Genomic DNA, 57671 nt, shown 5'->3' on the forward strand with positions numbered 1-57671 from the left:
ATAAATATAGCTGTTGGAAGGATGATAATACGTGCGGTGGAACTCCAGGAACTGCTCATAGGTGAGCTCCGGAATCTCCTCCGGATCCCCGCCGGACTCAAACCGGTAGGTGGTATCCGGAAACAGGACCTTGCGGATATACCGGTCCAGTACGCTTTCAGGCGAGGAGAACACTCCCTTCATCTCGTTATATACTACCCCGTTCAGAGCGAGGGGACCTTCTTCATTCTCAAGCTCATAATGCCAGCCTTCCTGCTTGAATATCATCTCGTTGTGATAGATATTAGGATGGAATACCGCATCCAGATAGACGTCCATCAGGTTCTGAAAATCCTTGTCGTTGCAGCTGGCCACCGGATACACCGTCTTGTCCGAATAGGTCATGGCATTGAGAAAGGTATTCAGAGATCCCTTCACCAGCTCCACAAACGGATCCTTTACCGGAAATTTTTCCGAACCGCAGAGCACCGAATGCTCCATAATGTGGGGCACTCCGGTACTGTCGGAAACCGGCGTCCGGAAGCCGACTGCAAATACCTTATTCTCGTCCTCATTGGACAGCAGAAAAATCCTGGCGCCGCTCTTTTTATGGCGGAGCACCTCCGCTTTGGAATTCAGTTCTTCTATATCCTTCTCTTTTATCTTTTCGTAAGCATCAAAACCGCTTTTTTTCATCCGATTGATACTCCTTTCCGAAACAGGGGCAGGCAGCCAAACTGCCTCCCCCTTCCATTTAAATATTCCCCAAGAACTTATCTTTTACTACTGCGAAAAATTCCCGTACCATATAATTGGGCAGAAGCAGCTTGTCTGACTCGGCGGCGATGCCTGTCACATTCTCCATACCCAGCTTTCTTGCAATGCTCACGGAACGGAACACATGGAAGCTGTTGGTCACCACCCCCACAGAAACCTTGCTGCTGACCAGCAGCGATTTGCTGTACAGCAGATTCTGCACCGTGTTAGTGGCATACCGTTCAAGCACGATCCGTTTTTTATCGATTCCTCTGTCCATCAGATAATTCCGCATGGCCGCTGCCTCGGAAATATTTTCTCCCGGTCCCTTCCCGCCGGTGACGATCACCCTGGTATCAGGATGCTCCCCCAGATAATCGGCAGCCGTATCCAGCCGATATTTCAAAGATTTTGTGACCGTGTCCCCGCGTACCTGCGCTCCCAGCACGATCAGGTAATCCACCGGTTCCTCCGGAGAGGAAAACATATGGAGCATGATAAATCCTTCCACCGCCGCAAAGCACAGGATTCCCAGTACAATGGTCGTACGAAGCGGAACCTTTACCCATAGCGGAAAATGGCGGAATGTCATATGGATTTTCTTCATGCTGAGCAGAACCGCCAGGACTCCTGCCAGAATCCCCAATATCAGCCAGAATCCCGAAAAAGAAGCCTGAATGCCGGCATAGCTCACGATCATGCAATAATAAATGACAGACATGAGTGCGACCACCCCAAGAAGTATGTTCATAGCTTTACCCTCTCAAAACACTCTTATGCAAAACCGCTCTTTTCCTCAGTATATCATATTTCTCCGGAATATGGGAAAGTTTTACCATAAGCTTCTGCCTCGCATGGGGCGCGCTCTCCTGAGGACCGCCGTCCTCATCAAAGATCCCCTCCACCTGTACCTCTAAATTTTCTCCGGAAGGCTTCATGATCTCAATGATCTCACCCAAAGAAAACTTGTTTTTCTGTTCCATGAAAAATCTTCCTTCTCCCGCGTCCTCTCCGACGATTCCCAGATAAATTGATTCCTGGTCATATGTACTGCTGTCATAAATCTGCGCTTCCTTTTCCGGCTTTCCATAAAAAAAGCCGGTGGTAAACGGCCTGGTAGTGCATTTGCGTATCTCCTCCCTATACCACTCCATATGGTTTTGATACGTCTCCTCTGACAGGAAATAATCGTCTATGGCTTTCCGGTATGTTCTGGCCACGGCGGCCACATAGAGAGCCGTCTTCATCCTTCCTTCCACCTTCAGGCTGTCAATCCCAGCTGTCAGGATGTCGGGCATATGTTCTATCATGCAAAGATCCTTCGAGTTGAAAATAAAGCTTCCTCGCTCATTTTCATAAACGGGGAAATATTCTCCGGGGCGGCTCTCCTCCACGACCGAATAATTCCAGCGGCAGGGGTGGGTACAGGCCCCCCGGTTAGCGTCCCTTCCCGTAAAAAAGTTACTGAGCAGGCACCGGCCGGAATAGGAAATGCACATAGCCCCATGAATGAATGTCTCAATCTCCAAATCTTCCGGAATATTCTTCCGAATCTCCCGTATCTCCTCCAGGGAAAGCTCCCGGGCAGATACCACCCTCTTAGCCCCCTGTCCATACCAGAACCGGTATGTTCCATAGTTGGTATTATTGGCCTGGGTGCTGATATGCCGTTCTATTTCCGGCACTTCCTCCATCGCAATGGCATATACTCCGGGATCGGATATGATCAGCGCGTCCGGCCCTATTTTTTTCAATTCCCTGAAGTACTTCCGCACCTCCATAAGATCCTCGTTGTGGGCGAGTATATTCGCCGTGACATATACCCTGACTCCCCGTTCATGGGCAAATGAAATACCTTCCGCCATCTCTTCCAGGGAAAAATTTTTTGCCTTTGCGCGGAGACCGAATGCCTCTCCGCCGATATACACGGCGTCCGCTCCAAATATCACAGCCGTCCTAAGGACCTCCAGACTGCTGGCCGGTATCAGTAATTCTGGTTTTTTCAAGGCTTCCGCCCTCCTTTTATTACAAAAGCTTCGTGCTGACAGTGACTCCGTCTCCAATGGGTATGACTGCAGTCTCCAGGCAGTCCATATGCTTCAGTGCATAAAGATATTCCCTCATCCTCGCGTGAATGGTACGGTTCCTCCTGGTGACAGCATAACGCGATTCAATGACGTCTCCGTCCTGGAGCACATTATCTGAAACCAGGATTCCTCCCACCGGCAGCAACCGCAGGACCTCGTCAAGGAAATGAATGTACTGTCCCTTTGCCGCATCCATAAAAATAAAATCAAAAGGCGGCTCCAGCGTCCTGAGGACCTCCGCCGCATCTCCGGTAAGAAGAGTGATGACCTCTTCCTTTCCGGCCCGCCGAAAGTTCTCTCTGGCAACAGGAATCCGCTTATCGTATTTCTCGATCGTCGTGATCGTACAGCCCTCCGGCATGTGTTCGCTCATCAAAAGAGCGGAATAGCCGGTGGCTGTCCCTACCTCCAATATCTTCTCCGGGCGCCGGATAGCCACAAGTGTCTTTAACAGGCTCGCCGTCTCTTTCCGGATAATAGGAACAAGAGAGGCAGCCGCCTCCTTTGCGATCGCATTGCAGATCTCGCTGTCTCCCCGTTCTAAAGAATTGATATATGTGATCGTTCTTTCATCTATGATCATGAATCTTCCTCTGTATCCACGGCCACGCCGGAAAGAACATCCAAGATGTTCTTTCCCGTCATATTGGAATTCAGACGGTACGTACCGGGCAGTATGACGCTTCCGTAAAAATATTTCTGAACCGTGAAAACAAGTGTACTTTCAACAAGTCCCTCCTGCCTGAGCAAAGCCGCTACCTGACGGATACCGTCACCTTCCTTCACCTCAACGGTGACGGAAACCGGATTCTCCGCAGTTCCCGGCTTTTCATCAAACACGGCTTTTCCAAAGCCATATGCTTTTACGGATATCAACAGGACAAGGGATATCACCGCTGCCGCCAGGGCGATCTTAAATATAATGCCGAAGATACGCAGCTTCATGTCCATCCCTCCTGTCCGCCGTGTTCCTGGTCTTCTCAGATCTCCATGATAATGGGCAGAATCATAGGATTCCTCTTCATCTTCTTCCAGATATAGTCACTGAGACTGTCCCGGATGACCGCCTTGATCTTCCCCCAGTCGCTGACCTTCCTGTCCAGACATTTCTGGACTGCGTCTTCTACGACCGTGTGCGCTTCTTCCATCAGGTTCTCCGACTCTCTGACATAGACAAACCCTCTGGAAACGATATCCGGTCCCGCCAGCAGCTCACTGTTGTGGCGGTCCAGAGTCAGCACCACGATGATGATGCCGTTCTGAGCCAGGTTTTGACGGTCACGCAGCACAATGTTTCCCACATCTCCTACTCCGAGGCCATCCACCAGCACAGGGCCTGCCGTAACATTTCCGGTCACCTGCGCGCTGTCTTGGGTGAGCTCCATTACATTGCCGGAACGCATGATGAAAATGTTTTCTTCCGGCACTCCCATCTCCTGCGCGATGTCGGCCTGCGCCATCAGATGCCGGTACTCGCCGTGAACGGGCAGCGCAAATTTCGGTTTCACCAGAGAGTAGATCAGCTTCAGGTCTTCTCTGCAGGCATGGCCCGATACATGGGTATCCTGGAAAATCACCTTCGCTCCCTTAGCTGACAGCTCATTGATGACCTGAGCCACAGCCTTTTCATTGCCGGGAATCGGTGTGGAGCTGAATATAATCGCATCGTTGGCATTAATGGATACTTTTTTATGAATATCCGCGGCCATTCTGGAAAGAGCCGCCATGGACTCTCCCTGGCTTCCGGTCGTAATGAGCACCGTTTTCTCCGGCGGATAATTGTTCATCTGAGAAATATCCACCAGGGTCGAATCCGGGATTTTGATATATCCCAGCTCGTTGGCGATGCCGATGATATTGACCATGCTCCGGCCCTCCACCACTACCTTCCGTCCATATTTATAGGAGGAATTGATGATCTGCTGCACCCGGTCCACATTGGACGCAAAAGTGGCTACCAATATTCTCCTGTCCTTATTTTCCTCAAATAACCGGTCAAAGGTCCGGCCTACAGCCCGCTCCGACATGGTAAACCCTTCCCGGATGGCATTGGTGCTGTCAGCCATCAGGGCCAGTACCCCCTTCTTCCCCAGCTCTGCAAAGCGGGGCAGGTCCACTGGATCCCCGAATACCGGCGTATAGTCAATCTTAAAGTCTCCGGTATGCACGATCGTGCCGACCGGTGTGAATATGGCAAAAGCCGCCGCGTCTGCGATGCTGTGATTGGTACGGATGAACTCCACCCGGAAGCATCCCAGGTTCACTGACTGGCCGTATTTCATGACTTTTCTCTTTGTGGACTTGGTCATGCCCCGTTCTTTTAGCTTATGCTCAATAATACCCATGGTCAGCTTTGTGGCATAGACCGGTACGTTTATGTCCTGAAGGACATAGGGCAGAGCGCCGATATGATCCTCATGTCCATGGGTAATAACAAATCCCTTCACTTTCTGGATATTGTCTCTCAGATATGTGACATCCGGGATAACGAGGTCGATACCCAGCATATCGTCACTGGGGAAGGACAGCCCGCAGTCCACAACAATAATACTGTCTTCGTATTCAAAGACAGTCATGTTCATCCCTATCTGCTCTAATCCGCCAAGCGGGATGACTTTCAATTTGGAATTTCCTGTTTGTTTCAAAATACACCTCTCTAACTTTCCGTTCAGAATTTTAATTATTTTTCCGGCCTTCCGCCGGAACAACGCTTTTCATTTACTCGATATCCACATCTTCCAGAAGCTCATTGAAGATCTTAGCCAGATACTGCTGTTCCTTATCATCTTCCACGATCTCATACAAAGCTTCCGTTTCCTCTGGTTTCGAGACATCTTTCAGAATATAGCATTCACCGTCGCCTTCTTCGGAATCTGTCACAAGCACGTAATCGCAGCCTGCTACTCTGGTTTCTTCCAGCACGTAACAAGGCAGCTTTTCTCCATCCTCTGAAGTCAGAACTACCATCTCTTCCATATTCTCACCAATCTTTCCACAACAAAATCACAGGGAATCCAAATATCCCTGTAAAATCAACGCCGCCGCTATTTTATCCACGTAGTCTTTTCTATGCTCCCTGCGAATCCCCGCTTCCATCATGACCCGGTCCGCCGCCACCGTGGTAAGCCGTTCATCCCAAAGCTCCACCGGAAGGCCCGTCCTGGTCCTAAGCTTCTCCGCAAAGGCCTCTGACTTCTCCGCCCGATCACCGACATCTCCGTTCATGTGTTTCGGGTAGCCCACAACGATTTTTTCCACCTGATATTCTACGATCAGTTCTTCCAGACGCGCCAAAGTACGCCTCAGCTTATCCTCATCCGGCCTTCTAACTATTTCCACGCCCTGAGCCGTGATTCCAAGAGAATCGCTGACAGCCACTCCAACTGTCTTGGAACCGAAATCCAGTCCCATTATACGCATCATACGGTACTCAGCCTTTCAGCTTGCTCTCAATGTAGACCTGTACCAACTCCTCCAGTATCTCATCTCTGTCAAGCTTTGTGATGAGGCTCCTGGCATTATTATAGCTGGTAATATATGTGGGGTCACCCGACATGATATACCCGACGATCTGATTGATCGGGTTGTAACCCTTCTCTGTCAGAGCCAGATAAACCTTTGCCAGAATCTCACCGGCCTCCATTTGATTTTCCTGCGATGTATTGAAATATTGTGTTCTGTGTATATCTCCCATTTTTTCACGTCCTTACATGCTTGTACCATCTATTCTAATACAAATCACCCGGCCTATCAAGCTGTTTTTTCTTCCGCGCCTAAAATCCGGCCTGCATCTGCCGGTCAGGGCGTCCATTCAGCCGACAAAAGTCCGTCTCCCAGGATGCCTGTAATCTTTGCCTTTATAAGCCTTCCCGAAAGCATTTCATCTTTATTTTCTTTCGTAAGCTTCACCGCCGCTTTCACATATTCTCTGGTAAATCCCGTTATATAGACGTCTTTCCCAAAAACGTGAGGCTCTTCCAGAAGAATCTCCTCTGTTTTCCCCATGTAATAGTAACGGAACTCCTCTGACAGCTTCGCCTCCAGTTTGAGAGCCAGATGGCTCCTGAGTGTCTTCGTCTCCTCCGGCACCTGTCCCGTCATAGATGCTGCCTTCGTTCCCTGCCTTTTGGAATATTTGAAAATATGCATTTCATAGAACCGGGCCCTGCGCAGAAACAGCAGCGTGTCCCTGAACTCTTCTTCCGTCTCCTGGGGAAATCCTACGATGACATCCGTAGTGATGGCAGGATGCTCATAATATTTCCTCAGCAGCTTACATTTGTCATAATACTCTTCCGTAGTGTAATGGCGGTTCATACGTCTGAGCGTGGCATCACATCCACTCTGAAGGGAGAGATGAAAATGCGGGCAGACCTTTTCCATCCAAGACAATTCCTTTACAAATTCCTCGGTTATGATCCTCGGCTCCAAAGAACCCAGTCTTATTCTCTGAATCCCAGGAATCTGATGGACCATACGGATAATCTCCAGCAGAGGGATCTCTTCTTCCAGATCCTTTCCATAAGAAGAAAGATGAATACCGGTCAGCACCACCTCCCGATAACCGGCTTCTGACAGCCGGCGTACTTCTGAAAGAACATCCGCCGGCCTTCTGCTTCTGATTCTTCCCCTTGTGTAGGGAATAATACAATAACTGCAGAATTGGCTGCAGCCATCCTGTATTTTTATGAATGCCCTGGTGTGCTCCGCCGTCTTTTTAAGCGCCATCTCTTCATATTCTGAGGTATGGGTGATATCAATCACAAAAGCATCCGCAGGACGGCTTTTCTCCGTTCTTTCCTTGTCTCCTTCTTTCTCAAAAAAGGGCTCCAGAAGCTCGGGCAGGCGCGCCTTCTGGTTGTTCCCAATGACCAGATCCGCATCTCCGGAACGGATGATCTCTTCTCCCGCCGTCTGCACGTAGCAGCCCGCCGCCACGATGACGGCGTCAGGATTTTTTTTCCTCGCCCGGTGAAGCATCTGCCTGGATTTCCGGTCCGCCATATTGGTCACGCTGCAAGTATTGATCAGGCAGACATCCGCTTCCTCCTCAAAGGATACGATCTCATAGCCATGCTCTTCCAGAAGCTGTTTCATGGCCTCTGTCTCGTATGCATTGACCTTGCAGCCCAGGTTGTGGAGGGCCGCCCGTTTTTTCCGATTTTCCATAGATGCAGTCCTTTCTTCGTAAAATTCCTTTATAATGCAGGTAATTCTTTTCCGCTCCTCTTGACTTTTGCCCCGATTATGGCTAGTATTATAAAAGATACATACGAGGTCCCGCAGCCGGGCCTTGATAATAGATACAGAAGGGAGCAGTTTCATGAAAGTGGTACGTATTTCTTTAAATTCCATCGACAAAGTCAAATCATTTGTAAATGATCTGACCAGATATGATTATGATTTTGATTTGGTATCCGGCCGTTATGTCATCGATGCAAAATCCATCATGGGTATCTTCAGCCTGGATCTGTCAAAGCCCATCGACCTGAATATCCACGCAGAAGACAACGTGGATGCCATCATAGAGACTTTGAAGCCTTACCTTATCGATTAAGTGTTTCGGAAAGCCTGCGGGAAGAACCCTGCAGGCTTTTTTATTTCATAGGAAAATCCGTCCTATGAAATAAAAAGCCCTCTTTTCGCTTATGCCCTGTCTTCTGGAATCCGCAGAATTTCCCTGCTCTCTATGGCAGTTTTCACCATCTCGTCTATCTTTTCCTTCAGTTTTTCTTCTGAACGGCGTATGATCTTCAGATTCGGCTTAGTCACCGGATGCTTGGCCACAAAAATGGTACAGCAGTCCTCGAAGGGCTGGATAGAAGTCTCAAAAGTGTCGATCTTCTGTGCGATATCCACAATATCCTGCTTGTCAAAGCCAATGACCGGACGGAATACCGGCATATGGCAGACTTCGTTGGTACAGGCCAGGCTGGGAAGCGTCTGGGAGGCCACTTGCCCAATGCTCTCTCCCGTTATCAGTCCCAGAGAGCCCGTTTCTTCCGCAATGGCCTCTGCAATCCTCATCATATAGCGTCGCATGATGATGGTCAGCTCTTCGTGGGGACACTGGTCATAAATATACAGCTGGATATCCGTGAAATTGATGATATGGAGGTTCATCGGTCCTGCGTATCTGGATACCAGCGCTGCCAGATCCACCACCTTTTCCTTGGCCCGCTCGCTGGTATAGGGCGGCGCATGGAAATAAACAGCGTCAATCTTCACGCCGCGCTTTGCTACCATCCATCCGGCCACAGGGCTGTCAATCCCGCCTGACAGCAGAAGCGTCGCCTTTCCGCTGGTGCCGACGGGCATCCCGCCGGGGCCGGGAATAATCTTGGAGTATACGTTGATCCGCTCTCTCACCTCTACATAAAAGAACACATCCGGCTCATGTACGTCCACTCTCAGCGCAGGGAACTCCTCCAGAAGGGCTTCTCCGAGACCCGCGTTGATTTCGTTGGATTCCATGGGATATTTTTTATTTGCCCGCTTAGTCTGGACCTTAAAAGTAAAATCCCCTTCGGGATGCACCATCCTTACATATTCGATGATCTTTTCCTTCATATCTTCATAGCCGTTGTCATCGAACTGTACCATGGGACAGATGCCGGCGATTCCAAATACGTATCTGAGATGCTCTACGACTTCGTCAAAATCAAATTCTGTTTTTGCCTCTACATAGACGCGCCCGGATTCCTTCCGGACCAGAAATTCTCCCTCCACTTCCCTGAGGGCAAAGCGGATCTGCTTCAAAAGAGCGTCCTCGAACAAATAGCGGTTTTTTCCCTTGATGCCAATCTCCGCATATTTTATTAAAAAAGCCCGGAATATAGAATCATGAGCAAACATATTACATCCTCCTGTATCTCCGCAGTACGGGCAGAAGCTCCTCCAGTACCTGCGCACAATATTGTATCTCCTCTTTCGTAGTGAATACGCTGAAGCTGAACCTCAATGTGGAATCCAGCAGTTCTCTCCTGACTCCGACTCCTTTTAGCGTCCCGCTGACGGCGGGATGATTGGAGGAACAGGCCGAACCGGAGGATGCATAGATTCCTCTGTCTTCCAGAGCGTGAAGGAGGACTTCGCTCTTCACTCCTTCAAAGCCGACGCTCACCACATGGGGAGCGCTGTCCTCTCCCGTAAGCCCGTTGACCGATACGCCTTCCAGACCTTCCATGAGCTCCACAAACTGCTTTTTAAGCTCATACATCACCCGTATCTTTTCTTCATGGTTCTCATAGATCTCTCTGGCCGCCTCTCCCATCCCGGCAATACCGGACACATTGTGGGTCCCGGAACGCATCCCCTTCTGCTGTCCCCCTCCGAACACCACCGGCACTATCTTTGTCCCGGACTTCACATAAAGAAATCCGACTCCCTTCGGCCCGTGTATCTTATGGCCGCTGGCCGACAAAAGATCGATGGATTCCCTTTTAGGACAGATACGGTATTTTCCATACGCCTGTATGGCATCCACATGAAAAAGAGTCCGCGGATTCTTTTTCTTGATGATCTCGCCAATTCTTCCGACGGGATTTACAGATCCGATCTCATTATTTACATACATCACCGAAACAAGCGTCGTCCCGCTGTCTATGGCCGCTTCCAGCTGGTCCAGCTTCAGATGGCCGCTTTCATCCACCGGAATATATGTGACCCGGTATCCTTCCTCTTCCAAATAACCAAACACATTATAGACTGACGCATGCTCAATGGTGGAGGTGATGATGTGCTTGCCGGCCCTCCTGTTCGCCCTGGCGGCACCAATGATCGCCATATTATTAGATTCTGTCCCGCCAGAGGTAAATATGATTTCAGACGGAGCCGCCTTTAAAGTCTTTGCCACTGCCTCCGCCGCTTTTTTTACATAGTGTTCCGCCTCCACGCCTTTTCTGTGAAGGGAGGAAGGGTTTCCATAGTCCTCCATCATCGTCTTTACGACAATATCCTTCACCGATTCAAAGGCTTTTGTAGTTGCAGAATTATCCAGATATGCTTCCATGATCGCTTTTTTCCTCCCTGTCACTTTTCCAGCTGAAGCATGAGCGCTGCCAAAAGAGTGAACCCGGCCGTTTCCGTCCTGAGAATTCTTCTGCCAAGGGTGATAGGCACAAAGCCCCTCTCTTTGGCATAGGACACCTCATCCTCATCAAACCCGCCCTCCGGTCCGATGAAGACCGCCGTTCTGGTACCGGGCCTGACCTGTGAAAGTATCTTTCTTGTGTATTCCATTCCCTCTGCGTTTTCATAAGGGAACAATTTGCAGTCAAAGTCCGCCGCCGAATCTATGGCCGCTTTAAAATCCATTACTGCCTTCACTTCTGGTATCACCGTCCGTTTGGACTGCTTCGCGGCACTCTCAGAGATGGCATTCCAGCGTCTTCTCCTGGCTTCTGCTTTCTTTTCATCCAGCTTCACCACAGCCCGCTTCGTGTTCACCGGAACAATACTTTTGATTCCCAGCTCCACATTTTTCTGGATGATCAGCTCCATCTTGTCCCCCTTCGGAAGGCCCTGATAGAGCACGATCTCCGCCGGCAGCTCCGTTCCGTCCTCGTCCCGTTCCAGCAGTTTGAGCAAAACAGCTTCCCCGCCGTCTTCACCGGCTTCCCGAAACGCCTCTATGACGCAGCTGTAGCAAAGCTTCTCTCCGTCACTGATCCGCACCTTATCTCCTGGCTTCATACGTAGGACATTTTTAATATGATTGACGTCCGGCCCCGTGATCTCAGCCTCATTCTCTTCAATGGCATGACCGGCTACAAAAAATAAATACATAAGCTACTTCCTTTTCGCGGTGATAGATACCCAGTCGTTCTGATATGTGGTCTCCAGAAGCTCCCATTCCGGATTGGCCTCAAAGGCCTCCCTTACATCGGCTTCCTTTGTATTGATGATTCCCGAAGTGATAAAGATACCGCCCGGCTTCAAGTGGCTCGCCGCTTCCCCCTGGAGCATGATGATGACAGGCGCAAGAATATTGGCCACCGCCACATCATACGCGTCATGACCGGCTTTCTCCTGCAGCTTCTCTTCCTCTATGATGTTTCCTGTCTCCAGAACAAACTGGTCCTCCAAAATCTTGTTGACCCCGGCGTTTTCTCTGGCTGCCGATACTGCGTTTTCATCCAGGTCTGTTCCGAACGCGTATCCCGCTCCCAGCTTGAGAGCTGTTATGGCTAAAATTCCGCTTCCGGTTCCAATATCCAGCACTCTATCTCCCGGCCTCAGATATTTCTGAAGCTGACGGATACAGAGCTGAGTTGTCTCATGACTCCCCGTCCCAAATGCGGTCCCTGGATCTATCTCTATCATCAACTTGTCTTTATGCTCCGGCGGAACAGCCTCCCAGGTAGGCTTGATCAGGATATCTCCCACCGTAAAAGGCTTAAAATACTGCTTCCAGTTATTGATCCAGTCCTTGTCTTCCGTCTCGGTACAGACGATGCTCCCTTCTCCCACTTCCACAAACATCCGCAGCTCTTCTAACCCATCCTTCACTCCATCCAAGACGGCGGCGTCACTTTCCTCCCCCTCCAGATAAAAGGATACTTTTGCACTTCCCTCATCCGGCGGCAGCTCTGGAAGGATATCAATGAACATCCCTTTTGTTTCAGCCTCTGTGAGCGGCACATTATCTTCAATCTCAATTCCCTCGATCCCCTGTTCTTCCAGCATACTGCTGATAAGATCGACCGCAGCCGTAGTGGTATCAATGGTATATTTTTTCCATTTCATGAATATCTCCTTCTATCACACCGGATAACTCTCTAACTAATAAGTATAACCGGAAGCCTCCTCTTACGCAAGTCCTACTTTCGACTCATTTTTCTTTCGTCCATCCAAGCAAAGATATTCTGCATATTCTATTATATTTTATCTATTCTTAGATTATTGTATTATATTTTATATTTTCATCGAATATTTATTGCATAATATTTGTATGTACGATACAATAAAAATAACAAAAATTGGAATGCGAAACCATAAAATTCTTAGAAAGGGGGCTGTTTTATGGAAATGCGCAGTATGAAATATTATTCAAAGGATAACAAAAAGGTCATTCTACGGGTCATTCCCGGACATTTCGCCACCAGTCACTCTCATGTCAACTACTATATCGACATGACAGGGCTTAAGACCAGATGCAGCGAGGCTTCTGAAGTGGCAAAAACGCTGGTGGCAAAGATAATCAATACCACGGTCATCGATACGATCGTCTGCATGGATGGCTGTGAAGTAGTCGGCGCATTCATGGCCGAGGAACTGGAAAAGCATGATTTTATTTCCACCAACACCCATGAAACCGTGTATATCATCACCCCAGAGCTGAATACCAACAATCAAATGGTGTTCCGGGATAATATTGTCCCGGCCGTCCGGAACAAACATGTACTTCTCCTGCTGGCCACCACCACAACGGGCAAGACCATCAACCGGAGCCTGGAATGTATCAACTATTACGGCGGGATCGTGACCGGTATCTGCTCCCTCTTCAGCGCGATAGATGATATCAAGGGCTTTCCCATCGTCTCCGCCTTTACGCCGAGAGACATCCCCGGCTACCAGGCGTATGATTTCGGAGACTGTCCCTTCTGCCAGAGCGGGCAAAAAATCGATGCTTTCGTAAACGGGTATGGATATTCTAAATTATGATATAAGGTACTTTTTGGAATCTTTTTTAATCAGCTCCAATTCAGCATCGGCAGAAGTTCCGGACCGTCACGATTTCGGTTCGCTGGCGATGCAGGGGCCGCTTTATCTCCGTTCCGGCAGTACCGCTCACATGTCGACAGGAAATCCTTATGATTTCCTGTCTCCTGTTCGCTCAGAAACGGAATCGGTATCTCCGTTTCTGCCTCCCTCCTCCTGGAGAACACCGGCCTCTGCCCTGCGGCGCTCGCCTTTAGGCCGGCCCGGAATCCTTCTGCCGGTGCCTTTTCTGCCGCGCTGTACTGGACAAATTTCATTTCTTAGATTCCAGAAAAGGATTGGATATCCACACGGCCCGCGCGCCTTAGGGCAGCGCGCTGCGGTGAGCCGCCTCAATGGCTTTCAGGACAAACGAATGCTTATTTCGGTGCGGAAAGAGGAACATTCCTTCTGTTTCCTCGGGTTAATAAAAATAAGTTTGTTTGAAAGGTATTCAAAGGTATATAACAAAAAATGCTGCGGTCCGGCTTCTGCCGTCCCGCAGCATTTTATAATCTTATCTTAAATCTGTTCACCGCCCGTCATTCTCAGCTTTATGCTGCCAGCCTCAGGCTTCTTTCTTTTTCTTCTTTTTCACTATGACAAAGGCTGCGATTGCCGCCAGCAGTGCAAGCACTCCGAGAGAGATACCCGCAATCAGGCCCGCAGGGGTTCCCGCGGAAGGAACGGACGGCGCCATGGGAACTGTCTCATCCTCAATCTGCACGGTTTCCGGCTCTGTTTCTTCCTCTGTCGTTTCCGGTACGGAAGGTCCTGCCGGTACCGTTTCGTCCGGAATGCTCACAGGCTCGCCGTTTTCATCTATCTGCTCGCCGTCTTCATTATAGATGACAGTCTCAGGCTCTCCGCCTTCCTCTGCCGGCGGCGTCACCACGTTGGTGACCACCTGCTCCACCTGCTCACCGGCAATCTCCACGACCTCGACCACTTCATTTACCTGAGCATTCTCATTTGCCGTATCGTTTACATTCCGGAAATAGAACGCATATGTCCTTCTGGGGCTGTAAAAATTGTGGCTGACGGAATCGCTCTGGCCTGACAGCAGCACATATTCTTCACTGCCGGACTGATAGCTGACGGGTACACCAATCGTCAGATTCTGCCCGCCCGCCGCGGTCATGGCTTCCGTGTGGATGGTGCTGTTGCTCGTGATATCGATATAGCGGACAGTCACTCCATATTCGCTGGGAATCTCTGCTCCCACCTGATTGTAATATACATAATAAGTTCTCTGAGAGCCGCCAAATGAGTGCCTGATCTCTGTACCCTGGCCGCTCGCCAGCAGGTACTCGTTCCCTTTATAGCTCAGGCTGCTTTTCAGACTATATGACACAGCCGCATTGACCTCTACGGTCTGAGACGCCGAATCCAAAAGAATTCCCGTCACGGAATCAATACACCGGATGTTGATGGTATAAGGATTCTGGCCTGCCACCTTTGTAAACAGCACCGTATAGCTTCTGGTGGATTCTCCGGATGTATGAGTGATCACGGAAGGCTGCCCTGCCGCTCTCTGATACTCCGAATAGTCCGACGTCACATAAGACGCCGCTACTTCATAATTTACGGCTCCGCCCACCGGAACGGTAACGGTGTTGTTGGTAAGGAGTCTCCCTGTATCCGCGTCTTCATAGCGCACGGAAATGGTATAAGGGCTAGAGGGCTTCTGTGCCTCTCCCTGGTAAATCACCGTATAGGAAGCCGTTGTATTGCTGTAATCCTGGCTGATACTGACCGGCTGGCCGGATGCCAGGTTATAGTTTTTGCCATTTACCGTCATGGAAGCCGGTACATTATATACTGCGCTTCCGTTGGGGGCAATCTGAAACTGGTCGTTTCCGATAGAATATCCGATTTCATCGATAAAATATACCGTGACCGTCCTGGGATCCTGCTGTACCTTGGCATACTGGAAGGTCACTGACGCGCTTCCATAGGATACGAACGCGCTGTTATTCGCACAGCGGTAAACATCAGAACCGCTTGATACCATCTCGTCCACGCTGACTCTTTTCTGCCCTTCATCTAAAGAAACAGAGGTAGTTCCTGAAACTGTCGGAGCACCGTCTCCGTACTGGCTGTATATGGTCACGAAATGCTCATTCAGGGAATTCACAAAAACCTTTTCCCCCGTAGACTCTCTGGAAACCCCGATCGTCATTCTTCCGGAACCAGCCACCGTGATCGCCTGACTCTGGCCACTCGCCACAAACACACTCTGGCCCTCGAAGGTGAAATTATCATCTGCGCCGCCGTTTGTGATCACGAACTTCTGGGCATCCGGGCTTTCGGAAATCTGGGGAGCTACGGAAAAGCTCGCTGCTCCGGCTGTGATGCCGGAAACGCCCAAACAAGCAATCATCATGCTGAGCACCAGAACCAACGCTTTTATCCTTTTCTTCATACTTATCATTCCTCTCTTTATCATTACGATGTGCCGGCTGTCCCGCCGGAAACTTGGTCGTCATCCTATTTCCTTTTTTCTTTTTTCTGTCTTAATCATAGCATCAGAGAATCACATCGCAATCACAAAAATATGGTTTTTTTCCAAAAACAATTGACAAATTTTAGGGAAAGGCCGCCGCCGCGGGATTTTTCCCTCGGCAGCTGCCTTTTAAATGGTTGGTCAATTCTGCTCTTTTGCCTGTTTTCTTTTTCTCCGTCTCTCATACAAGATCACGCCGACGGCTACCATCGCGGCCGACGCAAGCAGGGACCAGAGGAAAATATCCATGTCGTCGCCGGTGAAGACCGTCCGATAGGTGGTGATCACATTCTGAGGCCCCTTATTATACTGTTTTACTGTGACCGTCGGTATATCAGATTTCAGGTAAAGGCCCGCATCCCAGCTCCAGTCATACTGGTTATCTTCCAGATAGAAGATCCTGCTGTAGTACCAGTCATCCCCTGCCAGCCTCGTAGCGTCGGAATCATACTCATAGGCATTGTCGCCGTTTCCCTGATTGTAAAGTGTAACGATGTAAGGATCTGAGATCTGGAAGCGCACCCGGTAATATCCTTTATCCAAATCCAGGAAGCGGTAATATCCGCTCTCGTTGGTCGTGGTCGTACCGACAACTACCCAGGCATCTTCGTTGTCCAGTTCACCGGTAGGATTCATTTCCAGAACCACCGGAATGCCTCCCACACCGTCCTCGCCTTCGTCCTGAATGCCGTTCCTGTTCTTATCATACCATACGAAGTCGCCCATACCGCAGGTAGTCTTCACCACTCCCGCATCCCAGGTCAGATCCGTCTCCCCGTATCCCAGGGTGATGGTAGTAGTCACATAGCCAAGGTTGGAAATATAGAATCCCAAAGCATCGGAATCCCGTTCCGCCGCCTCGCCTTCCGTCAGGGATACGCTCCGGTCTCCCTGCTTATCTGTCCGGGAATTTGTGATGGTGATCGTCGTATTCGGATCGTCAAAATCAAACACAACCCGGTACTGGATTGGATAATCCTCACCGCCCTTAAGGCCTGTGAACAGATAACGTCCATTTTCATCCGTCTTCGTCACTCCGCCAGGGTAAATCTTCCATTCGTCATCATCTCCCATGCGGTACTGGAGCTTCACTGTCACGTCTGCGATCGGCTCCTCATCTTCATCCTGGATGCCGTCCTTATCCGTATCAAACCATACATAGTCGCCCAAAGCTCCTTTTTTATTGGCGCCGGCATCCCATGTCTTATCTACCGTATTGTAGCCCAGCGTGATGATCTCCGTATAGCCGCCTGTGTAATCGCCGTTCTCAAAGATACAGCAGTCGGAATCGTCAGTATCGGACAGATTGGTATCCGGATTCTTTTCTCCATCTGGAGATTCCACAGCCGTATACCCATCGGGGAATTGGAAGAACACCTGATACTGTCCGGCTTCCAGTTCATCAAAGAAATATCTGCCGTCATCTCCTACTGTGGTCTGCCTCAGGGCCGTATCCTGCCTGATCCCGTTTTCTACTTTATATAGCTTCACAACGGTTCCAGGCAGCGGACCATCCATCTTGTCGGTGGTAATATCCTGATAGTTGCTGTAGTTCTTATCCTCAAAGGCATATCCGCCCAGAGCACTATAGACCCAGACACCTGCATCCCAAGTCCGGTCGGTCTTATTCCCAGCCTGTTCGATTTCCTCATTCTGATCAAAGAACAGAGGAATCACTGTCGTCCGTTTCACCCGTCCGGTTTCGTCCGCCGAATATACGGCATCAGAGTCATCCGGCGTGGTCAGCTTACTGTCCGTCACATCCGGCGCAGTAAACGCATAGCGGTAGGTATATCCATCGGTGGTCAGTGCACGGATGTCAAATTCCACCACGTAATAGCCCTGGGGCAGTTTGTCGAAGAGATACTCTCCGTTTTCATCGGTCATAGCGGTATCAACCGGCGCCGCTCCGTCTTTAACTTCCGCGTCCGGTCCCTCCACTTGGTACAGCTTCACAAGAACTCCTGGAAGCCCCGGTTCATCCGGTCCCTGCAGGCCATCATGGTCTTCATCGATCCACACCTTGTCACCGAGGGCGACCGAAACCACGTATCCCGCGTCCACATCCAGATTTTCTTCTCCATAGATGACATCCCTGCCATCCACTTCCTGGTTCAGTATCCGGAGCACCAGATAGTCGGTCCAGCCATCTGTATCTATATTGCTGTCTGTCTTGTACTCGGCTCCTTCAGCGTCCTGTCCCGCATACCGCAGCGCTGCCGCATGGTCTGCCGGAATGCTGAACTTCACCCGATAATAGTATATGGTCCCGCCCACATAGTCATTGGGATCCACGGAGCCTTCCGCCGCGCTGTCCTTCAGATAGTTACACGGCAGATCCTCAAACAGATAATGCCCTGTGCCATCTGTGTTCATTTCTTTTATCCTTGCTTCGTCGGACCGGTATACCGTTTCTCCATGCTTCGTAAGCGTAGTCTGATACAGCTCTACCTTCACATTTGCGGCCGCAGATTCCTGGCCGTCGTCCTGGAGGCCGTTGTTGTTGAAATCATACCACGCATAGTCTCCGATACTTCCTTTTGGAAGACTCAGCCCAACAAGCACCTTGTTCGGTTCCACGATATCCCTGGTGGGATTGATGGCCGTCTCTGTACTTCTCAGCACTGCGGCTGCCGCAGAATTGGCCATTACCGCATCGGCATACTCTTCAATCTTATCCGCCGTATAACCAGGCGTTTTCATGGTCAGCTTCACACTGTAGCTTTCTCCCGGCTGAAGAAGAGCGCCCTCCGGGAAATTCACTTCCACGCCTACTGCTGTCACAAGACTCATATCGGAAGGCTTCTGCGTAGTCCAGTGGCCTCCGTTTTCCGCTTTCCAGACATCTCCGGATGCCTCATACAGCATCGGAAGCTCCGCTTCCGCATTCAGGTTCTGCCTGTTGGCATAGGACCAGCTGTTGGCCAGACTGCCGCCGTCTTCCACGAAATAGTAGATGACTGCATTCCCATCTTGTGCCGCTGCCGCTTCCAGGAGCATCTCCTCATAGCCGGCCCCATTCTGAATGGTCGTTTGCCTGAGCGTAGTCCCGCCGCCGCTCCGGAACACGTAGGAATCTCCATTAAAGGGCAGGATATCCACAAACCGCGCGGTCCTGACAGCCGTATCCGAATTGTTGTAAAGAGTCAGATCATAATAGACGTTCTGATTCGGGTATACATTTACCTGCGCCGTCGAGAAGCCAGTATCTGCTTTGTCACTGACCGTCTTTACCAGCTGGATCTGCGTATCATTCAGAACGGTCACGCCGACCGGCTGATTCAGGTATTCCAGATCAGAGCCTACGGCATCATCCAGTTCATCATTGTTCTGCGTAGACGCCTGATATCCGGTAAAGCTGAGGCCAAGGGGATTCTCAAAGGATGCCGGCAGCAGATATGTACTGCTCAAAAATGCCGGCGAATACAGGTTCAGCTGTGTGGTGGGCTTACTGTACTCAATCTTTGCCTTATAACTGATGGTCAGGCCGGAATTTTCTCCTGCCTCTGTATCCGGGCTCAGAGAAACTCCTTCGTTAAATTTAAAGACGTACCGTCTTGTTTTCAGAGAGCTGCTGGTCACATACGTACCGCCCTCCATGCTGATAACGGCGGCTGTCTCTTCCTCCTGAACGGTATAGTCCTCTCCCAGCTTCAGTTCAACCTTCTGAGCCACTCCGTTCACCAGCTTCGTCTGGTAAATGGTAAATCCATTTCCTGTACCGTCCGTATCCAGGCTGGTATATGCCGGCAGGTCCACCGCCACCATCGGCGCTTTAAAGTTCGGCGCGTTGTTGTCGATATTCTGGACATTCACCACATCCACCTGGAAATTCACCGACTGCCCTGTATAGAACACGCCGGACTGTTTCATATTGGTGATCTTATTGGTCAGCTTTACCTGAGGCAGCACAGTTGTTGATGCAGGAATCAAAGCTTCCACTTCATTGCTCTCGTCGCTTCCGCTCTGGGGTTTTTCATTTCCCTCCGCATCCTTAAATTGATATGTCCAGTCAACAACGGCTGTATTGGTAATCCGGCGCACCTCCGGGATATCGGCTCCAATCATGTCTCCTTCCCGTTTCGCAAAAGCTACCTGCATCTCAAAACCGGCTTCCGCCGTGAATCCTGCCTGAACGTTTCCGTAGACGATCCGGATAGCTGCCGCGTGATCCCCGGAGAGATCCACAGTCTTGCTGCTGGTCAGATCCAGATCAGATACCTTCGTCAGCCACTGACTGCTGTTCAAGGATGTCTTATACTGGAGCTCTGCCGTCACCTTCTCAGAATCATTCCGGTTGGACGCCGCATGAATCACCACCTGATCGATGGTATAATCCCGGTCATCTGCCGCCTTTTCCACATATTGGATCGTGCCTCCGGTTCTGTCAATGGTGTACAGTTTGATATTCTCATCGGTCACCGTGAAAGAATCCGCCGGCAGGTCATTGGTGCCTTTTGACAGCCCGGTCACACGGAAATTCACAGTATAGCCGGACAGCAGCAGGCTTTCATCCGCATTCACGGTTCCTGTGGTATACACCTCATCGCTGTCCTTGATCTCTTTTTTCACATCGGAAGTAAACTGCCCGATGCTCTCCTGTGTCTTGTTTCGGAACGTCACCACATTCTCATTCAGTCCCGACGCTTCAAAAACAGGAGTATGGGTCGGATATACCGTTATCAGCTGTGAGATTGGCTCAAATACATTGTCCAGCGTATAGCCGTCCGGCGCTTTTACTTCCACCACCCGGTACCGGGTGCCGGAGGCTTCCGCCGGCAGCAGCCCGGAAAGCACCGTGCCCGTGCCGTCCGTAGTCAGAGGGGCTTCGTTCATCAGTACCGTATAAATACCGCTCCCATTGTCTCCGTAAATATTGAATTTGGCGCCGCTAAGCATCTGAGTACCGGCCACATTTGTCTTCCGGATGAGCACGCGTCCGGCATTGGCTTCATCTATCCAATCGCCGAGATTCACCACCAGATCCGTCAGGCGGGACACCTTCGGCACCACGACTCTTTTGGCCTCTGCCGTCACACCGTATCCGTCGGGAGCCTCAATTTCCTTAACGTAGTATGTGCCGGCATCAATCCCTGTCCATGTAGCGATACCCTGTGCATCAGTCTCCACCGGATCTCCTACTTTTGTTTTCAGCGAAGAATCTGCGTACAGCTGGAATTTGGCTCCAGGCAGCAGCGGAGAACCGTTCTCCGCATCTCCCTTTTTGGTGAGGGTTATGCTCATCTTCGGATAATTTTTAAAAGCGTTTTCACCGGTCAGATCCTGAGTCGTACCTTCCGTAATGGTGATATACCGTTCTTCGGAAGATACTGTGAAATCCACCCCGTCCTTGGAAGGAGCTTCCGCCTCCACGATCTTGTAATTTCCGGGCTCCAGCATTCCGGAGGTGTAGATAGCTTTTCCTTCTTTATACTCCACCGTAAAAGTGGGTTTTGAAGGATCCGCCAGTTCATAGATTCCAGGAGAAGTTTCCTTATAGAAATAGAACTTCGCGCCGCCTACAGAGCTGCCGTCGCTGGCAATCTTCTCCAGCTTGAAATCTCCCTTCACAGGAACATTCGTTATGGGAGTATCGTAAAGAGTTTCATTGGTCTTTTTATTTTCCACCAGTACCCATCTGGAAGCTGCGGAGGCCTGATAACCGTCCGGCGTGCTGGTCTCCACCACCTCATAATAACCCGCGGGAAGAGATGCCGTGGTCAGCTCACCATTTATATCCGTCGTCTTCGTATCGGCGGGAACCGCTCCGGCGGAATGGGACACTCCTTCTCCCGATACAGGATAGAAGCTGAAGCCCACATCTCCCAGGTTCCTTGTCGCTCCATCCCAGGTGACCACCTTCTTCAGACGGATCTTTCCCAGGGCCTCATTGGTCACATTCTCTGTTACCTTTGTCACGCTCCCGCTGTAGGTGACCACGACCGGGCGTACCGTATAATCAGCCGCATAGCCCGACGGAGGTGTAAGCTCTACCAGATAATAAGTCTGGCTGCTCGCCAGTCCATGGCTCGCACCATCATAAGCATCTATGGTCAAACCGCTGAAAACGGCTTTTCCGCCGGACGTAGCCTTGCTCTGAATATATCGAGATGCGCTCCCGCCCCCGTTTAGATCCGCTGCATCCGCCGCTGCATCCGCTTGGGAATCATAGAGTCCAAACACGGCTCCGTCCAAAAGGGTGGAGGTCACATCGGAGTCCTGCTTCACCACTTCAATAGAGAATTCTTTCTTATTGGTAATCACCGAATTTCCACTGTCATCTGCCGTGGTGATCTGGTTTTCCCGTACTGTGTAAGGTCCCCATATCTCCTGAGAGGCCTGATACCCGGACGGGGTGCTTTCCTCCTTCAAGTAATAGGTCCCCGCCGGAAGAAGACCGGAAATGGCCGTACCCTGTCCTGCTGTGGTCAAGCTTCCCAGAGAAGTATCCGAACAGTCTGCCGACTGATGAATGCTGAATACGGCCCCATTCAGTTTTGTCTCATGGTCATGATAATCCACTTTTATAATCTGGAGCTTTCCATATTTGACCGTATTGGTGACAGCCCCCAATGCACCGGCATCGCTGGTCAGTTTCGTGACAGCGCCTGAGGTGATCTCCACCGCCATGGGCAAGGTTCCATCCAGGCTGTATTTACCATCATCGTCATGGACGCCCAGATCCGTTTCCATCAGCCAGTATTCACCGGGATCCATATGGGTGGCAGTCACTCTGCCACTGGCTCCGGTGACAATAGCCGTCACATCCACATTGTTTACTTTAACAGTCACCGGGCTTCCCAAAGCATCTGTTTTACAGCTGCCGTCCGGATTTGTATTTTCCGCCGTCTTTTCATACAGCCCAAAGGTCACACCGGACAGATTCTCTATCTTGCCGCCCATGAAGATACCCTGTTTCTCGATCTCCAAGGATCCCTGTTTGATATTGGTGACCAAAATGGCATCCGCGCCGTCCGTCACCCCTTCCGGCTTCGTATCCGCCGCAGTGGTCACGGTTCCGGCCCCGATCGTTATTTCAAAAGGCTCTGCCAGCTTATAATCCCCGGAAGTAGTCCCGGTCTCAGTAATACGGTATACGCCGGGCTCCAGATACTCCGAGGTATAAGGACCGCTGGTCGTAAAGGTATAGGCACTGTATGTATACTCGTTCTTTTTGCTGTCCCATCCCTTTTTGGCATTCTGATAGGTAATGTTTCCCGCTCCGTCGTCTACCTTCTTTTCCACCTTAAAGGAAGCGTTGGTACTGCCGGAGTTAAAAATCTTGTTCAGTTTAAACTTTCCGGCATTGATATCATTAATGACCGCCCTCTCCTCGGTCAGGCTGGTGGTCTGTCCCGGTGTGATGACGACTCCGGCAGAATAAGCCGGTGAGGACAGCTGATAATGATAGTTTGCCCCTACGCCGGTCTCCACCAGCCAGTAGCGTCCGCCGTCGATGCCCGTTACCGTCACTTTTCCGTTATTCCCGGTGGTGATATCCTTTACTTTGTCCGTATCGCTCAGACCGTCCATATTTATGGTCTCGCCAGCTATAGTTCCATAGTTATTTGTATTTTCCGCAGTCCTTTTATAAAGCTTGAAGGTCACACCCTCCAGGCCTTCCTTCACGTCTCCGAAAGCTCCCAGCTTTTCGAGGCTCAGAGTACCCTGAGGAACATTTTCCGCCACCAGCGGACTGTTCTTATCCGTCACGGAAGCATTTCCCGCCCCAGTAATCTCTCCGGCACGAATGGTCACGGAGATTGGCGCAGCGTCCAGGGTATACTGACCGTTCACCGTCTGCTCTACCAGCTGGTATTCTCCCGGCTCCAGATAAATGGATTCCACAACCGGATTCTTACTGTCCGTACTGGTCGTGATGATATAATCGGTCAGACTGTCTCCTGCATTCTTTACCTGCACAGGGATGTCAAATTTTCCTGAAACCGTATTCTTTTTATAAAGCTTAAAGGTCGCCCCCACCAGAGTATTACTGTTCAGAGAACTCACCTTTTTCAGAAAAAACTTCCCGTACTTGGCCGGGTTTTGGAATCCCGAGCCGTCCGTCATCTGTGCATAGGTATCGTTTGTAGTCCCCTGAGTCACTACCACGATCCGCCAGGCGTCTGAAGGATCAGCCGGCGCTCCCACAGAATCAGGCAGACTGCTGGTATCCTCTTCTACTATATAGACTCCCGCCGGTATCAACAGCGACGTATAAAGGCCGTCGGCCCCGGTGGTTCCCCACACGATCGGAGTCTCTTCTTTCTTATTGTAAGCCTTTCCGTCCGCCGCCATATAAGCTCCGCCGTCCGCCGCCACGGCACGGTATACATTGATCTTCACTCCTTCGACGGCAAACGCTGCTCCGTTCAGAGTCGTGTATTTGATGACCTGCAGCTTACCAAGCTTTTTATCCTGATAGGAAAGGTTCTCGTTGAAACCTCCTCCATTCTTTACCGTAACCTGTTTCAAATTATCTTCCGCGTCTGGCAGACCGTAGCCGTTGGGAGGAGCCACCTCGATGATATAATATGTGCCTCCCGGCGCCAGTCGTGTAAATTTGAAGGTCCCGTCAGGACCAGAAGCCGCGATGTCGGCGGCGTTATAGGCGGCCATGAACGTGGCCTGCCCCTGAGGAGTCGACATCTGGGTCCGTACTTCATCCAGTTTTCCGGCAAGCACCCTTCCGTCCAGATAGCTGAGCGCGGTCTGAGCGGCTTCCTCCGTCTCAAACGCTGCAAAATAGGCGCCGGCCAGTGCCCGGCCGTCTTCACCTGTCTTTGTGCCCTCTCCATTCACCTCATAATAATTCCAGATTTTGGGAGTGACTACCTCGTTCCCGGCTGTCACCTCCACAGGGCCAGTCCATTCCTTCTCCCATTTCCAGCTGGAAATCCCTGTACTCTGTTTCACGGATTCAAGATTGGTCTCCCGCAGATAATAGGTACCCGGCTCAAGATCCACCGTAACGGCAGAGCCTGTTCCAGATGTGCCGCTCTCCATAATGCCGCTGTCATCTGTGGAACTGCTCCTCTCCACCTTTCTGAGTTTCACAATACTTCCGTCATCCAGCGTGTACTCTGTACCTGCACCGCTGTTATCTACTATATACAGCTCGAACTGGGCGCCGTCGAGCAGCGTCCCTGTATTCCTGCTGTATTTATAAAGGCGCAGACGTCCATTATCCGTCGTATTGTCAATGGAAGCTGTCACTTCCGTCTCTTCTGGATGGGAATTGGCGGCTGTGGTTGTATTGGACGTCACAGTCACTGCCACCGGATCCGCGGTCTGATAACCGGACGGAGCCGTATCCTCCACCACCCAGTATTCACCGGGCGCCAGATATGCAGAAAGACCTGTGGCCGATGACGTCATATCCACTGTATCCAAAACATTTCCCAGTTCCGATTTTTTGCAGTTCCCGCCGTTGTCGGTATTTTCTGCCGTTTTCGCATAAATCTTGAACACCGATCCGGTGAGATCATACCGGCTGAAGGTCCCGGCGCTGACTCCGTCGCCCGTCAGATTAAACCGGGCCGTCTTTTTGATGGAAATCCTCCCCATTGGAACATTTTCCACTGGATCGTCAAAGAGCACCGTATTGGTCTTACCTTCTTCAACCGTAATATATTTAGGCTCTGAATCCTTCACATAATTCCCGCTTACAGAGCTTTCCACTACCTTATAGCGTCCGGGTGCCAGCCATCCGGAAAGAGCCGTACCGTCGGAGGCCGATGTTGTAAGCTCAGCGGCAGAGATACCGCTGTAGGTACGGCTCGCATCAGCCAGAGAGGCGTCTCCGCTGGTTGCATCCGTTTCCTGATAAAGCTGAAACACTGCCGATATCACTTTAGCGGAATCTGTAGAATCCACCTTTTTTAGCTTTACCTTTCCCTTGGAAGGCCGGTTCACTACCTGAGTATCCGGCACAGCGCTGCCGCCCAGGTCTGTTCGGTTCTGTCCGGCCTGGATCGTTACCTTTATGGGAGTGAACGCATGATAATTCTCAACGGCCGCTTCCACCAGCCAGTATTCGCCGGGTTCCAGATTGTCCATGGAGGCTTTTCCGTCAGCGACGGTAACGGCTGATGCTGCCGCCGTCTTGCCGCCGTCATAATCCGTCTCATCATCGTTTATCACTTTATATAAGGAAAAGCTTGCTCCCTTGTAATCGCTGCCGACGCCGTCCATTTCTGCTGTCTTATGGATGACCAGCTTCCCTTTGGGCACGTTGGCAACAGGAGCGTCAAAATATTCTGTGTTGGTCTCTCCGGCCGTTATCGTAATATATTTAGGTGCGCTGTCCAGGACATAGCCGTTTGCCGTGCCCGTTTCCACCAGCTTATATTTTCCCGGATTCAGCCAGCCGGAAGTGACTACGCCGTTTACCGTTGTGAGCGCAGCTTTTTCCGTATCTTCATATTCTCTGTCCGCATCGGCCAGTGTGTCATTTTCCTTCGTCGTATCCTTCTCGGCATATAATTTGAACTCTGCCGTCAGATTCGTATCCGGATTCAAAGAACTGATCTTTTTAAGCTTCAGCTTACCCATGGAAGGAACATTGACCACCTCGGTATCGCCGGAAGGATACACACCGCTTCCGCTCACATTCTGGTTCTGTCCAGCAACGACCGTTACCACCTGTTCCTTCTCCGGATATCCGGCCACACTCTGTTCCTTTAATACATAGGTCCCCGGAGTGATCCCATCAATGGACACACGTCCGTCCCCGTCCGTGGTCACAAAGCCATTGGCATCCATACCGCTGAGGCCTTTGATCTGAACTCCCGCCGTATAGCCTCCGCTCCCGCCTGGAACCGCTTCATACAGGCCGAATTTCACACCCCGCATCGGAGTGTTCCCATTGTCCATCGTCGAGGTCTTCAACAGATTCAGCCTGCCCAGGCGGACATTGGCAATTGTCTGCTCCACACTCTTTACCGTTGAGCTGGCCTCGGGTGTCGTCACCGGATACACCTTATCATCCGGAACGTATCCGTCCGGCGTACTGAGCTCCTTCACATAATAAGTGGTGCCTGCTTCCAAGTCCTCAAAGACACAGAGGCCTTCAGCATTTGTGTTCTTTGTTTGAAGCAGATCATCATCTGAGCAGGTATCTTTGGAATAGAGACCAAAGGACACGTTCCGAATCAAACCGTTGCTCACAGAATCCTTCTTAACGATACGTATGCTCACTTTTTCCGCATTGGCAACGACTACGTCTGTCTGTGCATTTTCTACCACAAAAATGCCATTCCCGTCTGCGGTCCCGTTCCCGGAAGCATCTGTTCCCTTTATAACCTCTGTAAGGACCGAATAGCCCGCAGGCGCCGTCACTTCCTTCAGATAATAAGGCTTATCCACAGGCAGGATCGGAGACAGTCCATATCCGCTGCTGTCTGTTTTAATAGTCCCGACCGGCGTTCCTGAGCATGTTTCGTTGTCGTAGATCTCAAACACTGCTCCGGACAGATTCCGGCTGCTGTCGGCAGCGTCTGTCTTGCGGATACGGATCTGGCCGAAGACAGTGGTATTTTCTACCGTTGTTTCCGAATTCCCCTTGCTGATACTTATCTCATGACGCCCTGGTATCCGCGTATATCCGGCAGGAGCCACGGTCTCTTCATACCAATAAGTACCGGCAGGCAGCAAAAGCTGCTCGTTCTCCGTTCCCTTGATCTTGGAAACCGAATGTCCGGTGGGATCCAGATAAGTCACCAAAGTTCCCAGGAGATTGCCGCCTGTTTCCGCGTCGTAAATGTTAAATTCCGCATCCTTAAGCTGCTCTTTATAGGGAGTCCCGCTGCCTGTACCGCTCAGTACTCCGATCTTATTGATGACCAGAGGAACCTTCTTTACATTGGTGAGGCTCTTTTCCACAGTCGTCTGCTCGACGATCGTCACGGGAATGGCTGTGGAATCCAGAACATAATTATCCGGAGCCTTCAGTTCCTTCAGCCAGTAATTACCTGCGGGCAGCATAGGAGAAACAGCCTTTCCCTGGCTGTCCGTGGCAAGGATCACCTCTGCCCCGCTTGTATCCGTCGCCGCGGTCAGACACTCTTCGTCGGTATAAATACCGAATTCCGCTCCCGAAAGCAGAATATCCTGTCCATGCTGATCCGTATCCTCATCCTTTTTAATAATCGTCAGATATCCATAGCGAGACTGATTCAGGAATACCGGCTTCTCTGCCGTACTCCCCTCGTCGTTCCAGGAAGGACGGTTCACTGTATCCGCCGCTACCGTCACATCCCTGGGCGCTCCTAATTCATATTCCGGCTCTGCGCCTGCTGGCAGAGCTGTCTCCGACAGCACATAGTCTCCAGCCGGAACAGCCTCAAAGCAGACATATCCGCCTGTCCCCGATACAGCTTCGTAGGTACGGGAAGGCTCTGTCTTACTGGTCAGTGTAAACGTCACGCCCTCCATCGGCGCAGTCGCCCCGGAAGCGTTCTTTCCATATTTATAAAACTCCAGGCGTCCCAGAGTATCCGTATGGTCCGTGACCTTTATGATACCGTAGGAAACCTCCACCCCTTCCGGAGCATTCTCCACTGTGATGCTTTTGTCCTGATTTATGGTGATCTTCACTCTTCCGGCGGCCGTCGCACTTTCAAAACCATCCGGCGCGGATACTTCTTCCAGGTAATAGGATTTTCCGACAAGAAGCCCGGAAAACACCACCTGCCCGTTATCGTCGGTAGCTTTCGGATTCCCAACCGCTTTATTATGTATGTCATTGGCCACCTCAGAACCCGACTCCGCCTTATAAAGACCAAAGGTGGCTGTTCCATAGTCGTTGGAAGCAGACGCATCCAGGAGCTTCTCCATGATTCCCACCTGAATCCATTTCTCCACTACGATATCCGCGGATTCCGTGTTGTCATCATATTCTCCAAGGATGATCTGCGCATCGGCAGACTTATCTACCGGATTTTCTCCGATCAGCTGATAATGAAGCTTCGCTGTGTTCTGAAGAGTCCAGGTCTTCAGGTCCTCATCAGCCGAAGACTGATATGCGCTGACCGGATATCGAAGGACTACCGTGTATTTTGTATCGATATAAGCACCGTCATTTACATATTGATATTCATCAGGATCTGTTTCCTTAAGCTGATCCAAAGAAGCGAATTCAATGGAAGACGCTTCACCTGCTCCATTTTTATTCACCACATAGTCGGTTCCCTCCTGAAGGACTCCCCGTCCCGCCGTGGCAACTGAAACAACTGTAGCTCCGCCGCCTGCAGGCGTGTTAACCGGAAGCTCATCGATCAGGGAAAAAACAGGCTTCCCTTCCGACTGGGCAAAGTCAAGGCGGCCTTCCCGATTCCAGACAGTCTGTTTCATCTCCTCTTCCGTGGGATTTTCCGACATCTGGTTGACGGCGTCTATGGTATACTTCACTTCATAATACTGGTCAGCGCCGTCTGTCACCTTGTTGATGACGGCTTCACCGTCTTTTGTCTCCACCGATTTCTCTACCCGCCAGCCATCCGTAGCCTTTACAGAAACGCTGGGTGTGGATTCAATCTCCATCTGCCGCGGCTGATCTTCCCCGTCTACTTTATAAGAAGCCCGGAAAACAGTAGGAAAAGTCAGAGTGCTGTTGTTCTCCAGAGTGAAGTTTTCAGTCTGAATCGGCAAAGAAGCCTCATATGCGCGTCCGGACTCAAGGCTTGACAACGTCATCAGATATGTGGTGCCGATCTGTTCTGTCTTTTCAAAAATAGAAGCGCCTCCCAGCTGTCCCACTGTAACGCCTTCCGGGAGCTCGATCTGAACGATTCCGGCATTATAATTCTCACCGCTGGACAGCGGCGGTACTGTAAAAGACAGATTGAGCGTCATCTTCTCTCCAGATACCACGTATCCTTCATGGGCCGTATTGATTCCCGTCGTTAAAGTCAGAATCGCTTCTCCCGAACCGCTTTCCGCATACAGAGACGCGGAATCAGAGGAAACACCCGTCTCAGTCGTCTCCCCTGCCGCAGTACTCGTCTCCCCATTCGGCTGTCCTGCTGATGTATCCGATTCTTCCGGGAGCGGGACAGTCGTCTCCGAAGCGCTGGTCTCTGCCCCGTTCTTTCCGTCTCCGCTGTTCTCCGAAGAACCGGACTCCATAGAGGAAGCCGCCGTCCCTTCTGCCAGAGAAGACAGATCATGGGAGGAAGGCACCGCCATCCCCAGTACGATCAACAACGCCAAAAAAAGCGCAAGAAACCTCTTTTTCCTCATCCCTGTTCTCATATTTTCATATTCCTCCTCTTCATCTAAAAAACGTTATCGCTATCGCAGAAGCCCAATTCCGCTATTATAAATCATTTTGTTGCTATTATACACCAGACATGTCACACCGCTGTCACACAATATCGGACAAACTACCAAATTATTGAAAACAAACAGGTTTGTTTTTGATTTTTCTTGTATTTCCTATATTCTCCTGATATAATGGCTGTGTCTGAGATTTTGAAGTTCTTTTTTGTCTTCGGAAAGGTGGTACGGATCAATGGGAACAGAACAGTTACACATAAAAATGTTTGGCGAATTTTCCATACAGAATGAATTTCATCAGTATGCTCCCACCTCAAGCAAAAGCATGCAGATCACAACTTTGATCGCGTATCTGATCGCGAATAAAGGCGTGGAAGTCTCCAAGGATAAACTCATCGAGATCCTCTGGCCGGAGGAAGAACTCTCCAATCCCACCGGCGCACTCAGGAACCTGGTGTACCGCGCGAGACGGGAGCTGACCCGGTTCTTTCCCGGCATATCCGCCAACTGTATCCTGTTCACCCGAAACGCATACGCCTGGAACAGCGCTCTGGACTGTCAGATCGACATCGAAAGGTTTGAGACTCTTTATAATATGGCTCAGAGAGAATCCTATGAAGTCCAGCAGTACCGCTATTACCAGGAAATGTTTCGAATATATCAGGGAAATTTCCTCCCCTCTCTAAATCAGGAGGAATGGGTGATGTTTCGAAGCATATATTATCAGAATCTGTATGTCAAATGTGTCCTGGCCATGTGTGATCATCTGAAAGCCAACGGGCAGTATCAGGAAATCCTGGATCTATGTGAACAGGCCAATCATCTGGATATCATGAACGAAAATATCCATAAAGAGACCTTAAACGCCTACCTCCAGCTGGGATATCCCCACAAAGCCCTGGATTACTATCATGATATCCTCAATCTGTTCAGCAGTAAATATGGCGTAGACATTTCCGAATCTCTGGAAGATCTCTACTGTAAGATTATGCAGGCGACCAGAAGCCATCAGATGAATATTGATGATCTGGAAGAAAATCTGAAAGAAGATAAAAATTCCAAAGGAAGTTTTTACTGTAATTTTGATGTTTTTAAAAATATCTACCAGATCAACATGCGTTCCCTGCACCGCATCCGGAGCAAGCGCTACCTGGCGCTCCTGACTTTAAAAGACGCGGACAACCGGGAAACGATCACCAGCGATGTCAAATCGGAAATGGACATCCTGAGGAATGTGATCAGTCACTTTCTTCGTAAGAACGATGTCTTTACCCAATCCAGTTATTCCCAGTTCTCTTTGATTCTGACCGTTCCCAATGAAGCCGGCTGCCATATCGCCATAGAGCGTACGCGTATCCGTTATGAACAGGAACGGCAGGCCCCGAATGTAAAACTGGAAATCAATATCAAGGAAATCATCTGATCTTCCATGAGGGGACTATTTATCATGTATCATAAGCGATTCTTTCTTTTCTTCATTATGATTACCTGTACCGCAGCGCTTCTGTGCGGCTGCGGTTCCATTAAAGAGCCGGACGATCCCCCTGTTCAGGAAAAAACGGATCTCAGTCAGGAAAACGAGACCGGCGGCGGGAACCGTGACAGTACTCCGGTGGTCCTGGTGCCGGAACCCTCCGGAGAAGTCACTTACGGAAACGAACTGGTATCCATGGATGCCTCCCATCTGGAGGACGGTTATGTAATGGTCCGGTATACCGGAGACGTGGAAAAGGTAAAACTCCAGCTCCTCACTCCCTCTGGAACTCTTTATACGTATACGATGCAGGACGGATATGAAACCTTTCCGCTCACAGACGGCGACGGCACGTACAAGGTCTCAGTCTTCGAACGGCAGGCCGGAACTGAATCCAGTTATATCAGTGCTTTTTCCCAGACGGTGGAGGCTATTATTACTAATGAGTTTTCTCCTTATCTCTATCCCAACCAATATGTGAATTTTACGCCTGACAGCAAAACCGTAGCCAAAGGTGCTGAACTGGCAGATGGCGCTTCCGACGACCTGGAAGTGATAGCCCGCGTGTACGATTATATCATCCAGAATGTTTCTTATGATAAAGACAAGGCTGGCTCCGTGCAGAGCGGCTATGTGCCTGAGGTGGATGAGATCCTCGATTCCGGCACAGGCATCTGCTTCGATTATGCCGCCCTGATGGCTGCGATGCTGCGGACCCAGCGGATTCCGACCCGCTTGGAGATTGGATACGCCGGAACGGTATATCACGCCTGGATCAGCACTCATATTGATGAGCTGGGCTGGGTAAACGGCATCATTGAATTCGACGGATCCGAATGGAAGCTCATGGATCCGACCTTTGCCGCCAATTCCAGCTCCAAAGATCTGAAAGACTTTATCGGCAAGGGAGACAACTATCAAACAAAATTTATCTATTAGGGGGGATTCCAATGGGACATAATGCGAATAAGCCACTGAATAACCGGGAGCTTTCTACCTTCTGCGAGCAGATGTCCATGATGCTTAAAGCCGGTATCTCCGCAGCAGAGGGCATTTCCATATTAACAGAGAACTTGGAAGATCCTGGCGGAAAAACCATCCTGGTATCCATTTCCGACACCCTGGATGCAGGCGGCAGTCTCTACGCTGCTCTGGTAAAGACGGGGGTCTTTCCCCGCTATTTCCTGGATATGACGGAAATCGGAGAACGGGCCGGGCAGCTGGATGAGGTGTTTTCTTCTTTGGCCGCCTACTATGACAGACAGGAAGCTCTTTCCAAAAATATAAAAAGCGCCGTCACCTATCCTTGTATCATGATTGGCATGATGCTCGCAGTCATCCTGGTACTCATCATCAAGGTCATGCCTATTTTCAGCCAGGTATACTCTCAGCTCGGCACGGAAATGAATGGAATCTCAAAAGGCATCATGGGGATTGGCGCCTGGCTCGGCCGCTACAGCCTGATCTTTCTGATCCTGGCCGTCGTCCTTCTTCTGGCCGCCGTCTATCTGTTCCGTACGAAAAGCGGCAGGCGGCATCTGGACTCCATGGGACGTCATTTTCCTCTCACCAGAAGAATCTACGAAACCACATCTTTAAGCCGTTTTGCCGACGGAATGGCAATCACTCTGAAAAGCGGCCTCGATTCCGATGAAAGCCTGGAGCTTTCCGGCAGGCTGACTGAAAGCCCGGCGCTCCGTAAAAAGATCGAGGACTGCCGGAAGCGGACGGAAGACGGGGCAGACCTGGGCACAGCGTTCAGAGAATCCGGTATTTTTTCCGGCCTTTACGCCCGCATGGTCAGCGTGGGGATCTTTTCCGGTTCCCTCGACCAGGTCATGGAACGGGTAGCCCGCCAGTGTGCAGAAGAATCCAATGAACGTATTTCACGGGCAGTATCTCGTCTGGAGCCGACTCTGGTGGCTGTCATGTCCATTCTGGTAGGCATGATACTGCTCTCTGTCATGCTGCCGCTCATGGGCATCATGACTAATATCGGATGACAATGATCTCATCGTAACGAGAAAGGAGGATACCATGAACCGTTTTGACCATAAGCGTTCCGGAACCGGTCTTCCAGGCTTTCTGATCTCCATTCTGATTTTCTGCGCCGTACTTTTTCTGGCTGCCCGCGGTATCACTTCCGTATCGGATACCGCAAGAGCAAAGGAAAGAGAGAGCCTGGAACAAGCTGTCCACCGGAACATCATACACTGTTACGCCACCGAAGGATTTTATCCTCCTGACCTGCTCTATTTGAAAGAGCACTACGGCCTTACTTATGACGAATCTGCCTTCTGGATAGATTATCAGCCCATCGGCTCCAATCTGATGCCGGACGTGACCATTTTGGAGATCGGAGGTTCGTCATGAAACCGAAAACCGATTTCCTATTCACCATGGTGCTTTTCTGCGTTTTTGCAGTATCGGCTCTGGGACTCGTCATCACCGGCGTCAATGTCTATGGAAGGACTGTCTCCTCCATGGAGAAAAATTATACCAGCCGGACAGCCTTATCCTACGTCGCAGAAAAAATACGGCAGAACGATACAGCGGGAAGCGTCAAAACAGCTGATAATATGCTCTGTCTTTCTCAAATCAGTGAAGATGAGGAATACGTGCTGTATATATACGAGCACGAAGGTTTTTTGATGGAACTTCTGACCCGTCCGGAGCTGTCCTTCGATCCAGACGCAGGTCAGAAAATACTGGAAGTGAGCGGATTTTCTGTTTCCGAGAAATCAAATGGCCTTCTGGAAATCTCCGCAGAGGAAAAGCAGGAAGGTACCGTCTCTCTATACCTGAATCTCAAGTCAACCGGGACCTGATTTTCATGCCGTCCATCTGCTTAATGCAGAAATTCCGCCTGTGACCGCCGCTCCGCTAAGCGGCAGAAAGGGTTTGCAATATGTCACACACCGAACATAAATCCAGTATATTTCTGATGGAGCTGATCCTCGCGCTGTTCTTTTTTTCCCTTGCCAGTGCAGTCTGTATGCAGCTGTTCGCAAAATCTCACCTGGCAAGGACCCAGACAGAAGAATTGAACCATGCCATACCACTGGCAGAAAGCGCCGCAGAAGGATTTCAGAGCGTTTACGGCGACCTCAAGGCTCTGGCGCCACTCTTTCCCGAGAGCCGTCTAAACGAAGCTGCAGATATCCTGAGCATTTCTTATGATGAGAATTGGAATCCTCTAAACACAGAGAGTTCCGCCTCTCCCGTATACACTCTGAACGTGAGCTTAAAAAAAGGCGGAATTCCTTCCTCTATTCCGCACGCTTCCGTCCAGATCAGCAAAGGCAGCAGCAGCATTTACCGGCTGCCCGTCTCCGTCCAGATACCCAGGACGGTCCCGGCCGCCATATTCAGATAATCTTCAAGAAACAGGAGTCTTCCGATGAAACAGACATCCAGTAATAAAAATACCATATCCGGCCTGGGAGTGGGTACCTCTTCCATTCTCATGATCTTTGTACTGCTCTGTCTCGTGGTGTTCGCAGTGCTCTCTTTCGTGAGCGCCAATGCAGACTGGAAGTTAAACGACAAACTGGCTAAGAGGACCTCCGCCTATTACGAGGCCTGTGAAAAAGCCCAGGATTTTCTGGAAGAGATTGACGGTCAGCTGGATAAGCTATATATGGAGAATCCCTCAAAGGACCAGTATTCTTCCGCCTGCCGCTCTTATCTGGAAACCATCGCCGGATATACTTCACTGGAATCCGGCTCCGACAGCTTTTCTTTTTACTTCACGGAAATCCTGAGCGATGAACAGTATCTGGCTGTGACCATCTCCATTCCTATCTCTCCTGTCCCCGGGGACCATTATTACAGAATAACAGCCTGGCAGACAAAGACCAGCCAGGCTTGGAATCCGGATACTCATTTGAATGTATTGGAATAAAGGCATCTGTCATCAAAGCTTTTTTGCCAGCATCTCAGGATTGGAGGCATACTGAAGCGCTGTAGCGGCCGTGATCCGTCCGCTCTTGCAAAGCTTCTGCAGGCCATTGTCCATGGATGCCATTTCTCCGGTGTTGGAAGAATACACCACACCGTCAATCTGATGTATCTTATTTTCCCGAATCATATTCCGTATAGCCGGTGTAACAGTCATGCGCTCAAAGACGGGAATCAGACGGCCGTCCACCGTAGGCACCAGCTGCTGCGACACTACCGCCCGGAGGACCATGGACAGCTGCACCGCAATCTGATGCTGCTGATTGGGCGGAAACACATCGATGATCCGGTCAATGGTATTGGCTGCTCCTATGGTATGAAGCGTGGACAGTATCAGATGTCCCGTCTCCGCTGCCGTCATCGCCACCTGGATTGTTTCATAGTCCCGCATCTCTCCCAGCAGGATTGCATCGGGACTCTGTCTTAAAGCCGCCCGCAGAGCCGCAATGTAGCTCTCCGTATCAGAGTTTATCTCTCTCTGGCTGACGATGCTCTTTTTATGGGAATGAAGGAATTCCAGGGGATCCTCCAACGTAATGATATGATCCTCTCTGGTACTGTTGATCTGATCGATAATGCAGGCGAGTGTCGTGGATTTTCCACTGCCGGCCGGTCCGGTGACCAGGACAAGCCCTTTCGTATAATCCGCAAGGCCGAGCACCTCCGACGTGATGCCCAGCTCCGTCGGCTCCGGAATCTGAAACGTGATGACGCGCACCACGGCCGCCAAAGTCCCCCTCTGCTTATAAACGCTGGCCCGGAATCTGGACACACCCCGGATTGCAAAGGAAAAATCGTCATCCCCGCTTTTTATGAGGCGGTCCATATCCCGCTCCTCATCCATATCATAAATCTCTCTTATGAGCTGTTCCGTATCCGCTGGCATCAGAGGGCTGTCTGTTATCTCACGCAAAATCCCATTTACTTTAATGGATAAAGGACGTCCGACGACGATAAACACGTCAGACGCGCCTTGATCGGTCGCTTCCGTCAAATATTTAGTGATGTTCATGGATATACCTGCTTTCCTGTCGGACATCTTTTATTCGTTGTCCCCATTATAGCTCAGAAAAGCCTTGACAGGCAAGTCCCTATTTTTTTGTTTGTACGCCGCTTTGATTATCGTGTACTACATGTTACCGTATCACGGTTTACATAAAAAATCAAAGTAAAAGAGAGGTATAGACTATGAATTCGTAAAGACAGACCTGGAATCAGCGAAGTCCGGCCAGCTCGGAGGTGGAAGCAAAAGCCCAGGCAGAAGCAGAGGCTGCCGCTGCCGCAAAAGCAGGATATGAGACAGGAATTACCTATGACCAGCTGGCACGGGCACCGGGAAAGTACAGATAAGACTGGCCGCAGACAGCGATTATGACAGATTTGTAACTGCCTCCCGTTCAAGTGCAGGCATGTTCCCATGGACGTAAGATAACGCAAAGTCATCTGAAAGGACCCAGTCTTCCACCATAAATCTGGGCAAGATTACCGGCATACGGCTGTGTACATCAGTCATGGAGCGATTTGCCTCTGTTGTTAAGATAACAAATTTATTTTCTCCCTCAAATTCATTGTAAAGGCCCGCAAGATACAGAACCTTTTCATGGGGGAGATTAAAGCGATACTTTGTCTTATCCTTGGACCATTCATAAAATCCCGTTGTAGGAACCGCGCATCGGCGGGAATGAAGGCTCTTTTTGAACATCGGACGTTCATCGGCGGTTTCCGAACGGGCATTTATGATCACTCCCTTCGCTCCAAAGCGCGGAAATCCCCAAATACTCAGCCGGGGGATTATTTCGTTTCCGTCTGATGACAAGATGGGAGCTGCATTCGTGGGAAAGACTTCTCCCGTCTTCATGGTATTACCCGGAAAACGGGCATTTATAGCGTTTACAATCCTCAATATCTCTTGATTCTCTTCGTCCGTGAACAGACTGTATCTTCCACACATGACAAGCTCCTCCTATTGTGATTGATGTTGGGCCTTTAAGAATGATTCTGGATAGATCGTATGCTCTGCAATCGGGTCTAAATGGGACAGCTTTCTGTCTGTCAGCATGATTCCCCGCTGTACGGAATAATGCCCATAGCGTTCCCGTATTCGGTCAATGGCCCGCTCTAGATCTTCCTGCTTCTGGTCTTTGACCGCATCTTGTAAAAAAGAAAGCTGCCGGTGTTCTGTATAGATCAGATTGCATGCGCGGACGCCTAAGCTCCTCACCGGATTCGCCGGGCAGTTTCTCCTGTACAACTCAAGCGCTTTTTGAAAGATTGCCTGAGAGGTACATGACGGAAGGGCAAGCCGCCCCTGGCGTTCAAAAGAAAATAGGGCATTGTCCCGGATGGTTATCTGTACGCTCCGGCAATAGAAATGTTCTTTTCTCATCCTCTCCGCTACGCTCTCAGCCAGAATATATAAAATAATCTTGATATCTGTTTCATCCGACAGATCCCTTGGCGTCGTGGTGCTGTTTCCGATTGTCTTAATAATCCGGCGGGAATAAACATTCGAGACGGGAGACCGGTCCAGGCCGTTCGCGAATGCCCAAAGCATGATGCCATTTTTTCCAAGCAGCCGTTCAATAAAATTAATATCCGAACAGGCCAGATCCCCGATGGTGCAGATTCCGTACTTGATCAATTTAGAATAAGTCGCTTTTCCTACATATAATAACATATTCGCGGGAAGATTCCAAATTTTGGATTTAAAATCTTCTCCAATGACCGTGGTCGCATCAGGCTTATGAAGGTCACTGCCAAGCTTGGCAAATATCTTATTAAAAGAAACACCGATACTTGCCGTTATGCCAAGCTCCTTTTTTATCCTGCTGCGGATGGTATCGGCAATCTCCTTCCCCTGTCCGAACAGATGCGTCGATGCGGTCACATCCAACCAGCATTCGTCCAAACCGAAGGTCTCCACTCTGTCCGTATACTCCTCGTATATCTCATGGGCGTCCTGAGATATCTGAATATATCTGTCATATCGCGGCGGTGTGAAAATGATATCGCGGCACTTCTGCTTTGCCATCCACAGCGGTTCGCCGGTCATGATCCCGCATTTCTTCGCTTCATAATTTTTAGCCAGAATAATCCCATGGCGGGCGTCAGGGTCTCCTGTCACGGCCACAGGCTTTCCTTGTAAAGAGGGGTTATCGAGACACTCCACTGACGCATAAAAGTTATTCATATCAGAATGTAAAATCACTGGCCGGTCCATATTCTGTAAGCTCCCTGCTGATTGATAAGCTTATTATTGGATAATCGGAACCATATTATGCTGAATACAAATGGCAAAACGGGGATATCCACTCCTTTTCTGGAATCAGGAAAATGGAGAGCATTCATAACGGTGCGGCAGACAGAAAACCGGCAGAACGATTCCGGCCCGGCCTAAAGGGGAGCTCCGCAGTGCAGCGGCCGGTGATGTGAGCGGTACTGCCGGAGCGGGGATAAAGCGGCCCCTGCATCGCCAGCGAACCGAAATCGTGACGGTCCGGAACTTCTGCCGGTGTCTAACTGGGACTTAATCAGAAGCAGTTTAAAATGATTCCAAAAAGTATTTAGTATCATACTTATCTTTCATGATGTGCTGACAGGCGATAAATTCATATTTCTCATGAAAACTTCATACTATTTAACAAAACATGTCAGGATCAAATCCATGAAGATCAAAGATAAAAGCACCTTTTTAATCTATCTTTTAATTCCCCTGGCCGTCGGATCCCTATCTGCCCTCTTCAGCGGCAGCGCCTCGATGTACTCTGTCATAAATAAGCCTCCGTTAAGTCCGCCTTCTTTTATTTTTCCCGTCGTATGGACAGTTCTCTATATCCTGATGGGCTTATCCTCGTATATCGTTTCCGTGTCCGGCGATCCGAACAAAGGGACTGCTCTTAAAATCTATGCTGTCCAGCTTTTTTTTAACTTCTGCTGGAGTATAATCTTCTTTGGATTTTCACAGTATCTTTTTGCCTTTATATGGTTATTGGCGCTGATAATGCTCATTGTTTTGATGATCTATAAGTTCTATAAAATCAATCCTTTGTCTGCCTGCTTACAGATACCATATTTACTCTGGTGCCTGTTCGCCGCTTACCTGAATTTCATGATCTACAGACTGAATTGACCTGGACGGACTCACTTCCTTTTCTATCGTCATTATGTTGGTTTTCCCGCATTTTTAAAAATGAGCATATGGTTATTGCATTTTTTATCGTAATTCTTATCAATTAAATTTTAAATTTTCTTGGATATGCAGGGTTTTCGTTATATGATACAGCTATCCGAAAGACGATAGTAAACAGTAAAAGATTACTGCAGGCTGCTGAAGATAACATAATAAATGCTTAGAATAGCGAAACACAAAAAGGCAGGACGAAATTCCTGCCTTTCCTGTTGTATTCAATATCGTTTTAATACTCAAAAATAAAGAGGATGATAAAATGACAGCATCAATAGAACTTTCATCCGGTTCGCAGCGCCGTTTGGCGTATAACTGCGAAGAGATCCTTCTGGAAGCTGTCAGCACAGAGGCCAGAAGAACATCTCAAAAACGCTGCCGGCGCTCCAAGCCAATCTCTTCTAAAAGCGGTGGCCATATCACAATCACTGGTACCAATCAGCGGCCGGGCCGCTGTATTAAGCTTCAGGATGATAATGACATAGCTCACTTTGTCTAATAAAGCAGACTGCAGGGAGTCAAAAAGGGAATTTTTAAGATTCATGCAACACGAAATGCAGCACAGCAATAAAAAAATACCGCAAACACGGTATTTATAAAGAGCGCGAGACGGGATTCGAACCCGCGACCCTCGCCTTGGCAAGGCGATACTCCACCACTGAGCCACTCGCGCATATGTAATTTTTTCCTTTTCCGCTGTTCTTTTTCCTGTGTTCTCCAGCGGACATGTAATATAATACTATGCCCGCGTCAATTTGTCAACAGTTTTTTGAATTTTTATTATTGTTTTTTAAACTAAAACAACTCATCTCCAGAGATAGCAGTCCGGCCCTTCTCTCAGACCAGGAGAACCGTAAGAAAATACTTGTTGTTTTTGAATTCCCTGGCAGCCATCTGCTCCATCCTGGAAAATTCCGTGTCCCGCCAGTTCTCTTCCGCTGCCAAGCTGATATGATACAGCATCACGCCAATATCAAAACCCAGAAAGTCCGCCTTAGAGCTGAACCGAAACGACTCCTTCTTCGCAAACACGTGAATCCTGTTCTGATATACCATAAAACGCCAAGGCTGTCCGTTCATGGCAGAGGGCGCCATGCGCGCCGCCTGCATCATCAGCCTGGTCTCCTCCGTAGAATCCTCTTTAAACGCACACAGCTCCTTTAACGGAAGTCTTTTCGCCTGGAAGGAATCCCGGTACAGTTTCCCGTCTGCATAGCCAAAGGCCAGGACCATCATCGGCTCCATCCCTTCCGGCCCGTCCATGGCCGGAATTTTCGCGCTTCCCTGATAGCAGGTACCGATACCTTTGCTGGTCAGATACAGAACGATCTGCTCCATCAGATAACCAGCGTTGGCCATCGCATATTCTCCCGCTTCCGAAAACAGCACCAGATAATACGGTGCTTTTACCTTGAAAAGGCCCTTTATCCGGGTTTCTCCATTCATGGCATTGAACAATTCCACACTGTAACGAAGCTTTCCCCAAAGAGGGCGAAGTCCCTGCTCAAACTTCCTCAGATTTTTAAACAGCTCCTGGGGCAGGGGCTCCATTTTATAATGCCGCACCGATTTTCGGTTAAAAACTGCTTCATACAAAGTCAAGCTCCCCAACCCCCATTTCTAATCCTGTCATAATAAAGTGTATTCATTATATCACAAAACCATCCAGTTATTCCTGGAGAAAAGGCAAAGAATTTCTTAAAAATTCCAAAATTTCCATTTATGGGACAATCGCTCAGAATGTTGTGGAGCTTTCCTTCAGGAAAGCAGCTCTTCCAGTTCTTCCAGCGCCCGTTCGAATGCCGCCATGGCCGCTCTGACAGGTTCCGGCGTCCGCATATCCACTCCAGCATCCGCCAATAAATCTATGGGATCTTTACTGCAGCCGCCCTTTAAAAATCCCATGTAATCTTCTGCCGCCCCTTTTTCTTTGTTCAAAATCCGCTCGGAAAGCGCGACCGCGGCAGAAAAGCCCGTCGCATACTGATATACATAAAAAGGAGTGTAAAAATGAGGGATTCTCGCCCATTCCAGAGCGATTTCATCATCAATCACGATACCGCTGCCAAAATAGTCCTTGTTCAACGCTTTATATATGCTGCAGAGCACATCAGCCGTCAGGACTTCTCCCTCCTGAGCCTTTTCGTGAGCAATTTTTTCAAACTCCGCAAACATGGTCTGGCGGAATACAGTGCCTTTAAAGCCATCCAAGAAATGATTCAGGATATAAGCACGTTCCTTTTTGTCCGCAGCGTGCTCCAGTAAATACCGGTTCAGCAGATTCTCATTGCAGGTAGAAGCGACCTCCGCGACAAAAATTTTATATTGAGAATTTGTAAAAGTCTGGCTGCTGTTGGAAAAATAGGAATGCATGGCATGGCCCATTTCATGAGCCAGGGTAAATACATTATCCAGAGTATCCTGATAGGACATGAGCACATAGGGATGAACGCCGTAGGGACCTCCACAGTACGCTCCGCTCCTCTTTCCTTCATTTTCCCGGAAATCAATCCACCGGCCTTCCAATCCCTCCTGAAGCACCCGAAGATACTCAGGGCCCATGGGCTTCATCGCTTCTGTTATGATACTCTTTGCCACCTCATAGGAAACCCTTTTCTCCACATCCGGCACGATGGGAGTATAAAGATCATACATGTGAAGCTCTTCCAGTCCCAGCATCCGTTTTCTGAGAGCCACATAACGGAACATGAGCGGCATGAACTCTCTCACTGTACTGATCAGAGTATCATACACCGCTTCCGGCACATTGGCGTCTGCCAGATAGTATGCTCGTGCAGAACGGTATCTCCTGGCTTTCGCGTAGAAGCAAGCCTGTTTCGCATTGGCCTGAAAAGCAGCGGCCAACGTGTTCCTATGGCGGCCAAATGTCTCATACATGGCATGGAACGCAGCCTCACGGACGCTTCTGTCCTTGCTCTCCAAAAAAGATACATAACGGCCATGGGTCAGTTCCGCCAGATTCCCATCTTCATCCCGTACGGATGGGAACCGGGTATCCGCATTATTGAACATCTTAAAAATCTGAGAAGGCCCCATCGTCACTTCAGAGGCATCCGCCAGAATCTCTTCCACCTCCTGGCTTCTGGTATGGGCCCGGTCCCGGAGCATCAGATCCAGAGACCTGTCAAAACTCTTGTCCGCCCCGTTTGATTTCCTAAGCTCCATCAGGCGCTCCGGCGCGATCGCCAGAATCTCGGCCGCAATAAAAGAAGAAGCCGCGGAAGCCGCCGCCCATAGTCCGGCAGCCTTCCCTACCATCTGCTGATAAAACTGATCACCCGTATCCACATCTGATCTCAAATGGGCATAACTGTAGATCTTATCCATCACTTCGCTTATCTGTTCATCAAATTTAAGGCAGCCGTAAAGCATTTCAGCAGATTCCCCAAGGTGTCCTTTAAATCTCTCATAATCAGAAAGGGCTGTTTTCGTTTCTATAAATGCTTCTTCCCATTCGGCATCAGAAGAAAAGATATCCTCCGTCGCCCAGGTCTCTGAAAAAGGTATCTCGTTTCTTTTTTTGATCGTCTTTGTTTCGGCCATATCGTCTCCTCCACTTTCCGGACCATTCTATTCCGGAATTTCAAATTCTATTCCTATGCGTCAAGGCAAGCTCCGGACCTGCATCATTCCTCCTGTATCTCCATCTCTTTGTCTTTTCCGTTTCCCTTTAAAAAAGAGAACTTGGTCTCAGCCAGGATGATAGCCGCAAAAATCAACACACATCCTATCACCATCCTGACAGTCAGATACTCTTTCAGGAAAATCAAAGAACAAAGCACTCCGAATACTGATTCCAGGGAAAGGAACAGAGACGCAGAAGTAGGCGTTGTATACTTTTGGCACACGTTCTGCAGAAGAAACGCGATCATGGTGCTCCCCAACCCCAGATAAAGCATGCCAGTCACGATTTTCATGGAAAAAGCCGCTTCTGGAAAAGCCCCGTCATAAAGGGGCGCCATGATCCATGAAATAAGGGCGGCAGTTCCAATCTGAAGAATCGTCAGGACCACAGGATCATGCTTCTCCGTATACCGGTCGATATAAATCATGTGAAACGCAAAGCCAAAGCCGCACATAATAGTCAGAATATCACCGATATTCATGGACAGATCGCCCTGCAGGGAGAGGAGCCCGATTCCGGCGACTGCCAAAAACGCGGCAGCGATACAATATCCGTCCGGCTTTTTTTTATTGATGAACCAATGGATAAATGGAACGATCACCACATATATCGTGGTCAAAAATGCGTTTTTTCCGGCTGTGGTGTATTGAATCGCAACGGTTTGAAGGAAATAGCTGATAAATAACAGGATACCCAGAATCCCACCGCAAAATAAGTCACTTCTGCTGATTTTGAATAATTTCCTGCAAAATACAACTGCCAATCCGGCAAATGCGATGGTAAACCGGAATGCCAGCATGTAAACAGGCGGTATTAGATCCACGGAATCTTTTACCACCACAAAAGCGAATCCCCATATCAGCGCGGTGAGCACCATCCCGGCATTGGCGAACCCCGTCACATTTTTCTTTTTCTTGTTTCTGTTCCGGCATACTTCTGCCGCTTCCTCTCCGCCTCGCCTTTTCAATTTTATCCTCCGCTCTCTTTTCTAAACAGTCTGTCCAGAATCAATCAGTGGCATTATACTCTTTTCTTCTTTTCTTGTCCACACCTGCCCTTTGATTTTTTTAAAAAATTCTTTCTCCAGATTCCTTTTGTTCCATCTTCATGATAGAATGGTTTCGTAGGAGGAAATCTGCCATGCCTTATATTCTTTGCAACAGTCTCGATGAACTTCAGTGCCGTCAGGTGACGGCTTTGCATACAATCTGTTCAGAAGCCGTCCAAATAAACTCCTATGCAGAAAACGTTTCTTCTGAAAATCCGGTTGTTCTGAGCCTGGTCCTTCCTGAACCAGACGCTGAAGACGAGGATGTTTTTTTTCTGCTTTTTTATATGGAGAAAACCCTCATAAGCTTTTTGTCTGTTTTCTGCCCTGACTGGAAAACCGCGGAGGTTTCCGGCTTTACCCATCCCCTTTACAGAAAAAAAGGACATTTCTCCAGGCTTCTCCGAAACGCCCGCAGGGAAGCAGAAATCCGGTTCGGAAATATATCCTTTCTCTACCAATGTCTGTCCTGCGACCCTGACACCATCTCCTTCTGCAAGTACCGGAATTTAAAGCTGTCATATTCCGAGTGTATGATGGCGGTCGAGATTCCCGCGGCGGACATGTCTGCCGCTCTGTCTGTTCAACTTTCTTCTTCCAGTCATGACAATCGGGAACAGCTTATTTCGCTGCACATGCAGGCATTTGATGCGGACCGGTCTTTTACAGAATCTTATATCGACACCATCCTGGAGGATGCGGACACGGTCTCTTATGTCTTATCGCCCGCTCCTTCTTATCAGAAATCCCAGGAAGAAACACTCGGCCTTCTGCATTTAACGCTTGATAAGAGTGGACGCACGGCATATCTTATGGGCTTTGGCATACTGCCCCGTTTTCGCCGGAAAGGCTATGGAAAAAAGGCGCTGTCCGCCCTATTCCAAATTCTTCCTCCCGGATGCCTTCTCCTGCTCCAGGTATCCACATCCAACCTTCCGGCTTTTCATCTCTACAAAAGCTGCGGCTTTCTCATACAGTCGAAACTTGATTATTACCAGGAAAATCCACGCTTCATTTCACAAGGGCGGAAAGAACCGTCTTAAAGGTTTCCAGAGAAGAATCCTCCGATGTGAGCACATAGAGGAAGCCGTCTTCCGAAAATGCTGCACCGTAGATTTCCTTCCCTCCGGCCATGCCGTTTAACTGGTATAATGTGACCGTTCTCCCTCCCAGGTCCTCCCGTCTCAGATATACCCAATCCTGACTGACCGAATAGGAATATCCATAGGCTTCCTCTTCCTCCTTTACAAAATACGCATTATAACTGGAAATCCCCGTGTGTTCTTCATTGTCAAAATACGCCGCCACATTATAAAAGCTGCTTCCCGGTCTGGAATCCAGATACAGTCTCGATACTTCCTTCCCTTCTGGTTTCACCAGAGAAAATCCCAGTTCTGCCTCCAGCTCCCTCCAGGATTTATAAGCATAGGTCCTTCCATAGGAAGGATTTATTTCTTTATAGTTTATCCGGTAATTTTCACTCCTCCCCTCTCCGGTGATAAATGTCACATATGTGCTGTTTCCCTGTACCTTGACCGGGTACAGAAAGGATGCCGCCAGACTCACCGTCAGAAACACACAAGCGGCCGCCAGAACACATCTGCAGATCCGCAGCCGTTTCGTCTTTCTGTGGTAAAGCAAAAGCTCCCATTTTGTCTTAAGCTCTTTTTTTGTATATAGTGCCGGCAGCTCTTCCCCATTTCGTTTGAGCTCCTCTTCCACAAGTTCGTCCATCTGAGATGGGAGGAAATCCCTTTCCTCCAGATATCTGTCAATAAATATTTCCTCATTCGTTTTCGTCTGGACATCTATCATATGGCCCACCTCCCTTCTTCCCTATCTGTTCCAACTGTTTTCTCAGCTTTTTCCGCAGCCGGTAAACCTTTGTAGTGGCACTCGTATAGGAAATGGACAACGCCTCCGCGATCTGCTGCGTATTCTTTTTCTCCAGCACCAGAAAACGGTAAAGCTCCTGTTCCTTTGGCTTAAGGCACGCTGTCAGAGCCTCTTCCAGTCCCTGAATTTCCCTGCTTTCTTCTTCCCGGACCAGTTTCCTTTCCGCATCTTCCAGGCCGTCAGGATATTTACTTAATAATCCGCCGGTGTCTGCCTGTTCAAATTCTTTTTTACGCGCCTGCTTCCTCAAGGTTTCCAGCGTGATATTCCGCGCCGCCACATACAGCCACCGCTCCGGGCAGGGATGCTCCATCAGTCTGTCCACCTTCCTAAACGCCCGGAAAAACACTTCCATGGCGCAGTCTTCCGCATCCTGCCCAGAGGGTCCCAGCTTCAGGCAGCAGTACCGGTATATCCGGTTATAGTTTTGGCTGAAAAGCAGTTCCATGAACTGCTGCTCTTCCTGACTTCGCTTCACTTTCCATTCCTTCCTCAGTCTTCCTGCCGGATCAGGCTGCTTATGCTGTCCTTAAAAAACGCCCGCGCTACTATGACGACAGCTATAAACGACAGTACCGCAGCGCCTCCAAGCACTTTCGTCCACTGCCGGATTCCCCAATATCCGTCCAGCATGAAAAAATATTCTGAGCTTATCCTCACAAGTAACATGGATAGCGCCCACATGGCCGGCACCAAAGTAATAAACGGACGGATGAGGGACCAGAACAGCCTCTTTCTGGTACAGCCCGCAATCTGATAAAGCCCCGTGCACTTCCGTTCCTCTCTGACCCGCATTAACATCCTTCCTGTTATCATACCTGTCCCCATTATAGCAGAAAGTATTGTCAAGAGGGCGGAGAGGACTGATAAAAGAAGACGATACTGGCGGTATTCCTCCATGAATCCCCGGCGGTCATCCAAATGCATCTCCGACAGCTTGCCGCTCAGTTTATACATGGTCTGCTTAAGCGTCCCTCCGTCTTCTCCATTGACTCCGTAGACCCGGACGCGGGTGTAGGTACTGGGAAGACCGACCGCCTCAAAGGTATCATTAAGCCCCAGTAAGTTAAAAAATGGCTCCGGACACATCGTATCTTCAAACCATCCCGCCCGGCACCGTATGACCGCACCGATCCGAAACGTGAAATCCTGCCGCTTTACTTCATCTTCCGCAATCTTGGCTGTTATCTTTCCCCGAAGCTCCGGATTCTCCGAATACAGGCGGAAGACGTCAATGGTATCTCCCACATGATAATATTGATTGCTGTACTGTCCCTCACTTCCGTCATAAGCTCCCTTTTCCAGATAGGAAAGTGACATTGCACTGCATTTCTGCCCTGTCCCGTCGTCATACTCCCACATCTCGGTCTGAATATCCGGAATCATCAATATGATCTCTTCTCCCGTTCGTATTTTCTCCAGGTCGATCTCTCCCTCCTCCACATAAGGAACAAGGTTCAAAAGTTCTTCCTCCGAATATCCCTGCAGCCTGATCTCCTGATAGGATCCGTCAAGACCGTATATTCTTTCTATTTCCTCATTGAAAGAAATGATCTGGTTTGACATCATATCATCCTCCATCGCTTTCTGATAGGGATCCCCTCTGTCCGCTCTCATATAAAGCTGACTGCATTCCTTATATGCCAATACTTTTTGTATCCCTTCATCTTTCCTAAGCGCCTCCACATCCTCTTCACTCATCCCCAGATACGGTTCATTATATACGGTATAAATATCATCGGGTCCTGATGTGCTGACACTCAGAGAATTTCCGTTTTCATCCACATAAGAGGTATCACTGCTGATGGTGTTTGCCAGGAATTCATAATCATAATCCGTGGAGATCTTACCGTAAAGTGGTACAGAAAGATTTCTGTTTTCATCTGCTTTCAGATAACATAAGGCGCTGCCATGCATAAAAAATATACAAATGAGCAGAAGACCAAGAAGCGCACCGGCAATCAGACGCTTTTGTGTTCTGCGTCGGCGGAAGGATACTGCCTGTCTTTCCAGAATCTCCGTTCGGAAAAGCCGCACTGATGGCAGGATACCTGACAAAAGTACAAGTACTCCGATCACAGTTGCTGCCCCTGCTGTTCCCTCTACGCTTACCCGGAATAAAAAAGGCATGGAAATCATCCTGCTTCCAAGATCACATATCAGATACGCCCCGCCGATTCCCGCCAGAATTCCAATGGGTAAAGATAAAATATAAACCCAAAAGAGATCCAGATAAAGCAGAAATGGGATGCTCACTCCAGGTACTCCCAGAAGCCGGTACAGCCGCATTCTCTGTTCCATTCTCGGCAGTCCCAGGAGCAAAAGCTGAATCAGCAAAAGGGCTGCGCAGATATAGACCAGGTACAAGAGATAAGGCGGAACGGAAAACTGCCCGCTTTTTATGGCCATGTTCTGCACCAGCGCATAGTCCTCCATATAGATATCGGAAGAAAAGACGTCCCTCAGCTCCATAAGAGTACGATGGGATATCTGGATATCTCCGGCTTCCTGCAAAAGTCTTTGAAAATCCCTCTTTGAAAAGAACAGATCCGGCCTCTGCCTGTCAGCATCCGTTTGGTTTACGTTTTCCACCCACAGCATCCCATAGTCATAAAGGATACCTGAGACAAGGTATCTCCTGCCCCTCCATTCCACATGATCTCCAGGCCGAGGCTCCTCCTCCCATTCCTTCTGCAGGCTTTCCGTTATTACGACTGCTCCCTCATCCGGCCAGGTTCCTTCCTTCAGCCTGAGGCGCCCCAGCTCCCTGGCCGTTTCATCGGCATATCCCACAGATAAAAGGCCGGATGCGCCTCCTGCGCCATAATAATCTGCTTCCTTTTTTTCCCGCCTCAAAAAAATCTTCTCCAGGCTCTTTTCCAATCCATCCATGTCAGAAATCGGACTCTGCTCTTTCCAGCACGTCAAGTCAGCACTGTAAAGATTCCCAAGTCGCCGGATCTTTTGGCATTCTTTTTCATTCAGAAGCCTTTCCAGTTCGCCGTCAGTCATTCCCTCCAGGGCCGCGTTCCCGGCAAGGCTCTCTGTCGTTTCATTTCCATAATAAATATCTGTGAACTCTCCATACAAATCCTTTTTCTTTTCTTGCGCCGTATAAAACATGCTGTCTGTCACAGTTATAAAAAGTACAGGCAGCGCTATGCAAAGGGTTACTCCTAGAAGAAACACCCGGTAGGCGCCGCTTTTTACAACACCTTGAAGACTGTAGCCAAGCATTTTTCTAATCTTCATACGTACCCCCTCTGTTTTCCTCTCCGCTGTCCGGCTGAACCTTCCCGTCCTTCAGCCGTACAATCCGGTGCGCCATCCCCGCAGCCGTCATATCGTGGGTGACGATAACAAAGGTCTGTCCATATTTCTCATTGGAACGCAGAATGAATTTTAAAAGTTCCTGTCCCGCGGCTTCGTCAATATTGCCGGTCGGTTCATCCGCCAGAATCAGATCCGGCTTTAAAAGCAGGGCCCTGGCTATAGCCGCCCGCTGCTGGCCCCCTCCTGAAAGCTGATGGGGATAAAAGCCCAGCCGGTCCTCCAGATCCAGCATGGAAATCAGCTCTTCTTCGAAAGCCTTGTCTTTCCTCTTGCCCGCCACGTCAAGAGGAAACTGCAGATTCTGCCGAATGGTCATGTCCGGTATCAGCTGGAATTTCTGAAATATGAATCCTATTCTTTCCCGGCGGAATCTCGTCCTCTTGCTGTCGTTCATCTCATAAAGCGGACTGCCGTCCAGAAGGACTCTCCCCTTAGTCGGCGGTTCCAGTCCCCCCATCATATGGAGAAGGGTCGTTTTTCCTGACCCGCTTTTTCCTACTATAGCGGTGATTTCCCCTTTCCGGATGGAAAGATTGACTTGATCCACGCTTTTTACAAGCGCTTCCCCGTCTCCGTAATATTTGGACAGCCCCTCTATCCTTATGATCTCCGAACCAGCACTCTCCGATTTTAATCCTGTATTCCTCTTCATACGCTCCCTCCTCATAACTTCTTTTCTTAATCATGTCGAAACCATCCGGTCTGTCACACTTTTTCAGGAATAAAATCAAGCCTGGTCCAATGCATGGAAAGCAACAAAAAGACGGGCTCTCAGAGTTTTTCCGATAACCCGTCTTTCTTTATTTCAATTTCTCTCTTTTATTTTACGAGAGCTGCTGTCTCTCTCATGATCGCCAGTTCTTCGTTGGTGGGTACAACGGCGACCTTCTTTGCTGAATCATCCGCTGAGATCACTACTTCTTTACCACGGCTGTTATTCTTTGCCGCATCGATCTTGACACCCAGGTATCCGAGATATTCACATACCTTCTCACGGATCAGAGGAGCATTCTCGCCAATACCGGCTGTAAACGCAATGGCGTCCACACCGTTCATGGCAGCCACATAAGAGCCGACTATCTTAGCCACACGGTAGCTGAAGATATCGATGGCGTCCGCCGCCAGCTGATTGCCGTCCGCCATGGCATCCTCCAGATCACGGAAATCACTGGAAAGACCCTTGGTCAGGCCGAATACGCCTGATTTTTTATTCAGGATATTCAGCATTTCGCTGACCGTCTTATTCTCTTTATTGCAGATATATTCTACCACAGCCGGATCGATATCACCGGAGCGCGTTCCCATCACAAGTCCTTCCAATGGAGTCAGACCCATGCTGGTATCTACACATTTACCATCTTTCACCGCGCTGATGGATGCACCGTTGCCCAAATGGCAGACGATGACCTTGGAATTATCCGCATCCAGACCGAGGAACTTGATCGTCTCTTTGGACACAAAGCTGTGAGAGGTTCCATGGAACCCATATTTCCGGATATGATATTTCTCATAATATTCGTAAGGAAGTCCATACATAAACGCTTTGGTGGGCATCGTCTGATGGAAAGCTGTATCAAATACCGCTACATTGGGCTTTCCGGGCATCAGCTTCTGGCAGGCATAAATGCCCTTCAGGTTAGCCGGATTATGGAGAGGTCCCAGATCGCAGCACTCTTCGATAACATCTACAACAGCCTGGTCAATGACGCAGGATTCCGTGATCTTTGCTCCGCCGTGCAGCACGCGGTGTCCGATGGCGTCCACCTCGTCCAGGGACTTCATAACGCCGGTCTTTGCGTTTACAAGCGCGTCCAGAACCATCTGGATCGCCTCTGTATGAGTGGGCATAGGCGCCTCTGTCACTTCTTTCTCCCCGCCCGCAGGCTGATAGATCAGACGGCCGTCAATACCGATCCTCTCACACAGGCCCTTTGCCTTAACCTTCTCTGATTCGGAATCAATCAGCTGATATTTCAGAGAAGAGCTTCCGCAATTGATAATCAATACATTCATGAATTTGTACCCTCCTAAATTAATAATCCTCTTTTTTGTGAAAAAACACAGATTATCTTTATTCTATCGCGTTCCTTGCCTTGTGTAAAGTGCAATTCTCCCTGAACATGTTTTTATTTCGGTACGCTTGCCGCCGTTCCTTCCCTTTTGGAAAAAATGCAGCCGCAGTAATTTTGCCGGTAAAGGCCAAATTCTTTTGAAAGCTCTATGGAGCGCTTATATCCCTCTCGTTTTTTAAAATCGGAAGGCAGGTAAGAAACTCCATACTCCTCTGCCAGGGCTTCCCCTATTTCCATGAGCTTTCCGGCATTTTTAAGCGGGCTTATGGACAAAGTGGTGCAAAAATAGTCATATCCACCCTTCTCAGCCATGGAAGCCGCCTGTCGGAGCCGGAGTTCATAGCACCCGAAGCACCGTTCGCCTCCCTCCGGAGCGTGCTCCATCCCCTTTGCCATCTGGTAAAAGGCCTCCGGATCATAGCTTCCCTCCACAAATTCAATGGGAAAAGAGGCGTTTTTATCTGATAACTCCCGGATCAAACGTTTCTGTTCCTCCACCCTCTTTTGGTACTCCTCCTCCGGACTGATATTGGGATTATAATAAAAAACGGTAATGGAGAAATAACGGGACAGATATTCCAGCACATAGCTGGAGCACGGCGCGCAGCAGCTGTGCAGAAGAAGGCGCGGCGCCTCTTTCTCCATTCTTTCCAGAAGCGTATCAAGCTCCTTCTGATAATTTCTCATGATCCATTCCTTTCTGAATTTTAAACTTTTCTATTGAAACAAAACGCTGCCCGGATCATTCCGGGCAGCCTGGTCTTTTGTCTGCTTTTAAAGAAAATCTCTGATACGCTTGCTCCTCACAGGATTGCGCAGCTTCCTGAGGGCTTTTGCCTCGATCTGCCGGATACGCTCCCTGGTGACATTGAACTCTTTGCCAACCTCCTCCAGGGTACGGGGATGCCCGTCTTCCAAGCCAAAACGCAGGACGATGACCTGGCGCTCCCTTTCTTTTAAATCCTCCAGAAGCGTATCAATATGCTCTCTGAGCATCACAGATTCCACATTTCCTTCCGGTGTGACTGCATTGCTGTCCGCAACGAAATCCCCCAGATTGGAATCGTCCTCTTCCCCGATGGGGGTTTCCAAAGAGGCCGGTTCTCTGGCGATCTGCATAATCTCCATGACTTTCTCTTCCGTCATATCCAGAGCGCTCGCCAGCTCAGTCACTGAGGGCTCATATCCCAGCTCAAGAGTCAGCTTCCTCTGCATCTTCGACATTTTGTTGATGGTCTCCACCATATGTACCGGAACACGGATAGTCCTGGCCTGATCTGCCAGCGCCCTTGTCACCGATTGCCGAATCCACCACGTTGCATAGGTACTGAGCTTGTACCCTTTTGTATAATCAAATTTTTCAACGCCCTTTATAAGCCCCAGGTTTCCTTCCTGGACCAGATCCAGAAAACTCATGCCTCGGCCCGTATAGCGTTTAGCAATGCTGACCACCAGCCTCAGGTTCGCCTCGATCAGACGCTCCTTCGCTACCTGGTCTCCTTCCGCCTTTCGTTTCGCCAGTTTCAGTTCTTCTTCTGCCGTCAACAGCGGGACTGTGCCAATTTCCTTCAGATACATCCGAACCGGGTCTTCTGTACCGATGCCATCCAGAAAATCAATGGCATCCAAGTCAATCTCTTCTTCCTCTTCTTCCTCCAATGCGAAAGCGTCATCATCCGCGTCCAGGACCATGTCTTCATCGATGGTCAATTCATCATTCATCACGCGCAGTACGTCAATCCCATTGTTCTCAAGGTATGTAATGATATCTTCAATCTGCTCAACGGTCAGATTCGCTCCTGCAAAAAAGTCATTGATATCATTCATATCCAGAGTGGACTTCTTGCTCTTACCCAGTTCTACAAGTTTCAGTAAATCTTCACTAAACTTTCCTTTTTCCACTTGCTAACGTCCTTTCGCACACACTTCTCCACGCTAATTTTTAATTATACAAGCTTTTTCTACAAAAGTAAAGCCAAGATTTCATTTTTCCTGTGTTTTCCTGAATATCTATTTCAATTTTCCAAATTACGACTGCGTTTTCTTTTTCGGCAGCATATGGGTCATCTTCATAATCTGTATGGCCCGGCAATGGTTATCAATGATGACTTCTTTTCTCTTTCCGCCGAATTCTCCGTCCAGCACCCATTCCACCGGCTCTTCAAACTGGAATTTCACATGGGAAGCCATAAAATGTCTCACCAGCTTTGATTTATGCCCGTTCTGCAAAAGGCTGGCCACCACATCCGGAAGCTGGAGGATGTTCTGGGGATTTTCCACCAAAAGTACCTCAAACCTGCCGTCATCCAGCCTGACATTTCTGCCATTCAGCCCCTTAAAGCCCGCTATTTGATTGGCGTTGCTGACCATCCCCACCAGCACATCTCCCTCGTAGAAATCCGTTTCCGTCTCCATGGTGATGTGCTGGGCCTTTATGCCTCCCAAGCTCTTCGCCGCTTCCAGAATATAGGCGGGATGGCCTAAAACCGCCTTAAACTCTCTGGGAGTCTTATAAGGCACATCCGTAAAAGCGCCAAAAGCCGCCACATAGGTGAAATAGCTCTCATTGAATTTTCCGATATCCACGGGACATGCGGTGCCCATAACAATACTTTCCGCCGCCTGAATCATATTCCTGGGTATTTTATGACTGGCTGCGAAATCGTTGGTCGTGCCGGCTGGAATATAACCGATATAAGGTTTTTTATCCATTCCCATAACGCCGGAGACAACTTCATTCAGAGTACCGTCTCCCCCACTTCCCACGATTAAATCCATGCCATATCCACGTTCTTCTACCACTCGCCTTGCATCCAGTGTCCTCTGGGTCACATGGATCTCCACTTGATATCCGGCCTTCACAAAAACATCCAAGATGTCCATAAGCTTAGTCCGAATCTGTGCCTTGCCTGACAGCGGGTTGAAGACGAACAGCATCTTCTTATCCATACTGTAGAACCCTGCCTTTCCGCCGCAACGGCAGCCGCCGTTTTACTCACGATCTGTCTGAATCATCTTTATACATAGGTAGATTCTACTCTTTTCAGACTTTGACGTCAATCTTTTCACGAAAATTTTATGATTCGGCGCTTAATACAGCTTCTTTCATTTTCTTCACATATGCGGCTACTGGCTCAATGCTGTCTTTTCCGTACTCTGCCACCAGCCTGACAATGGCGCTGCCTACGATAGCCCCGTCGGAAACAGCCGCCATCCGCTTTGCCTGCTCCGGCGTGGATATCCCAAATCCCACCGCACAGGGCACCTTTGCTTCCTGTCTCACGGCCTTCATCATGGCGTCGATGTCCGTCCGGAACTCGCTTCGGACGCCGGTCACTCCCATGGAAGAGACACAATATAAAAATCCCTTCGCTTCCCTGGCTATCATGGAGATCCTTTCATGGGAAGTAGGCGCGATCAGAGAGATCAGATCAACGCCAAAGCGTTCACACTCCGGCAGAAGCTCCGCTTTTTCTTCATAAGGAAGATCCGGCACGATCAGACCGTCAAGGCCTGCCTCCTGACATTTTCTCATGAATCGTTCTTTTCCATAGGTATAGATGGGATTGATATAAGTGAGGAACACCAAAGGGATCTGCGTGGTCTTCCGTACTTTTTTCACCAGATCAAACAGTCCGTCCGTCGTGCAGCCCGCCGAAAGGGCCCGCTGGTTGGCGTCCTGGATCACGACCCCTTCTGCGATAGGGTCAGAAAAAGGCACTCCTATCTCAATGAGGTCTGCCCCAGCCTCCGCCATCGCGTAAATCAGCCGCTCCGTCACATCCAGCGCAGGGTCTCCCCCCGTCACAAATGGAATAAACGCCTTTCCGTTTTTAAAAGCCTCCGCTATCCTACTCATATATATTCACCCCCCTGTATCTTGCAATAGCCGCCACATCCTTATCGCCCCGTCCGGATATATTGATAGCAATGATCTTCTCCTTATCCATAGACGGCGCCAGCTTTCTCGCATATGCCACCGCATGAGCGCTTTCCACAGCCGGAATGATGCCTTCTGTCCTGGAAAGATATTCAAAGGCGCTCACCGCCTCTTCATCGGTCACCGGCACATACTGCGCTCTCCCTGTCTCATGGAGCATTGCATGTTCCGGTCCGATTCCCGGATAATCAAGCCCGGCAGAAATGGAATATACCGGCGCGATCTGTCCGTATTCATCCTGGCAGAACAAAGATTTCATTCCATGGAAGATACCGGTGCTCCCATTGGCAATGGTCGCGGCATTTTTGGGGTTATCCACCCCCAGGCCGGCCGCCTCGCATCCAATCAGCTTCACTTGTTCATCGGGAATGAACTCATAAAAGGCTCCCATGGCGTTGCTTCCGCCGCCTACACAGGCGATGACCGCATCCGGAAGCCTGCCTTCCTTCTCAAAAAGCTGTTCTTTGATCTCTTTCCCGATCACTTTCTGAAAATCCCTCACTATCATCGGGAAGGGATGCGGTCCCATTACAGAACCCAGGACATAAAGCGTATCGTCCACTCTCCTGGTCCACTCTCTCATGGTCTCATTGACGGCGTCTTTAAGCGTCATCGTGCCGCTGGTCACCGGATGTACCTTAGCCCCCAGAAGCTCCATCCGATATACGTTCAGCACCTGGCGGTCCGTATCTTCTTTTCCCATGAAAATCTCACATTCCATTCCCATCAGCGCTGCTGCCGTAGCAGTTGCCACACCGTGCTGTCCCGCTCCTGTTTCGGCAATGACACGTGTCTTCCCCATTTTTTTGGCCAAAAGCACCTGTCCCAGCACATTATTGATCTTATGGGAGCCAGTATGATTTAAATCCTCTCTTTTTAAATAAATTTTCGCACCGCCCAGATCCTTCGTCATTTTCTCCGCATAATAGAGCAGCGACGGGCGCCCCGCGTAATTTTTAAGAAGCTCGTCCAGCTCCCGGTTGAATTCCGGATCCCTTTTATAATGCTCATATGCGGCGTCCAGTTCCTTTACCGCGTTCATAAGCGTTTCCGGAATGTACTGGCCGCCGTACTGTCCATACCTGCCTGCTTTCATAGTTCTTTTCCTCCTGTTCTTCTTCCTGCCCTTCCGTCCGCTGCGTACCCGCCGCGGGCAGCTTTTAAAAAAGCCTCCACTTTTTTTATATCTTTGTATCCGCCGCTCTCCAGACTGCTGGACGCATCCACACCATAAGGACGGTACCGGCAGACGGCTTCCGCCACGCTTTCTGTCCTCAGTCCTCCCGCCAGGAAATATGGCTTCCTCAGGCTTGGGATCAGCTCCCGGTCAAAAGCTTTCCCACTTCCGCCGTATATCCCTTCCGTATAAGCATCCAAGAGAAGATAGTCACAGGGAAGCCGTTCTGCTGAAAGGACCTGTTCCCGGCTCTTCACCCGGACTGCCCGGATGACCGGCACACAAGTCATATTCCGCAGCCGTTCCATATATTCCCTGTCCTCTTCTCCATGAAGCTGCACCATGTCAATGACACCGCCCCGGCACAGGCCCGCCACCCGCTCCGGCTCTTCATCAACAAAAACTCCCACCGCTCTGATCTCCGGATCCAGAAGGGCTTTCAGCCGCTCTGCCGTATTTCGGTCCACCTGCCGGCTGCTCTTCGCAAAAACGAATCCGATGAAATCTGGTTTTAAACGGTTTGCCATCTGAATATCCTCAGGCCGTCTCAAACCGCAGATCTTCACTTTTACGCCGTCTGTTTTTTCCACATCCTCTCCGCCTGCCTTATATCTGTCCACAGCCAGAGCCTCCTGC

The 57671-nt window shown here is 49.6% G+C and carries 47 protein-coding genes and 1 tRNA gene (2 of these 48 only partly in view); 12 read left to right on the forward strand and 36 right to left on the reverse strand.

All coding sequences use genetic code 11. From position 1 onward, the window contains the following. The 10 genes from LQE92_RS02080 to mtaB form a co-directional block, all read right to left on the reverse strand. A protein-coding gene (locus tag LQE92_RS02080) for an insulinase family protein (RefSeq protein ID WP_231061351.1) crosses the window boundary here: on the reverse strand, positions 1–675 show its beginning. 2265 nt of this gene lie to the left of the window's left edge; only the first 675 of its 2940 coding nucleotides appear in the window; the start codon lies at positions 673–675; its stop codon lies beyond the left edge, outside the window. A 58-nt stretch (positions 676–733) separates the two neighbouring features. Beyond that, the gene (locus LQE92_RS02085; RefSeq protein WP_231061352.1) at positions 734–1486 is read right to left on the reverse strand and encodes a YdcF family protein; all 753 of its coding nucleotides are present in this window, start codon (positions 1484–1486) and stop codon (positions 734–736) included. A 4-nt stretch (positions 1487–1490) separates the two neighbouring features. After that, positions 1491–2741 (reverse strand): peptidase U32 family protein, encoded by a 1251-nt coding sequence (locus tag LQE92_RS02090; protein WP_231061353.1) that lies wholly within the window; start codon positions 2739–2741, stop codon positions 1491–1493. A gap of 19 nt (positions 2742–2760) precedes the next feature. Further along, complete coding sequence (locus tag LQE92_RS02095) at positions 2761–3405, reverse strand: O-methyltransferase (RefSeq protein WP_231061354.1); 645 nt, start codon at positions 3403–3405, stop codon at positions 2761–2763. Then, positions 3402–3767: an endolytic transglycosylase MltG gene (locus LQE92_RS02100; protein WP_231061355.1), complete on the reverse strand. Its 366-nt coding sequence runs from the start codon at positions 3765–3767 to the stop codon at positions 3402–3404. Before LQE92_RS02100 ends, LQE92_RS02095 begins: the two co-directional genes overlap by 4 nt. A gap of 35 nt (positions 3768–3802) precedes the next feature. Next, positions 3803–5470 carry a ribonuclease J gene (locus LQE92_RS02105; RefSeq protein ID WP_147595506.1) on the reverse strand — a complete coding sequence of 556 codons (1668 nt, stop codon included), beginning with the start codon at positions 5468–5470 and terminating at the stop codon, positions 3803–3805. A 70-nt stretch (positions 5471–5540) separates the two neighbouring features. Next, positions 5541–5798, reverse strand: a complete 258-nt coding sequence (locus LQE92_RS02110) for a DUF1292 domain-containing protein (RefSeq protein WP_231061356.1) — start codon at positions 5796–5798, stop codon at positions 5541–5543. Between the two features lie 27 nt (positions 5799–5825). Next, positions 5826–6242: a Holliday junction resolvase RuvX gene (gene ruvX, locus LQE92_RS02115; RefSeq protein ID WP_231061861.1), complete on the reverse strand. Its 417-nt coding sequence runs from the start codon at positions 6240–6242 to the stop codon at positions 5826–5828. 10 nt (positions 6243–6252) lie between these two features. Then, complete coding sequence (locus LQE92_RS02120) at positions 6253–6516, reverse strand: IreB family regulatory phosphoprotein (protein WP_147595504.1); 264 nt, start codon at positions 6514–6516, stop codon at positions 6253–6255. 104 nt (positions 6517–6620) lie between these two features. Further along, the gene (gene mtaB / locus LQE92_RS02125) at positions 6621–7991 is read right to left on the reverse strand and encodes a tRNA (N(6)-L-threonylcarbamoyladenosine(37)-C(2))-methylthiotransferase MtaB (protein ID WP_231061357.1); all 1371 of its coding nucleotides are present in this window, start codon (positions 7989–7991) and stop codon (positions 6621–6623) included. A gap of 154 nt (positions 7992–8145) precedes the next feature. On the opposite strand from mtaB, the gene LQE92_RS02130 reads away from it, so the two are divergent. Beyond that, the gene (locus tag LQE92_RS02130; protein ID WP_231061358.1) at positions 8146–8379 is read left to right on the forward strand and encodes an HPr family phosphocarrier protein; all 234 of its coding nucleotides are present in this window, start codon (positions 8146–8148) and stop codon (positions 8377–8379) included. Positions 8380–8468: 89 nt separating this feature from the next. Here the strand turns inward: LQE92_RS02130 and thiI are convergent, their stop codons facing one another. Genes thiI through prmA form a run of 4 tightly spaced genes read right to left on the reverse strand, consistent with a single transcriptional unit; the run spans position 8469 to position 12569 of the window. Beyond that, a complete protein-coding gene (thiI, locus tag LQE92_RS02135) occupies positions 8469–9677 on the reverse strand; it encodes a tRNA uracil 4-sulfurtransferase ThiI (RefSeq protein ID WP_231061359.1) in 1209 nt (402 codons plus the stop codon). 1 nt (position 9678) lies between these two features. Continuing rightward, entirely contained in the window at positions 9679–10833 is a 1155-nt protein-coding gene (locus tag LQE92_RS02140; RefSeq protein ID WP_231061360.1) for a cysteine desulfurase family protein, read from the reverse strand. 20 nt (positions 10834–10853) lie between these two features. Beyond that, a complete protein-coding gene (locus LQE92_RS02145; RefSeq protein ID WP_231061361.1) occupies positions 10854–11609 on the reverse strand; it encodes an RsmE family RNA methyltransferase in 756 nt (251 codons plus the stop codon). Positions 11610–11612: 3 nt separating this feature from the next. Then, on the reverse strand, positions 11613–12569 hold the full coding sequence (prmA, locus tag LQE92_RS02150; RefSeq protein ID WP_231061362.1) for a 50S ribosomal protein L11 methyltransferase: 957 nt from the start codon (positions 12567–12569) through the stop codon (positions 11613–11615). Positions 12570–12845: 276 nt separating this feature from the next. Between prmA and LQE92_RS02155 the strand changes: the two genes are divergently transcribed. Beyond that, positions 12846–13487, forward strand: a complete 642-nt coding sequence (locus tag LQE92_RS02155) for an orotate phosphoribosyltransferase (RefSeq protein ID WP_231061363.1) — start codon at positions 12846–12848, stop codon at positions 13485–13487. Positions 13488–13516: 29 nt separating this feature from the next. On the opposite strand, the gene LQE92_RS02160 is transcribed toward LQE92_RS02155, so the two are convergent. The 3 genes from LQE92_RS02160 to LQE92_RS02170 form a co-directional block, all read right to left on the reverse strand. After that, positions 13517–13801: a hypothetical protein gene (locus LQE92_RS02160; protein WP_231061364.1), complete on the reverse strand. Its 285-nt coding sequence runs from the start codon at positions 13799–13801 to the stop codon at positions 13517–13519. A 290-nt stretch (positions 13802–14091) separates the two neighbouring features. After that, positions 14092–15948, reverse strand: a complete 1857-nt coding sequence (locus LQE92_RS02165) for a hypothetical protein (RefSeq protein ID WP_231061365.1) — start codon at positions 15946–15948, stop codon at positions 14092–14094. A 222-nt stretch (positions 15949–16170) separates the two neighbouring features. Then, positions 16171–30282, reverse strand: coding sequence for a SpaA isopeptide-forming pilin-related protein (locus tag LQE92_RS02170; protein WP_231061366.1), 14112 nt, complete (start codon positions 30280–30282; stop codon positions 16171–16173). A 259-nt stretch (positions 30283–30541) separates the two neighbouring features. Here LQE92_RS02170 and LQE92_RS02175 point away from each other — a divergent pair, with 259 nt between their 5' ends. The 7 genes from LQE92_RS02175 to LQE92_RS02205 all read left to right on the forward strand — a co-directional run bounded on the left by LQE92_RS02175 (position 30542) and on the right by LQE92_RS02205 (position 35684). Further along, the gene (locus LQE92_RS02175; protein WP_231061367.1) at positions 30542–31729 is read left to right on the forward strand and encodes an AfsR/SARP family transcriptional regulator; all 1188 of its coding nucleotides are present in this window, start codon (positions 30542–30544) and stop codon (positions 31727–31729) included. 24 nt (positions 31730–31753) lie between these two features. Further along, positions 31754–32719, forward strand: coding sequence for a transglutaminase-like domain-containing protein (locus tag LQE92_RS02180; protein ID WP_231061368.1), 966 nt, complete (start codon positions 31754–31756; stop codon positions 32717–32719). 11 nt (positions 32720–32730) lie between these two features. Beyond that, positions 32731–33783, forward strand: coding sequence for a type II secretion system F family protein (locus tag LQE92_RS02185; RefSeq protein WP_231061369.1), 1053 nt, complete (start codon positions 32731–32733; stop codon positions 33781–33783). A 34-nt stretch (positions 33784–33817) separates the two neighbouring features. After that, positions 33818–34153, forward strand: a complete 336-nt coding sequence (locus LQE92_RS02190) for a hypothetical protein (protein WP_231061370.1) — start codon at positions 33818–33820, stop codon at positions 34151–34153. Beyond that, a complete protein-coding gene (locus tag LQE92_RS02195) occupies positions 34150–34608 on the forward strand; it encodes a DUF4860 domain-containing protein (RefSeq protein WP_231061371.1) in 459 nt (152 codons plus the stop codon). The genes LQE92_RS02190 and LQE92_RS02195 overlap by 4 nt, the downstream gene beginning before the upstream one ends. Positions 34609–34688: 80 nt before the next feature. Beyond that, positions 34689–35156 carry a hypothetical protein gene (locus LQE92_RS02200; RefSeq protein WP_231061372.1) on the forward strand — a complete coding sequence of 156 codons (468 nt, stop codon included), beginning with the start codon at positions 34689–34691 and terminating at the stop codon, positions 35154–35156. 24 nt (positions 35157–35180) lie between these two features. Further along, positions 35181–35684: a hypothetical protein gene (locus LQE92_RS02205; protein WP_231061373.1), complete on the forward strand. Its 504-nt coding sequence runs from the start codon at positions 35181–35183 to the stop codon at positions 35682–35684. 12 nt (positions 35685–35696) lie between these two features. Here the strand turns inward: LQE92_RS02205 and LQE92_RS02210 are convergent, their stop codons facing one another. From LQE92_RS02210 to LQE92_RS02225, 3 genes are all read right to left on the reverse strand, one after another. After that, positions 35697–36752, reverse strand: a complete 1056-nt coding sequence (locus LQE92_RS02210) for a type IV pilus twitching motility protein PilT (protein WP_231061374.1) — start codon at positions 36750–36752, stop codon at positions 35697–35699. Positions 36753–37109: 357 nt separating this feature from the next. After that, positions 37110–37691 carry an SOS response-associated peptidase gene (locus LQE92_RS02220; protein WP_231061375.1) on the reverse strand — a complete coding sequence of 194 codons (582 nt, stop codon included), beginning with the start codon at positions 37689–37691 and terminating at the stop codon, positions 37110–37112. Positions 37692–37703: 12 nt separating this feature from the next. Next, positions 37704–38960 (reverse strand): DNA polymerase Y family protein, encoded by a 1257-nt coding sequence (locus tag LQE92_RS02225; RefSeq protein ID WP_231061376.1) that lies wholly within the window; start codon positions 38958–38960, stop codon positions 37704–37706. Positions 38961–39404: 444 nt separating this feature from the next. On the opposite strand from LQE92_RS02225, the gene LQE92_RS14605 reads away from it, so the two are divergent. Both LQE92_RS14605 and LQE92_RS02235 read left to right on the forward strand, forming a co-directional pair. Then, positions 39405–39869 (forward strand): TspO/MBR family protein, encoded by a 465-nt coding sequence (locus LQE92_RS14605; RefSeq protein ID WP_231061377.1) that lies wholly within the window; start codon positions 39405–39407, stop codon positions 39867–39869. Between the two features lie 316 nt (positions 39870–40185). Continuing rightward, positions 40186–40422, forward strand: coding sequence for a hypothetical protein (locus tag LQE92_RS02235; RefSeq protein WP_231061378.1), 237 nt, complete (start codon positions 40186–40188; stop codon positions 40420–40422). Positions 40423–40524: 102 nt separating this feature from the next. Here the strand turns inward: LQE92_RS02235 and LQE92_RS02240 are convergent. The 4 genes from LQE92_RS02240 to LQE92_RS02255 form a co-directional block, all read right to left on the reverse strand. Next, a tRNA-Gly gene (locus LQE92_RS02240) sits at positions 40525–40596 on the reverse strand. A 164-nt stretch (positions 40597–40760) separates the two neighbouring features. After that, positions 40761–41519, reverse strand: coding sequence for a nitroreductase family protein (locus LQE92_RS02245; protein ID WP_231061379.1), 759 nt, complete (start codon positions 41517–41519; stop codon positions 40761–40763). 162 nt (positions 41520–41681) lie between these two features. Then, positions 41682–43487, reverse strand: coding sequence for an oligoendopeptidase F (pepF, locus tag LQE92_RS02250; RefSeq protein WP_231061380.1), 1806 nt, complete (start codon positions 43485–43487; stop codon positions 41682–41684). Positions 43488–43570: 83 nt separating this feature from the next. Beyond that, entirely contained in the window at positions 43571–44536 is a 966-nt protein-coding gene (locus LQE92_RS02255) for a DMT family transporter (protein WP_231061381.1), read from the reverse strand. A gap of 173 nt (positions 44537–44709) precedes the next feature. Between LQE92_RS02255 and LQE92_RS02260 the strand changes: the two genes are divergently transcribed. Continuing rightward, complete coding sequence (locus LQE92_RS02260; protein WP_231061382.1) at positions 44710–45660, forward strand: GNAT family N-acetyltransferase; 951 nt, start codon at positions 44710–44712, stop codon at positions 45658–45660. On the opposite strand, the gene LQE92_RS02265 is transcribed toward LQE92_RS02260, so the two are convergent. From LQE92_RS02265 to trpC, 12 genes are all read right to left on the reverse strand, one after another. Next, entirely contained in the window at positions 45629–46432 is an 804-nt protein-coding gene (locus LQE92_RS02265; RefSeq protein ID WP_231061383.1) for a hypothetical protein, read from the reverse strand. The two genes, LQE92_RS02260 and LQE92_RS02265, sit on opposite strands and share 32 nt — an antisense overlap. Then, positions 46404–46991 carry an RNA polymerase sigma factor gene (locus LQE92_RS02270; protein ID WP_231061384.1) on the reverse strand — a complete coding sequence of 196 codons (588 nt, stop codon included), beginning with the start codon at positions 46989–46991 and terminating at the stop codon, positions 46404–46406. Before LQE92_RS02270 ends, LQE92_RS02265 begins: the two co-directional genes overlap by 29 nt. 14 nt (positions 46992–47005) lie before the next feature. Next, complete coding sequence (locus LQE92_RS02275; RefSeq protein ID WP_231061385.1) at positions 47006–49765, reverse strand: ABC transporter permease family protein; 2760 nt, start codon at positions 49763–49765, stop codon at positions 47006–47008. Then, on the reverse strand, positions 49755–50498 hold the full coding sequence (locus LQE92_RS02280; RefSeq protein ID WP_231061386.1) for an ABC transporter ATP-binding protein: 744 nt from the start codon (positions 50496–50498) through the stop codon (positions 49755–49757). Before LQE92_RS02280 ends, LQE92_RS02275 begins: the two co-directional genes overlap by 11 nt. Before the next feature lie 167 nt (positions 50499–50665). Then, positions 50666–51859, reverse strand: a complete 1194-nt coding sequence (locus LQE92_RS02285; RefSeq protein WP_231061387.1) for an acetate kinase — start codon at positions 51857–51859, stop codon at positions 50666–50668. Positions 51860–51972: 113 nt separating this feature from the next. Then, positions 51973–52605, reverse strand: a complete 633-nt coding sequence (locus LQE92_RS02290; RefSeq protein ID WP_231061388.1) for an epoxyqueuosine reductase QueH — start codon at positions 52603–52605, stop codon at positions 51973–51975. 87 nt (positions 52606–52692) lie between these two features. Then, positions 52693–53820, reverse strand: a complete 1128-nt coding sequence (gene rpoD, locus LQE92_RS02295) for an RNA polymerase sigma factor RpoD (RefSeq protein WP_231061389.1) — start codon at positions 53818–53820, stop codon at positions 52693–52695. 126 nt (positions 53821–53946) lie between these two features. Then, complete coding sequence (locus LQE92_RS02300; RefSeq protein WP_231061390.1) at positions 53947–54867, reverse strand: diacylglycerol/lipid kinase family protein; 921 nt, start codon at positions 54865–54867, stop codon at positions 53947–53949. A gap of 127 nt (positions 54868–54994) precedes the next feature. Further along, positions 54995–55777 (reverse strand): tryptophan synthase subunit alpha, encoded by a 783-nt coding sequence (trpA, locus tag LQE92_RS02305; protein WP_231061391.1) that lies wholly within the window; start codon positions 55775–55777, stop codon positions 54995–54997. Then, complete coding sequence (gene trpB / locus LQE92_RS02310) at positions 55770–56954, reverse strand: tryptophan synthase subunit beta (protein WP_231061392.1); 1185 nt, start codon at positions 56952–56954, stop codon at positions 55770–55772. The genes trpA and trpB overlap by 8 nt, the downstream gene beginning before the upstream one ends. Beyond that, on the reverse strand, positions 56951–57655 hold the full coding sequence (locus LQE92_RS02315; RefSeq protein ID WP_331001213.1) for a phosphoribosylanthranilate isomerase: 705 nt from the start codon (positions 57653–57655) through the stop codon (positions 56951–56953). The genes trpB and LQE92_RS02315 overlap by 4 nt, the downstream gene beginning before the upstream one ends. Then, positions 57642–57671 carry the 3' end of an indole-3-glycerol phosphate synthase TrpC gene (gene trpC, locus LQE92_RS02320; protein ID WP_231061393.1) on the reverse strand. Its footprint extends 786 nt past the window's final position, so the window shows 30 of its 816 coding nt (coding positions 787–816); the start codon falls outside the window, past its right edge; the stop codon is at positions 57642–57644. The genes LQE92_RS02315 and trpC overlap by 14 nt, the downstream gene beginning before the upstream one ends.

The organism is Lientehia hominis, assembly GCF_021044755.1.
GTDB lineage: Bacteria > Bacillota > Clostridia > Lachnospirales > Lachnospiraceae > Lientehia > Lientehia hominis.

Excerpts from the sequence above, each read along its gene's own strand:
- LQE92_RS02220 (WP_231061375.1), bottom strand. The coding sequence starts at position 37,691 with ATGTGTGGAAGATACAGTCTGTTCACGGACGAAGAGAATCAAGAGATA.
- LQE92_RS02100 (WP_231061355.1), bottom strand. The coding sequence starts at position 3,767 with ATGAAGCTGCGTATCTTCGGCATTATATTTAAGATCGCCCTGGCGGCA.
- LQE92_RS02205 (WP_231061373.1), top strand. The coding sequence starts at position 35,181 with ATGAAACAGACATCCAGTAATAAAAATACCATATCCGGCCTGGGAGTG.
- LQE92_RS02210 (WP_231061374.1), bottom strand. The coding sequence starts at position 36,752 with ATGAACATCACTAAATATTTGACGGAAGCGACCGATCAAGGCGCGTCT.
- ruvX (WP_231061861.1), bottom strand. The coding sequence starts at position 6,242 with ATGCGTATAATGGGACTGGATTTCGGTTCCAAGACAGTTGGAGTGGCT.
- LQE92_RS02120 (WP_147595504.1), bottom strand. The coding sequence starts at position 6,516 with ATGGGAGATATACACAGAACACAATATTTCAATACATCGCAGGAAAAT.
- trpA (WP_231061391.1), bottom strand. The coding sequence starts at position 55,777 with ATGAGTAGGATAGCGGAGGCTTTTAAAAACGGAAAGGCGTTTATTCCA.
- LQE92_RS02290 (WP_231061388.1), bottom strand. The coding sequence starts at position 52,605 with ATGAGAAATTATCAGAAGGAGCTTGATACGCTTCTGGAAAGAATGGAG.
- LQE92_RS02265 (WP_231061383.1), bottom strand. The coding sequence starts at position 46,432 with ATGATAGATGTCCAGACGAAAACGAATGAGGAAATATTTATTGACAGA.
- LQE92_RS02195 (WP_231061371.1), top strand. The coding sequence starts at position 34,150 with ATGAAACCGAAAACCGATTTCCTATTCACCATGGTGCTTTTCTGCGTT.
- LQE92_RS02170 (WP_231061366.1), bottom strand. The coding sequence starts at position 30,282 with ATGAGAACAGGGATGAGGAAAAAGAGGTTTCTTGCGCTTTTTTTGGCG.
- LQE92_RS02260 (WP_231061382.1), top strand. The coding sequence starts at position 44,710 with ATGCCTTATATTCTTTGCAACAGTCTCGATGAACTTCAGTGCCGTCAG.
- LQE92_RS02175 (WP_231061367.1), top strand. The coding sequence starts at position 30,542 with ATGGGAACAGAACAGTTACACATAAAAATGTTTGGCGAATTTTCCATA.
- LQE92_RS02095 (WP_231061354.1), bottom strand. The coding sequence starts at position 3,405 with ATGATCATAGATGAAAGAACGATCACATATATCAATTCTTTAGAACGG.
- pepF (WP_231061380.1), bottom strand. The coding sequence starts at position 43,487 with ATGGCCGAAACAAAGACGATCAAAAAAAGAAACGAGATACCTTTTTCA.
- LQE92_RS02185 (WP_231061369.1), top strand. The coding sequence starts at position 32,731 with ATGGGACATAATGCGAATAAGCCACTGAATAACCGGGAGCTTTCTACC.
- LQE92_RS02235 (WP_231061378.1), top strand. The coding sequence starts at position 40,186 with ATGACAGCATCAATAGAACTTTCATCCGGTTCGCAGCGCCGTTTGGCG.
- LQE92_RS14605 (WP_231061377.1), top strand. The coding sequence starts at position 39,405 with ATGAAGATCAAAGATAAAAGCACCTTTTTAATCTATCTTTTAATTCCC.
- mtaB (WP_231061357.1), bottom strand. The coding sequence starts at position 7,991 with ATGGAAAATCGGAAAAAACGGGCGGCCCTCCACAACCTGGGCTGCAAG.
- LQE92_RS02300 (WP_231061390.1), bottom strand. The coding sequence starts at position 54,867 with ATGGATAAGAAGATGCTGTTCGTCTTCAACCCGCTGTCAGGCAAGGCA.
- LQE92_RS02110 (WP_231061356.1), bottom strand. The coding sequence starts at position 5,798 with ATGGAAGAGATGGTAGTTCTGACTTCAGAGGATGGAGAAAAGCTGCCT.
- LQE92_RS02165 (WP_231061365.1), bottom strand. The coding sequence starts at position 15,948 with ATGAAGAAAAGGATAAAAGCGTTGGTTCTGGTGCTCAGCATGATGATT.
- LQE92_RS02275 (WP_231061385.1), bottom strand. The coding sequence starts at position 49,765 with ATGAAGATTAGAAAAATGCTTGGCTACAGTCTTCAAGGTGTTGTAAAA.
- LQE92_RS02155 (WP_231061363.1), top strand. The coding sequence starts at position 12,846 with ATGGAAATGCGCAGTATGAAATATTATTCAAAGGATAACAAAAAGGTC.
- LQE92_RS02145 (WP_231061361.1), bottom strand. The coding sequence starts at position 11,609 with ATGTATTTATTTTTTGTAGCCGGTCATGCCATTGAAGAGAATGAGGCT.
- LQE92_RS02180 (WP_231061368.1), top strand. The coding sequence starts at position 31,754 with ATGTATCATAAGCGATTCTTTCTTTTCTTCATTATGATTACCTGTACC.
- LQE92_RS02140 (WP_231061360.1), bottom strand. The coding sequence starts at position 10,833 with ATGGAAGCATATCTGGATAATTCTGCAACTACAAAAGCCTTTGAATCG.
- LQE92_RS02280 (WP_231061386.1), bottom strand. The coding sequence starts at position 50,498 with ATGAAGAGGAATACAGGATTAAAATCGGAGAGTGCTGGTTCGGAGATC.
- trpB (WP_231061392.1), bottom strand. The coding sequence starts at position 56,954 with ATGAAAGCAGGCAGGTATGGACAGTACGGCGGCCAGTACATTCCGGAA.
- LQE92_RS02285 (WP_231061387.1), bottom strand. The coding sequence starts at position 51,859 with ATGAATGTATTGATTATCAATTGCGGAAGCTCTTCTCTGAAATATCAG.
- LQE92_RS02085 (WP_231061352.1), bottom strand. The coding sequence starts at position 1,486 with ATGAACATACTTCTTGGGGTGGTCGCACTCATGTCTGTCATTTATTAT.
- LQE92_RS02130 (WP_231061358.1), top strand. The coding sequence starts at position 8,146 with ATGAAAGTGGTACGTATTTCTTTAAATTCCATCGACAAAGTCAAATCA.
- thiI (WP_231061359.1), bottom strand. The coding sequence starts at position 9,677 with ATGTTTGCTCATGATTCTATATTCCGGGCTTTTTTAATAAAATATGCG.
- LQE92_RS02200 (WP_231061372.1), top strand. The coding sequence starts at position 34,689 with ATGTCACACACCGAACATAAATCCAGTATATTTCTGATGGAGCTGATC.
- LQE92_RS02190 (WP_231061370.1), top strand. The coding sequence starts at position 33,818 with ATGAACCGTTTTGACCATAAGCGTTCCGGAACCGGTCTTCCAGGCTTT.
- LQE92_RS02225 (WP_231061376.1), bottom strand. The coding sequence starts at position 38,960 with ATGGACCGGCCAGTGATTTTACATTCTGATATGAATAACTTTTATGCG.
- prmA (WP_231061362.1), bottom strand. The coding sequence starts at position 12,569 with ATGAAATGGAAAAAATATACCATTGATACCACTACGGCTGCGGTCGAT.
- LQE92_RS02160 (WP_231061364.1), bottom strand. The coding sequence starts at position 13,801 with ATGAAATTTGTCCAGTACAGCGCGGCAGAAAAGGCACCGGCAGAAGGA.